Annotated in this window: 51 protein-coding genes, 2 pseudogenes, 1 riboswitch and 2 other annotated features (2 of these 56 cut by a window edge); of the genes and pseudogenes, 18 read left to right on the top strand and 35 right to left on the bottom strand. The window is 40.9% G+C overall.

Annotated features, from left to right (window positions below; translation table 11 throughout):
• Positions 1-736: the 3' portion of a histidinol-phosphatase HisJ gene (gene hisJ, locus NSS60_RS03035; RefSeq protein ID WP_004889012.1), read on the top strand. It extends 53 nt beyond the left edge of the window; the window shows 736 of its 789 coding nt (coding positions 54-789); its start codon lies beyond the left edge, outside the window; it ends in the stop codon at positions 734-736.
• Positions 737-749: 13 nt separating this feature from the next.
• A complete protein-coding gene (locus NSS60_RS03030; RefSeq protein ID WP_064214278.1) occupies positions 750-1,235 on the top strand; it encodes a GAF domain-containing protein in 486 nt (161 codons plus the stop codon).
• Positions 1,236-1,268: 33 nt separating this feature from the next.
• Here NSS60_RS03030 and NSS60_RS03025 read toward each other — a convergent pair whose 3' ends face one another.
• A complete protein-coding gene (locus NSS60_RS03025) occupies positions 1,269-3,116 on the bottom strand; it encodes a sensor domain-containing diguanylate cyclase (RefSeq protein ID WP_340720624.1) in 1,848 nt (615 codons plus the stop codon).
• A 380-nt stretch (positions 3,117-3,496) separates the two neighbouring features.
• Here NSS60_RS03025 and rpsD point away from each other — a divergent pair, with 380 nt between their 5' ends.
• Positions 3,497-4,099: a 30S ribosomal protein S4 gene (gene rpsD / locus NSS60_RS03020; RefSeq protein ID WP_003398030.1), complete on the top strand. Its 603-nt coding sequence runs from the start codon at positions 3,497-3,499 to the stop codon at positions 4,097-4,099.
• Between the two features lie 37 nt (positions 4,100-4,136).
• Here rpsD and tyrS read toward each other — a convergent pair whose 3' ends face one another.
• Positions 4,137-5,396: a tyrosine--tRNA ligase gene (gene tyrS / locus NSS60_RS03015; protein ID WP_064214279.1), complete on the bottom strand. Its 1,260-nt coding sequence runs from the start codon at positions 5,394-5,396 to the stop codon at positions 4,137-4,139.
• A gap of 51 nt (positions 5,397-5,447) precedes the next feature.
• Positions 5,448-5,672: a binding site (T-box leader), on the bottom strand.
• A gap of 138 nt (positions 5,673-5,810) precedes the next feature.
• Here tyrS and NSS60_RS03010 point away from each other — a divergent pair.
• Positions 5,811-8,624, top strand: coding sequence for a transglycosylase domain-containing protein (locus NSS60_RS03010; RefSeq protein WP_004889007.1), 2,814 nt, complete (start codon positions 5,811-5,813; stop codon positions 8,622-8,624).
• A 25-nt stretch (positions 8,625-8,649) separates the two neighbouring features.
• Here NSS60_RS03010 and acsA read toward each other — a convergent pair whose 3' ends face one another.
• Positions 8,650-10,368, bottom strand: a complete 1,719-nt coding sequence (gene acsA, locus NSS60_RS03005; RefSeq protein WP_035019132.1) for an acetate--CoA ligase — start codon at positions 10,366-10,368, stop codon at positions 8,650-8,652.
• Positions 10,369-10,535: 167 nt separating this feature from the next.
• Between acsA and NSS60_RS03000 the strand changes: the two genes are divergently transcribed.
• From NSS60_RS03000 to NSS60_RS02990, 3 genes are read left to right on the top strand one after another with little or no spacing between them, the layout of a single operon-like run.
• Positions 10,536-11,168, top strand: a complete 633-nt coding sequence (locus NSS60_RS03000; protein ID WP_004889005.1) for a GNAT family N-acetyltransferase — start codon at positions 10,536-10,538, stop codon at positions 11,166-11,168.
• 19 nt (positions 11,169-11,187) lie between these two features.
• On the top strand, positions 11,188-11,832 hold the full coding sequence (locus NSS60_RS02995; RefSeq protein WP_004889004.1) for an acetoin utilization AcuB family protein: 645 nt from the start codon (positions 11,188-11,190) through the stop codon (positions 11,830-11,832).
• Positions 11,829-13,001, top strand: a complete 1,173-nt coding sequence (locus NSS60_RS02990; RefSeq protein ID WP_004889003.1) for an acetoin utilization protein AcuC — start codon at positions 11,829-11,831, stop codon at positions 12,999-13,001. The genes NSS60_RS02995 and NSS60_RS02990 overlap by 4 nt, the downstream gene beginning before the upstream one ends.
• Positions 13,002-13,073: 72 nt before the next feature.
• Here NSS60_RS02990 and ccpA read toward each other — a convergent pair whose 3' ends face one another.
• From ccpA to NSS60_RS02975, 3 genes are all read right to left on the bottom strand, one after another.
• On the bottom strand, positions 13,074-14,072 hold the full coding sequence (gene ccpA, locus NSS60_RS02985) for a catabolite control protein A (protein WP_064214280.1): 999 nt from the start codon (positions 14,070-14,072) through the stop codon (positions 13,074-13,076).
• Positions 14,073-14,221: 149 nt separating this feature from the next.
• Positions 14,222-15,304, bottom strand: coding sequence for a bifunctional 3-deoxy-7-phosphoheptulonate synthase/chorismate mutase (locus NSS60_RS02980; RefSeq protein ID WP_004889001.1), 1,083 nt, complete (start codon positions 15,302-15,304; stop codon positions 14,222-14,224).
• An 86-nt stretch (positions 15,305-15,390) separates the two neighbouring features.
• Complete coding sequence (locus tag NSS60_RS02975) at positions 15,391-16,572, bottom strand: IS701 family transposase (RefSeq protein WP_088223189.1); 1,182 nt, start codon at positions 16,570-16,572, stop codon at positions 15,391-15,393.
• A gap of 352 nt (positions 16,573-16,924) precedes the next feature.
• Here NSS60_RS02975 and NSS60_RS02970 point away from each other — a divergent pair, with 352 nt between their 5' ends.
• Both NSS60_RS02970 and NSS60_RS02965 read left to right on the top strand, forming a co-directional pair.
• Positions 16,925-18,049, top strand: coding sequence for an IS4 family transposase (locus NSS60_RS02970; RefSeq protein WP_064221133.1), 1,125 nt, complete (start codon positions 16,925-16,927; stop codon positions 18,047-18,049).
• 190 nt (positions 18,050-18,239) lie between these two features.
• The gene (locus NSS60_RS02965) at positions 18,240-20,396 is read left to right on the top strand and encodes a cell division protein FtsA (RefSeq protein WP_128356585.1); all 2,157 of its coding nucleotides are present in this window, start codon (positions 18,240-18,242) and stop codon (positions 20,394-20,396) included.
• Positions 20,397-20,420: 24 nt separating this feature from the next.
• Here the strand turns inward: NSS60_RS02965 and NSS60_RS02960 are convergent, their stop codons facing one another.
• Positions 20,421-21,536 (bottom strand): aminopeptidase, encoded by a 1,116-nt coding sequence (locus tag NSS60_RS02960; RefSeq protein ID WP_004888999.1) that lies wholly within the window; start codon positions 21,534-21,536, stop codon positions 20,421-20,423.
• 128 nt (positions 21,537-21,664) lie between these two features.
• On the opposite strand from NSS60_RS02960, the gene NSS60_RS02955 reads away from it, so the two are divergent.
• Genes NSS60_RS02955 through ytxJ form a run of 3 tightly spaced genes read left to right on the top strand, consistent with a single transcriptional unit; the run spans position 21,665 to position 22,736 of the window.
• On the top strand, positions 21,665-22,057 hold the full coding sequence (locus NSS60_RS02955) for a DUF948 domain-containing protein (protein WP_004888998.1): 393 nt from the start codon (positions 21,665-21,667) through the stop codon (positions 22,055-22,057).
• Between the two features lie 12 nt (positions 22,058-22,069).
• Positions 22,070-22,420 (top strand): hypothetical protein, encoded by a 351-nt coding sequence (locus NSS60_RS02950; RefSeq protein ID WP_004888997.1) that lies wholly within the window; start codon positions 22,070-22,072, stop codon positions 22,418-22,420.
• Positions 22,407-22,736: a bacillithiol system redox-active protein YtxJ gene (gene ytxJ / locus NSS60_RS02945; protein WP_004888996.1), complete on the top strand. Its 330-nt coding sequence runs from the start codon at positions 22,407-22,409 to the stop codon at positions 22,734-22,736. The genes NSS60_RS02950 and ytxJ overlap by 14 nt, the downstream gene beginning before the upstream one ends.
• A gap of 11 nt (positions 22,737-22,747) precedes the next feature.
• Here the strand turns inward: ytxJ and murC are convergent, their stop codons facing one another.
• From murC to NSS60_RS02905, 8 genes are all read right to left on the bottom strand, one after another.
• The gene (gene murC, locus NSS60_RS02940; protein ID WP_004888995.1) at positions 22,748-24,049 is read right to left on the bottom strand and encodes a UDP-N-acetylmuramate--L-alanine ligase; all 1,302 of its coding nucleotides are present in this window, start codon (positions 24,047-24,049) and stop codon (positions 22,748-22,750) included.
• A 160-nt stretch (positions 24,050-24,209) separates the two neighbouring features.
• Complete coding sequence (locus NSS60_RS02935) at positions 24,210-25,319, bottom strand: nicotinate phosphoribosyltransferase (protein WP_004888994.1); 1,110 nt, start codon at positions 25,317-25,319, stop codon at positions 24,210-24,212.
• Positions 25,320-25,390: 71 nt separating this feature from the next.
• A complete protein-coding gene (locus tag NSS60_RS02930; protein WP_004888993.1) occupies positions 25,391-27,502 on the bottom strand; it encodes a DNA translocase FtsK in 2,112 nt (703 codons plus the stop codon).
• A 72-nt stretch (positions 27,503-27,574) separates the two neighbouring features.
• Positions 27,575-28,180, bottom strand: a complete 606-nt coding sequence (gene ytpR / locus NSS60_RS02925; RefSeq protein WP_035018444.1) for a YtpR family tRNA-binding protein — start codon at positions 28,178-28,180, stop codon at positions 27,575-27,577.
• Positions 28,180-28,983, bottom strand: a complete 804-nt coding sequence (locus NSS60_RS02920) for a DUF1444 domain-containing protein (protein ID WP_004888991.1) — start codon at positions 28,981-28,983, stop codon at positions 28,180-28,182. Before NSS60_RS02920 ends, ytpR begins: the two co-directional genes overlap by 1 nt.
• The gene (locus NSS60_RS02915) at positions 28,976-29,302 is read right to left on the bottom strand and encodes a thioredoxin family protein (RefSeq protein ID WP_004888990.1); all 327 of its coding nucleotides are present in this window, start codon (positions 29,300-29,302) and stop codon (positions 28,976-28,978) included. The genes NSS60_RS02920 and NSS60_RS02915 overlap by 8 nt, the downstream gene beginning before the upstream one ends.
• Positions 29,299-29,823, bottom strand: coding sequence for a DUF84 family protein (locus NSS60_RS02910; RefSeq protein ID WP_004888989.1), 525 nt, complete (start codon positions 29,821-29,823; stop codon positions 29,299-29,301). Before NSS60_RS02910 ends, NSS60_RS02915 begins: the two co-directional genes overlap by 4 nt.
• A gap of 12 nt (positions 29,824-29,835) precedes the next feature.
• The gene (locus NSS60_RS02905) at positions 29,836-30,903 is read right to left on the bottom strand and encodes a M42 family metallopeptidase (protein ID WP_004888988.1); all 1,068 of its coding nucleotides are present in this window, start codon (positions 30,901-30,903) and stop codon (positions 29,836-29,838) included.
• 106 nt (positions 30,904-31,009) lie between these two features.
• Between NSS60_RS02905 and NSS60_RS02900 the strand changes: the two genes are divergently transcribed.
• A complete protein-coding gene (locus NSS60_RS02900) occupies positions 31,010-31,306 on the top strand; it encodes a PepSY domain-containing protein (protein WP_035018443.1) in 297 nt (98 codons plus the stop codon).
• A gap of 51 nt (positions 31,307-31,357) precedes the next feature.
• Here the strand turns inward: NSS60_RS02900 and NSS60_RS02895 are convergent.
• Positions 31,358-31,522: pseudogene (locus NSS60_RS02895) on the bottom strand (MBL fold metallo-hydrolase); the annotation flags it as partial.
• 80 nt (positions 31,523-31,602) lie between these two features.
• Positions 31,603-32,253, bottom strand: coding sequence for a tRNA (guanosine(46)-N7)-methyltransferase TrmB (gene trmB, locus NSS60_RS02890; protein WP_004888986.1), 651 nt, complete (start codon positions 32,251-32,253; stop codon positions 31,603-31,605).
• A gap of 72 nt (positions 32,254-32,325) precedes the next feature.
• Here trmB and NSS60_RS02885 point away from each other — a divergent pair, with 72 nt between their 5' ends.
• Positions 32,326-32,595: a YtzH-like family protein gene (locus NSS60_RS02885; protein ID WP_004888985.1), complete on the top strand. Its 270-nt coding sequence runs from the start codon at positions 32,326-32,328 to the stop codon at positions 32,593-32,595.
• Here the strand turns inward: NSS60_RS02885 and NSS60_RS02880 are convergent.
• From NSS60_RS02880 to pepV, 8 genes are all read right to left on the bottom strand, one after another.
• Positions 32,587-33,363, bottom strand: coding sequence for a phosphotransferase family protein (locus NSS60_RS02880; RefSeq protein WP_004888984.1), 777 nt, complete (start codon positions 33,361-33,363; stop codon positions 32,587-32,589). The two genes, NSS60_RS02885 and NSS60_RS02880, sit on opposite strands and share 9 nt — an antisense overlap.
• Before the next feature lie 81 nt (positions 33,364-33,444).
• A complete protein-coding gene (pulA, locus tag NSS60_RS02875) occupies positions 33,445-35,565 on the bottom strand; it encodes a type I pullulanase (RefSeq protein WP_004888983.1) in 2,121 nt (706 codons plus the stop codon).
• A gap of 197 nt (positions 35,566-35,762) precedes the next feature.
• Positions 35,763-36,719, bottom strand: coding sequence for a hypothetical protein (locus NSS60_RS02870; protein WP_004888982.1), 957 nt, complete (start codon positions 36,717-36,719; stop codon positions 35,763-35,765).
• A gap of 35 nt (positions 36,720-36,754) precedes the next feature.
• Positions 36,755-37,426, bottom strand: a complete 672-nt coding sequence (locus tag NSS60_RS02865; protein ID WP_004888981.1) for an LrgB family protein — start codon at positions 37,424-37,426, stop codon at positions 36,755-36,757.
• Positions 37,423-37,800, bottom strand: coding sequence for a CidA/LrgA family protein (locus NSS60_RS02860; protein ID WP_004888980.1), 378 nt, complete (start codon positions 37,798-37,800; stop codon positions 37,423-37,425). Before NSS60_RS02860 ends, NSS60_RS02865 begins: the two co-directional genes overlap by 4 nt.
• Positions 37,801-37,822: 22 nt before the next feature.
• Positions 37,823-38,353, bottom strand: a complete 531-nt coding sequence (thpR, locus tag NSS60_RS02855; protein WP_004888979.1) for an RNA 2',3'-cyclic phosphodiesterase — start codon at positions 38,351-38,353, stop codon at positions 37,823-37,825.
• Positions 38,354-38,386: 33 nt separating this feature from the next.
• Complete coding sequence (locus NSS60_RS02850) at positions 38,387-39,538, bottom strand: MFS transporter (RefSeq protein ID WP_035018442.1); 1,152 nt, start codon at positions 39,536-39,538, stop codon at positions 38,387-38,389.
• An 85-nt stretch (positions 39,539-39,623) separates the two neighbouring features.
• Positions 39,624-41,027 (bottom strand): dipeptidase PepV, encoded by a 1,404-nt coding sequence (gene pepV, locus NSS60_RS02845; protein ID WP_004888977.1) that lies wholly within the window; start codon positions 41,025-41,027, stop codon positions 39,624-39,626.
• A gap of 173 nt (positions 41,028-41,200) precedes the next feature.
• Here pepV and NSS60_RS02840 point away from each other — a divergent pair, with 173 nt between their 5' ends.
• A complete protein-coding gene (locus NSS60_RS02840; protein ID WP_004888976.1) occupies positions 41,201-41,422 on the top strand; it encodes a DeoR family transcriptional regulator in 222 nt (73 codons plus the stop codon).
• 38 nt (positions 41,423-41,460) lie between these two features.
• Here NSS60_RS02840 and NSS60_RS02835 read toward each other — a convergent pair whose 3' ends face one another.
• A complete protein-coding gene (locus NSS60_RS02835) occupies positions 41,461-42,183 on the bottom strand; it encodes a pseudouridine synthase (protein ID WP_004888975.1) in 723 nt (240 codons plus the stop codon).
• Positions 42,184-42,289: 106 nt separating this feature from the next.
• Here NSS60_RS02835 and NSS60_RS02830 point away from each other — a divergent pair, with 106 nt between their 5' ends.
• Positions 42,290-42,574, top strand: coding sequence for a hypothetical protein (locus NSS60_RS02830; RefSeq protein ID WP_004888974.1), 285 nt, complete (start codon positions 42,290-42,292; stop codon positions 42,572-42,574).
• Between the two features lie 14 nt (positions 42,575-42,588).
• On the opposite strand, the gene NSS60_RS02825 is transcribed toward NSS60_RS02830, so the two are convergent.
• Positions 42,589-44,214 carry a putative polysaccharide biosynthesis protein gene (locus tag NSS60_RS02825; protein ID WP_004888973.1) on the bottom strand — a complete coding sequence of 542 codons (1,626 nt, stop codon included), beginning with the start codon at positions 44,212-44,214 and terminating at the stop codon, positions 42,589-42,591.
• A gap of 101 nt (positions 44,215-44,315) precedes the next feature.
• Between NSS60_RS02825 and NSS60_RS02820 the strand changes: the two genes are divergently transcribed.
• The gene (locus NSS60_RS02820) at positions 44,316-45,581 is read left to right on the top strand and encodes an NAD(P)/FAD-dependent oxidoreductase (RefSeq protein ID WP_004888972.1); all 1,266 of its coding nucleotides are present in this window, start codon (positions 44,316-44,318) and stop codon (positions 45,579-45,581) included.
• A gap of 32 nt (positions 45,582-45,613) precedes the next feature.
• On the opposite strand, the gene NSS60_RS02815 is transcribed toward NSS60_RS02820, so the two are convergent.
• The 8 genes and pseudogenes from NSS60_RS02815 to dgt form a co-directional block, all read right to left on the bottom strand.
• Positions 45,614-45,910 (bottom strand): rhodanese-like domain-containing protein, encoded by a 297-nt coding sequence (locus NSS60_RS02815; protein ID WP_004888971.1) that lies wholly within the window; start codon positions 45,908-45,910, stop codon positions 45,614-45,616.
• A gap of 58 nt (positions 45,911-45,968) precedes the next feature.
• Positions 45,969-48,386, bottom strand: coding sequence for a leucine--tRNA ligase (gene leuS, locus NSS60_RS02810; RefSeq protein WP_340720623.1), 2,418 nt, complete (start codon positions 48,384-48,386; stop codon positions 45,969-45,971).
• 62 nt (positions 48,387-48,448) lie between these two features.
• Positions 48,449-48,661, bottom strand: a binding site (T-box leader).
• Between the two features lie 198 nt (positions 48,662-48,859).
• The gene (locus NSS60_RS02805; protein ID WP_075039588.1) at positions 48,860-50,209 is read right to left on the bottom strand and encodes an ISLre2 family transposase; all 1,350 of its coding nucleotides are present in this window, start codon (positions 50,207-50,209) and stop codon (positions 48,860-48,862) included.
• 331 nt (positions 50,210-50,540) lie between these two features.
• Positions 50,541-51,890 (bottom strand): annotated as a pseudogene (locus NSS60_RS02800) (ISLre2 family transposase).
• A gap of 149 nt (positions 51,891-52,039) precedes the next feature.
• Positions 52,040-53,191 (bottom strand): 3-phenylpropionate MFS transporter, encoded by a 1,152-nt coding sequence (locus NSS60_RS02795; protein ID WP_035018441.1) that lies wholly within the window; start codon positions 53,189-53,191, stop codon positions 52,040-52,042.
• Positions 53,192-53,202: 11 nt separating this feature from the next.
• Positions 53,203-53,826 (bottom strand): dienelactone hydrolase family protein, encoded by a 624-nt coding sequence (locus tag NSS60_RS02790; protein ID WP_004888968.1) that lies wholly within the window; start codon positions 53,824-53,826, stop codon positions 53,203-53,205.
• 70 nt (positions 53,827-53,896) lie between these two features.
• Positions 53,897-55,030: a cytochrome P450 gene (locus NSS60_RS02785; RefSeq protein WP_231110112.1), complete on the bottom strand. Its 1,134-nt coding sequence runs from the start codon at positions 55,028-55,030 to the stop codon at positions 53,897-53,899.
• Positions 55,012-56,139 (bottom strand): dGTP triphosphohydrolase, encoded by a 1,128-nt coding sequence (dgt, locus tag NSS60_RS02780; RefSeq protein WP_064214410.1) that lies wholly within the window; start codon positions 56,137-56,139, stop codon positions 55,012-55,014. The genes NSS60_RS02785 and dgt overlap by 19 nt, the downstream gene beginning before the upstream one ends.
• Positions 56,140-56,335: 196 nt before the next feature.
• Positions 56,336-56,437: riboswitch (purine riboswitch) on the bottom strand.
• Between the two features lie 158 nt (positions 56,438-56,595).
• Here dgt and NSS60_RS02775 point away from each other — a divergent pair.
• Positions 56,596-57,671 carry the 5' portion of an IS4 family transposase gene (locus NSS60_RS02775; protein ID WP_032101754.1) on the top strand. Its footprint extends 40 nt past the window's final position, so the window shows 1,076 of its 1,116 coding nt (coding positions 1-1,076); the start codon lies at positions 56,596-56,598; its stop codon lies off the right edge, out of view.

Raw genomic sequence — 57,671 nt, 5'->3', positions numbered from 1 at the left:
GCTACATGAATATATTGAAAAGGCTATTTCGCTCGGCTATACAGACATTTCATTCACCGAGCACGCACCGCTTCCAAAAGGATTTATAGACCCAACCCCTTACCAAGATAGTGCAATGAAAGAAGAGCAACTAGCGTCGTACGTATCCATTTTACAATCATTAAAAAAACAGTACGAAAGACATATTCGTATTCGCATCGGATTAGAAGTTGATTTCATTCTCGGATATGAACAAAAAACGAAGGAGTTTTTAAATGAAATTGGTCCACAATTAGATGACAGCATTTTATCTGTTCATTTTTTACACGTTGACGATCAATACATGTGTATCGATTATAGTGAAGACATGTTTGGCGACATCGTTACATCGTTTGGTTGCATTGAACGAGTGTACGATGCATATTATCGTACTGTTTTAGCTTCTGTTGTAGCCGATTTAGGGGTGCACAAACCAAAACGCATCGGACATATAACACTCGTCCGCAAGTTTCATCGCGCATATCCGTGTGAATACGATGCAACAAACATCATCGCACACATTCTCGATGAAATGAAAAATCGTCAACTTGAGCTTGATTATAACGGCGCTGGCGCAGTAAAACCGCTTTGTTTAGAGCCATATCCACCTCATTGGGTAGTCAAGGAAGCCGTCAAACGCGGCATCCCTCTTGTGTATGGCTCAGATGCCCACTCGGTCGCTGGCCTTCACCAAGGAATTGAACATATGCTGATATAGAGGGGTGAAATACATGTTTCATACGCAAACATACACAGGGACAAGAGAGGAAAATTATACACTTGTCATCGAACAACTGAAAGCGTTAATTTCAGATGAAAAAAATGTTGTAGCGAACTTAGCGAACGCTTCCGCTTTATTGAATTATTTTTTGCACGATATTAATTGGGTCGGTTTTTATATAGCCGAAGGAAACGAACTCGTTCTCGGGCCGTTTCAAGGGTTACCGGCTTGCGTGCGCATTCCGTTCGGCAAAGGGGTATGTGGAACGGCCGCTGCTGAAAAGCGCACAGTACGTGTTGCCGATGTTCACACGTTCCCAGGTCATATCGCCTGCGACGCAGCGTCCCAATCTGAAATTGTCGTTCCCATGATCAAAGACGGTCACGTTATCGGTGTGCTCGATATTGACAGCCCGATCAAAAATCGCTTTGATGAAATAGATGAACAATATTTACAACGTTTTGTTGAAACGCTCGTTCGCTACCTTGACATATAAGAAAGAGGCCGATGAATAGGGCCTCTTTCTTGTTTAATATTCTTGAACAACGACGCGGTTTTTTCCTGTCCGTTTCGCTGTATATAACGCTTCATCAGCGCGATTAAATAGCTCCTTGACCGAGTCAGCGCGATTTTTTTTCCAATACGATACTCCACATGAGATCGTCACAGGAGGGTTTGTTAATTCACGCACTTTTTGTACGAGACGATTCGCAATAGATAAACCAGCGTTAACAGATACTTTTGGTAAATAAATGGCGAGTTCTTCTCCTCCCCATCGAGCACCAATATCGTTTTGGCGAATGTTTGCTTTAATAATGTTTGCCACTTGAATAATAATTTCGTCACCTACTTGATGCCCGTACGTGTCGTTTACTTTTTTGAAGTTATCAATGTCTATTAAAATAAACGTACCTAATCCATCCTCTTCCATCGAACGTTGGATGCGTTCATCTAAGTAATGACGTGCGTATAAATTCGTTAACCGATCGGTAATGACCATCCGTTCAAGTTCTTCACGCAACGCTGCATTTGTGAACGCCAATGTCGAGTGATGAATAAGCGACTGCAACAATTTAAACATATCAAACGAAAAATGATACGCCTCTTGATGCAATACGATCGCTACTCCCTTCATCATCCCGCGCATCATCGGCACAGCCATAAGCGAGCGGAAGCGTTTCGTATGATCACTATGAATTTTTACATCACCTAAAAATAACGTATCACGTGGATGTTGAATACGATGAAAAACGAAATCTACATATGCCTTGGCTTCACGTGATTGGAAAAAAGGCGTACTTCCCGGAAGCACTTTTCGTTCTTTTTCTTGCAAAATAACAAATCCAACTTCCTCTGCATCAAATGATGTTTTTATTTTTTCAATCATAAACTGTAATGCATCTTGGAAACGTAAATTCGTATTTAAATGGTGAATCGTTTCATTAATGAGTTGTAAATCAGCAATTAATCGTTTCGATTGTTCGTATAATTTCGCGTTTTCTAATGCGCTACCAGCCGTATTCGCCAACAAAGAAATAAACCGCATTTCCCGTTCAGACAACTCCATAATTGTCGGGGCAATCATTTCAATGACGCCATAAATCCCTTGTGCTCCTTTAATCGGAGCATAAATGACAGACTTTTTATGGACAAGCGAATTGTGGAACTGAATTTGCCCCGTCACGTACGCCTGCATTGCTCCCATATGCTCATCTTCATTTTCAAATGTGAGCAATTTAATCGGCAAATCGCGGTTCGTCGTGCTATCATACGATAAAAACAAATGGCACGTAAATGTTGGATATACTTCTTTTAATGTTTTTACAATTTCTTCAAGCACATCCCCGATATTCATAGAAGCATGAATTTTTGTTGCTGCTCGATGCAACTGTTCATATCGCTTTTCTTCACTTAATACTTCAGACACTTTACGAATACGAGCAAACACTTTTAAAAAGTCGTGCTTCACTTGTTTAATAAAATGTTTTGTCATCATATCCCGCTCATGAATTTTGAAACGAACGAGTCCGCACGAATCTTCTGAAAAAACTACGCCAAATTGAATCGTCTTGACTTCACTTTCGTCATCAATGATAACAATATCGTCGAACTGCTTTTTTAACTGATCATCAAATGGAATCGTATATTGTTCTCGTTGCTGTTCGATCGTACAGTCTGTCGTCACTTCAGGCTCAAAAGCATGTTTAAACGGGTTAAGTACGTAAAAGGTGACATCTAACAAATGAAACTCTTTTTGCAATAAGGTGATGAGCGCTTGAATGATGCGAGGTAAATCGGTAAAATCTTCTTCACTTAAAAACCAATCAAAAAACTTTTGTTTAAATATTGCGTATTGATCGCGCTCTTGAACGTTCATTTTTTTCACTCACCCGCACATACTTCCTCTCTTTATGTGTAAAAAACATATAAATAAAAAAATGAGAGTTTCTGTAATATCCCTAAAGCTTAAGACCTATTAACTATATCATACCATAATCCTTATTACAAAGACCATACAAAAATGATTGACTCAGACGCAAAAAAAAACTATAATAGCCTTTGTGTAAAATATTGCAGCCTTTGTGCTCACATTTGTATGTCCATTTTGTTCCCCTTAGAGACGTGCGTCTCTAATTGGAGGCTGTATCGTGTAACTCTCAGCTGCTAGGGCGAGGATACATGAAAACAAAATGGCGATAAATGGTGAGGCACGACTGTTTTTATTTTACCAAAAATAAAAACAAAGGAGGAGCATTTATGGCTCGTTATACAGGTCCAACATGGAAAATTTCTCGCCGCCTTGGCATTTCATTAAGCGGCACTGGTAAAGAATTGCAAAAACGTCCTTACCCACCAGGTCAACATGGTCCAGGACAACGTAAAAAATTATCTGAATATGGCATGCAACTTCAAGAGAAGCAAAAGCTTCGCCATATGTACGGTGTCAATGAACGTCAATTCCGTAAAACGTTCGAAGAAGCAGGAAAAATGGCTGGTAAGCACGGTGAAAACTTCATGATTTTACTTGAGTCCCGTTTAGACAACCTTGTTTACCGTTTAGGTTTTGCGCGCACTCGCCGTCAAGCTCGCCAATTAGTAAACCATGGTCACATTTTAGTTGACGGCAACCGTGTGGATATCCCATCTTATCGCGTGAAACCAGGTCAAACAATTTCTGTTCGCGAAAAGTCTCGCAACCTTCAAATTATTAAAGAAGCGCTTGAAGTGAACAACTTCGTACCTGACTATTTGACACTTGACGCAGACAAATTAGAAGGTACTTACACTCGCTTACCAGAGCGTTCTGAATTACCTGCTGAAATTAACGAAGCATTAATCGTTGAGTTCTACTCTCGTTAATAAAAAAATCCTCTCTGCCAAAGCAGAGAGGACTTTTTTATGCGTAACGAATTAAATAATATTTTTTCTTACCGCGCCGAATAATTGTAAAGCGACCTTCAATACGATTTGCGTCTGTCATGACTTTATTCACATCTTGCACACGTTCACCATTGACATAAATGGCCCCATTTGTAACATCCTCACGAGCTTGACGCTTCGATGGGCAAATACCGCTTGCTACAAGTAAATCAACAAGCGCTATCTCCTGTTCTTCGCATACATACGATGGTACATCTTTAAACCCTTGTTCAATTTCATCCGCTGTTAGTTTGGCTACATCTCCGCTAAAGAGCGCTTCAGAAATGTTGATCGCCTGCTGCAACGCTTCTTCCCCATGAACAAGGCGTGTCATCTCAGCAGCTAACGCTTTTTGCGCTGCACGTTTTTCCGGTGCTTCAGCCGTTTGTCTTTCCAATTCGATAATTTCTTCATGGGATAAAAACGTAAAGTATTTTAAATATTTCACAACATCACGATCATCAGTGTTAATCCAAAATTGATAGAACTCATATGGCGACGTTTTATCAGCATCAAGCCATACTGCCCCACCTTCTGTTTTTCCAAATTTTGTTCCATCTGCTTTCGTTACGAGCGGAACGGTTAATCCAAACACTTTCGCATCTTCTTCTGTTTTCCGAATGAGCTCTAATCCTGCTGTAATGTTTCCCCATTGGTCACTGCCACCTACTTGCAACTTACATCCATACATTTCATATAGTTTGAGGAAATCGTACGCTTGTAAAATCATATAACTAAATTCTGTAAATGAAATCCCTGCTTCTAATCGCGATTGGACTGATTCTTTTGCGAGCATGTAGTTAATCCCAAAGTTTTTCCCAACATCGCGCAAAAATGTAATGACATCAAGCGAACCAATCCATTCATAGTTATTTGCAATAATGGCTGGATTGTCGACTTTCTCAAAATCTAAAAAACGGCTTAGCTGTTGTTTAATTCGCTCACTGTAATAAGCGACTGTCTCTTTTTCATTTAATTTTCGCTCTGTTTTCTTTCCGCTTGGGTCTCCAATGAGTCCTGTTGCCCCACCGACGAGCGCAATCGGTTGATGCCCTGCTTGTTGAAAACGACGCAACATTAAGATCGGAAGCAAGTGACCGATGTGCAAACTATCCGCCGTCGGATCAAAACCACAATATACTTTTACGCTTTCTTCTGCCAACAACGCTTTCAATCCATCTTCATCTGTCATCTGATTAATTAAACCACGAAATTGTAAGTCTTGAAGCAAATCCATCTCAACCATCCTTTCTGTTTTAGATTCAAACAAAAAAACTCGTCCTTCACATGAAGGGACGAGTTTATGTCGCGGTACCACCCTACTTAGAGAACGCCTATGTTCTCTCACTTCATTGCCATAACGGTCGACACCGTCTTTTGCTACTTGGCACACGCCGTTCGCAAAAGATGCTCCCGGAGGTAATTCATGCTCATCTATGCGCTAGTTCGCACCAACCACTAGCTCTCTGTTCGCAGGGAGATAAGCACTACTCGTTCCGCTCATCGCTCGATTATTTACATGTCAGTATATCCTCTTTTATCATAAAACGCCAACTGTTGTCAAGATCTTCAAACAAATTTAGACATTTACCGATATGAAAAGACAAATTATGATATAATAATGAAAATATAATACAGATGGGAGGTCACTATGTCAGAAAAACAAGTGCGATTCTCATGGCAAAAACTATGGCGTCATTTTACGATCACATACGAAGTCGTCTGGAACGTATGTTTAATTATATTCATCGTAAGTTTATGTGCGTTCAGCTTTGCTTTCGGTGTCGGGGCAGGATATTTCGCCTCGCTCGTGAAAGATGCCAAACCGATTCCATACAAAGAAATGAAAAAAGATATTTATAACTATGAAGAAACAACACATATTTACTTCGCCAATCGCGAATATCTCGGCTATTTTCGTTCAGACCTAGAACGCGATGAAGTCAAACTTTCGCAAGTTTCCCCTTATTTCATTCAAGCCGTCATTGCGACGGAAGATGAACATTTTTATGAACATAAAGGGGTTGTACCAAAAGCTATTATACGTGCCATTTTTCAAGAAGCAACAAATTCCTCTACACGTAGTGGAGGAAGTACATTAACACAGCAACTTGTAAAAAATCAAATTTTAACGAGCGAAGTGTCATTTGAGCGCAAAGCAAAAGAAGTGTTACTTGCTTTACGCCTTGAGAAATTTTTTACGAAAGATGAAATTTTAGAAGCCTACATTAACGTTGTAACGTTTGGACGAAACGCATCCGGACGAAATATTGCTGGCGTTCAAGCTGCCGCAAAAGGCGTTTTCGGTGTTGATGCAAAAGAATTAACATTGCCGCAAGCTGCATTTTTAGCAGGATTGCCACAAAGTCCGTTTCGCTATACGCCGTTTACAAGCAAAGGGGAGTTGAAAAACGATTTATCCCCAGCGTTAAATCGGATGAAAACTGTATTATCGCGCATGAAAAAAGCAGGGTATATTTCAAAAGAGCAGTATGAGGAAGCGATTGCATACGACATTACGAAAGATTTTGTTTCTTCCTTACCTTCTCCAATAGAGAAATACCCGTGGTTAACGTTTGAAATTGAGCGTCGTGCAAAAGACATTTTCGTTGATTTACTAGCTAAAAAAGATGGCTATGAACGGCAAGATGTGCGTTTGAACGATCAACTATATATGGAATATGCGGAAAAGGCTGAAAAACAATTACGACAAAACGGTTACACGATTTACACAACGATCGACAAAGATATATATGAGCGCATGCAAGCAATCGTAGAAAAATATCCTTACTTTGGAAGCGATACAGTCGTGCGCAAAAAGGACGAAAAAACAGGACAAATCATTTCCGTTCGTCAGCCGGTAGAAGTGGGGGCTATGCTCATCGAAAACAAAACAGGTCGCATCATTAGCTTTGTTGGAGGAAGAGATTATAAACGCGAGCAGCTAAATCACGCTACACAAGCATATCGCTCAAACGGATCAACGATGAAGCCGCTTCTTGTTTATGCACCAGCAATGGAAATGGGGATCGTTCAGCCGGGGTCCGTTATTCCAGATGTCGCGTTGGAAATCCCAACGAAACAAGGTCCGTACCGACCGAAAAACGCGGATGGAAAAACGCATGGCTTAACATCCGTACGTCATGCGTTGAAAAAGTCGTATAACATTCCTGCTATTCGGACGTATGCGCGCATCATCGAGCAACGCCCCATTTCCTATTTAGAAAAAATGGGCTTCACGAGTTTAACAACGGGAGATGGAAGCAACTTAGCGCTTGCGCTTGGCGGATTGACAAAAGGGGTAACGATTGAAGAGAACGTAAACGCATACGCAACATTTGCTAATGGCGGAACGTTTATCGATGCGTACTTAATCGAAAAAATTGTCGATAAAAACGGAAATGTCGTATACGAGCATGAAACAAAGCCGGTAGAAGTATTTTCGCCACAAACGGCCTATTTAACGATTGATATGATGCGCGACGTCATTCGCTCCGGCACGGCCGCCTTTTTAAATGGCAAGCTGAAATTTTCGGCCGATTGGGCGGGAAAAACAGGAACGGGTCAAAATACGAAAGATGCATGGTTTGTAGCAACAAATCCAAATGTCACGTTTGGCATTTGGATGGGATACGATACACCGAAATCGCTCGAAAAAAATTATAAAGGGTTATCATATTCGCAAAGAAACTTATTGTTATGGGCACAGTTAATGAATGGGGCATATGATATTCGCCCAGAACTCATTGCGCCAAAAGAGCGATTCCGCATGCCTGGCGGAATTGTTAAACGTTCGTATTGTGCTATTTCTGGGTTACTTCCATCAGAGACGTGTAAACGATTTGGACTGATAGAAACTGACTTGTTTAATACCGCATTTGTGCCAAAACAAGAAGATCGGTACTTAATCAACGGTACTTTCGTTGAACTAAACGGGGAACGATACGTTGCCTTGCCGACAACACCAAAAGAATTTACAAAAGAAGGGGTCATGATTGACACTTCGTTGCTTGAACAATGGGGAATTCAACATATAAAAGATATGAGCCAACTGCTTCCTCGAAACGACAAGTGGAAACATGTATTTGTAGCAAAAACACTTCAAGAAAACGGTAAAAAACCAGATCCGCTTGCAGTGCAACAAAAAGGAGCAACGCTCGTCTGGGGCGAACATCACGAACAAGACGTCATTGGTTATCGCGTATATTACACAGCATCAGAAACAGCACCGTTTCAAGTCATCGCAACAATACGTAGAGGAGAACAAAAAAGCATACCGTTAAAACAAGGAATATATTATGTTACTGCTGTCGACATCGCTGGATTGGAATCAAATCCGTCAAATATCGTTCGCATGCTGCCTGCTACACCACCTGAGCAATCAACCGATGAACAACCGATAGACATACCGACCGAAGAGCAACCGATAGACATACCGACCGAAGAGCAACCATCAACTAATTAAAAAAATCGGGCCGAGCCCGATTTTTTTAATCTTCCATTGTTGATAAGTCACCTGTCGGTAAGTTTAGCTCCCAAGCTTTTAAGACGCGACGCATAATTTTTCCACTTCTCGTTTTTGGAAGTTTGTCACGAAACTCGATTTCACGCGGTGCGGCATGTGCTGCTAAGCCTTTTTTCACAAAGTTACGAATATCTTCTTTTAACTCTTCTGACGGCTCGTACCCCTCGCGTAAAGCTACAAACGCTTTAATAATTTCACCGCGCACTGGATCCGGTTTTCCGATGACACCTGCTTCTGCAACAGCTGGATGTTCAACGAGCTTGCTTTCTACTTCAAACGGACCGACACGCTCTCCTGCTGTCATAATGACGTCATCAATTCGTCCCTGGAACCAAAAATATCCGTCCTCATCCATATACGCAGAATCACCAGACACATACCAATCACCAGGCAAGAAATACGATTCGTATTTTTGCGGATTGTTCCAAATGGCGCGCATCATTGATGGCCAACCTTTTTTAATCGCCAAATTGCCCATACGATACGGTGGCAATTCATTTCCTTGATCGTCAACGATCGCTGCTTTGACTCCTGGAATCGGTTTCCCCATTGATCCTGGTTTAATTTCCATACACGGATAGTTGCAAATGAGTTGTGCTCCTGTTTCTGTCATCCACCATGTATCGTGAATGCGACGATTAAATACTTTCATTCCCCAGCGCACGACTTCTGGATTGAGCGGTTCACCGACACTTAAAATATGGCGAAGTGAACGCAAATCATATTTTTTCACAAGCTCGTCCCCAGCACCCATTAACATGCGGAATGCTGTCGGTGCACTATACCATACTGTCACACCATAGTCTTCAATCGTTTTGTACCACGCTTCTGGGTTAAATCGCCCCCCTACAATGACGTTTGATGCTCCGCAAAGCCACGGACCGAAAATACCATATGATGTTCCCGTTACCCAACCTGGGTCAGCTGTGCACCAATATACATCGTCCTCTTTTAAGTCTAACACCCATTTTGCTGTTTGATAATGTTGGATCATGGCATTATGCACGTGCAATACACCTTTTGGTTTTCCGGTTGAACCAGATGTATAATGTAAAATGAGACCGTCCTCACGTCCGACCCACTCAATATCGAAATGTTTGCTTGCGGCATTCATCCGTTTTTTCAAATCAAAAAATGGGCCTTCTTCTTTCACGTCATCTCCGACTAAAAATACGTATTTTAATGCCGGCAACTCATTTACCGGTACACGCGGTAACAGTTCAGGCGTCGTAATAATGACCTTCGCTTCGCTATCTTCTAAACGGTCACGCACAGCCCCTTCCATGAACGCTTCAAAAAGCGGCCCAACAATTGCACCAAGTTTAATTGCACCAAGCACAGAGAAATATAATTCTGGTGAACGAGGCATAAAAATAAAGACACGGTCGCCTTTTTCAACATCAGCTACTTCTTTTAATACGTTAGCTACTTTATTTGAAAACTCTTTCATTTCTTTAAACGTATACTTTTCTTCTCTTGTCGCATCACGATAATAAAGAGCTACTTTGTTTTTTCGAAACGTTTCCGCATGGCGATCGATCGCTTCGTACGCCATGTTTACTTTCCCGGTTTCATACCATGAAAAATGTTTTTCTGCTTCAGACCAGTCAAACGTTTGATACGTTTCTTCATAGTTTTTCAAGTTAAAATCCCCTTGAATGACTGGTAGCGCTTCCACTTTAATCATCCCAAACTCCCCCTTGTTTGAAGTCTTTACACTCGTATTATATTATACTATAAATGATTTCTCAATTTTAAAAAAATTTTCATTTATGTTTATTATGAAAACGATTTAATTTTTATTTTTTTATGTATAATTGAAATGAGATCATTTCAGTAGGCGGTGGGGCAATGGAGCATAAAAAAACATATAACGCAAAACAGTTAAAAACACCGAAAGGAACGTTAATTATTGAGGGGCCGATTTCTCCCGAAAAACTAGCTAGTTATGAATTTCATCACGATTTAACAGCATTTCGTCAGCCGCATCAACAACATCAAGCGCTCATTGAAATTGCTGGCCTTCCAGAAGGACGAATTATTATTGCTCGCCACGGTCATACGATCGTTGGCTACGTGACCTTTTTATATCCCGACCCGCTAGAAAGATGGTCGCAAGGGAAGATGGAAAATTTAATCGAACTTGGTGCAATTGAAGTTATCCCAGACTTTCGAGGCTACGGTGTCGGAAAAAATTTGTTGAAAGTTGCCATGATGGATGATGCGATGGAAGATTACATCATTATTACAACAGAATACTATTGGCATTGGGATTTAAAACGAACGGGTTTAAACGTATGGGAATATCGAAAAGTAATGGAGAAAATGATGAACGCAGGTGGACTCGTCTGGTACGCAACGGACGATCCAGAAATTTGTTCACATCCAGCTAATTGTTTAATGGCTCGAATCGGAAAACGCGTCGATCAGCAATCTATTCAAAAATTTGACCAATTACGCTTTATGAACCGCTTCATGTATTAAAAACAAAGGGGATGGGGAAATGATTGTCGAACAAATGATGAAAACGGATGTCATTGCACTAAAGCCGTCAAACACAATCGCTGACGCACTAAATATTGTTAAGCAAAAAAATATTCGACATTTACCGATTGTTGATGATGAATATCGTGTTGTTGGTATCGTTACGGATCGCGATTTGCGCGATGCAAGTCCATCGATTTTCCATGCAAATGAACATCTCGAAGATTTGCAAAAACCGTTAAGCACCATTATGAAAACAAACGTCATTACAGGACATCCACTTGATTTTGTCGAAGAGGTCGCGGCTTTGTTTTACGAACACCGCATTAGCTGCATGCCCATTGTCAAAGAAAATAAACTTGTCGGCATCATTACAGAAAGCGATTTGTTGTACACACTTGTGCAACTGACAGGGGCTCACCAACCTGGATCGCAAATCGAAATTAAAGTGCCGAATCGGGCAGGAATGTTAAGCGAAGTCGCTTCTGTTTTCCAAAAACGTAACATCAATATTTCAAGTGTTCTCATCTATCCTGATCAAAATGAAATGTATAAAGTACTTGTTTTTCGTATTCAAACGATGAACCCGATGGCGATTATTCATGATTTAAAGGCACAAGGATACGACGTTTTATGGCCGAACTTGCCGGGGGTTTCATCATGAGTAAAAACAGCGTATTCGTTTATTCCGATGCGTTTCAAACGTATAAATTCCATGATCGCCATCCATTTAATCAATTACGTGTCAAACTGACGTATGACCTGTTGCAAACGCTCGGTGCACTTCATGATTCACAAATTGTAGCACCACGTCTAGCAACAGACGAAGAGTTAGCACTTGTTCATGATACCGATTACATTGAAGCAGTAAAAAAAGCAGGAAGAGGACAACTGCCAGAAGAAGTTGCCCTCAATTATGGATTAGGTACAGAAGATACACCCATTTTTCCAAATATGCATGAAGCGAGCGCTCTTCTTGTTGGCGGAACATTAACAGCAGTTGATTACGTACTTTCCGGCAAGGCTGAGCATGCGCTCAGTTTGGGGGGAGGGCTCCATCATGGATTTCGTGGCAAAGCATCAGGTTTTTGCATCTACAATGATAGCTCTGTCGCCATTAAATATATGCAAGAAAAATACGGTGTCCGCGTTTTATATGTCGATACAGATGCGCATCATGGAGATGGGGTGCAATGGACGTTTTATGACGATCCAAATGTTTGTACATTTTCGATTCATGAAACAGGACGCTATTTATTTCCGGGAACAGGAAATGTGAATGAACGAGGACAAGGAAAAGGATATGGCTACTCTTTCAACATTCCCGTTGATGCGTTTACAGAAGATGAGTCGTGGTTAGCAGCATATACAGAAGCGCTGATCGAAATTGCTGACTTTTTCCGTCCGGACGTCATCTTGACTCAAAATGGAGTGGACGCACATTATTATGATCCATTAACACATTTGTGTACAACGATGCGTATTTATCGCGAAATTCCAAAAATCGCGCATCAAATCGCGCATCAATATTGCAACGGCCGTTGGATTGCGGTCGGAGGAGGAGGATATGACATTTGGCGCGTTGTTCCACGTGCATGGGCGTTATTATGGCTCGAAATGACAGAACAATCCGATATTTCTGGACGTTTACCGGAAGAATGGGTCGCTCGATGGCAACCTCATGCTCCTGTTTCTTTACCACTCGAATGGGATGATCCAGAAAACTTATATTCACCCATTCCGAGAAAAGCAGAAATTACAGAAAAAAATGCCCAAACGGTCATGAAAGCGCTCCACCCAATCCGAAGCAATAAACAACGGTTAAACTTATAACAAAATAACAAGGGTGTTCCGAAAGTAGCGAACACCCTTTTCTATGTTCGTACGCACAGTTAGCTGCGCCGCCTATTTTGTCGAATCGCGATATTCAATGCGATGCGGCAACACAACGATGTGATTGTCGACATGTTCTTTATTCATATATTTCGTTAATAAACGCATCGCCACCGCACCAATATCGTACATCGGTTGCACAACTGTCGTCAGCTTTGGACGAACCATGGTGGCTAAACGCGTATTATCAAAACCGACAACTTCTAACTCATCAGGAATGCGTACGCCGCGATCTTGCGCACCATGAATGACCCCGAGAGCCATTTCATCTGTTCCAACAAAGATCGCTGTTGGTCGCTCTGCAAGTTCGGCTAACTTGTCATACGCTTCGATGCCAGAGTCATATGTGTAATCCCCTTCAACAACAAGTTCATCATCATAAGCGATATTCGCTTCTTCTAACGCACGACGATAACCAGCTAATTTTTTTAATCCGTTAATTGGATCATTTAAAGGGCCTGTTACATAAGCAATGCGTTTATGTCCTTTTTCAATTAACATATGTACCGCATCATACGCTGCTTGCTCGTAGTCAATGTTGACGGACGGAATAATATTATTTTTTTCAATTGTGGCAGCTAATACGATCGGTACATCTGACTTTTTAAACTGCTCGACATGTTCTTCCGTTACGTCGCCACCCATAAATAAAATACCATCAACTTGTTTAGCGAGCATCGTGTTTAATAAATGCAATTCTTTTTCCTTATTTTGATCCGAGTTACTTAAAATGATGTTATACTTGTACATTGTTGCAATGTCTTCAATTCCGCGTGCCATTTCTGCAAAAAAGATGCTCGAAATATCCGGAATAATGACGCCAACTGTTGTCGTTTTTTTACTTGCTAATCCGCGCGCTACCGCATTCGGACGATAACCCAGCCGTTCAATCACTTCCAACACTTTTTTGCGCGTCGAAGGCTTTACATTTGGGTTCCCATTCACAACACGTGAAACGGTTGCCATCGACACGTTTGCTTCTCTTGCTACATCATAAATTGTTACATTCATCACATACACTCCTTTTTTACACTCTATATATCGAAAACTGTCGTACATCGCAATTTTATGTAAAATTATCATACGATAAATGATTGCCTAAGTGCAACGTTTTCACAAATAAATTCATAAGAAAAGCTGGTGACAATCACCAGCTTTTCTTATGCTTTGACAAATTGTTTTTGGAATGATTTTAATTCTTCCATAAACTCATTGAATTGATTAATATCCATTTGTTGTGCGGAATCAGATAACGCAACCGCAGGATCTGGATGTACTTCCGCCATGACCCCGTCTGCCCCGATGGCAAGCGCAGCTTTCGCGCAAGGTAAAAGTAAGTCACGACGTCCTGTTGAATGCGTTACATCGACAAAAACAGGCAAATGCGTTTCTTTTTTCAAAATCGGTACGGCTGAAATATCAAGCGTGTTGCGCGTCGCCTTTTCATATGTGCGGATGCCACGCTCGCATAAAATGATTTGCCCATTTCCTTGCGACATAATGTACTCCGCTGCATGAATAAACTCTTCGATCGTTGCAGCTAATCCCCGTTTTAATAATACCGGTTTATTCACTTGACCCGCGGCTTTTAACAACTCAAAGTTTTGCATATTGCGCGCTCCGATTTGAATAACGTCAATATAATCGAGCGCTGTTTCAATATCTGCTGGCGTTACAATTTCACTAATGACTGCTAAATCAAATTCATCTGCTACACGCTTTAAAATTTTCAATCCTTCTACACCAAGTCCTTGGAAGTCATACGGTGACGTACGCGGTTTGTAAGCGCCGCCGCGCAACAATTTTAAGCCGTGGCGTTTAATTGCTTGTGCGACTTCTGCTACTTGTTCATAGCTTTCAACCGCACATGGCCCCATAACGAAATATTGATTACCATCGCCGATTTTTTCCCCTTTTACATCGACAATCGTATCCTCCGGCTTTTTCTTTCTTGATACAAGCAATGCCTTTTTATGATCATCTTCTTGCAAATCGAGCCCTGCTTTAAAAATTTCTTTAAAAATATGTTTCAACGTCGCCGTATCAAACGGTCCGTCGTTATGTTCTAGAATTAAATCTAACATTTTTCTTTCACGAACAGGGTCATAAAAGTACGTCCCTTGAGCATCTTTAATTTTCCCAATTTCTTGAACAACACGTCCGCGTTCATTAATTAACTTTAACAGCTGTAAATTCAACTCATCAACCTTTGCTCTCAGCTCGTCTAATCTTTCGTTACTCATACATCTCATCCTTTCTTTATATAACTGTAGTTGAGCAATTTTCGTTACAATAATTACCATTTAAAAAGAGACAAACAGGGTACCCCTTATGCCACGTGGAGCTGTTTTTTCACGGTATCAATGGGAATATTTTGTTTTGCTGCACGATAAATGAACTCCACGAGGCTATGTCCTTTTCTCTTGCGCAGGAGATCGAGCCCATCCGAAAAATCACTGTTAGACTCGAACATGCTGTACACATACGCAAGTTGCACCAAGATCCAATACCGTTTCACCGCCCGACGCCCGCGAACGCGGTATCCATCGAGTTTCAGCTGGTCTTTCGCTTGACGGAAAAAACATTCGATCGACCAACGTGCAGCATAGTAGCGCAAGATCTCTTCATCGCTTAGCTCGCGATCGGTGCTCAAGACGCAATGAAGATGTTTCGGCGTCATCGGCTGATCGGCTTTCCATGCGAGCAGCACCACGGCATCCTTGAGACCGTTCAGAGCGCCTTCGTAGCGATACACCCGATAACGCTCTTTTCCCACCGTGACGAGGCGGGTATCCCGTGGCTCCATAGATTTGGCAAATTCTTTTGCTTGAATGGCCGTCCCTTTTGGATAGAGAATCCGATTCGTCTTCAGCATCGCGATGACGTGGAACCCTTTTTTTAAGCAGGCTCCCACGAGGGTTTTCGATGGATACCAAGAGTCCATGAGCACATAAACGGGTCGACTCACATCCAACGAAGAAAGCATCTCGATCGCGAGTTCCCCTTTGCTTTTCCCCACCGTCTTGTCGTAGAGGCGAAAGGCAAAAGGAAACGCTTGGGTCATCGTATGAACCATGAGCCAAACGAGAGAATGTCCCCAGATCGACTTTTTCTCTGCGTGAGAATAGTGCCAATCACACCCTTGAATGGCGTGTGTTGCCCGTGACGAGGGCTTCGTTTTTTGGCAAATCGTATCATCGATCGAAACAAAAATGGGTTGATTCTCTCGTTTCGAGCTGCGTTCGACACGATGAAGCACCCACTGTTGGAGTTTGCGAAGCAGCGTCTCTTCCTCCCATGGGCTTTTCGTGAAAAAATGGCTCAGTGTCGTGCGATGGTTCGGATGAAAACTCCCATGATGTAGATCGGTCAGCGTTCCCGAAAAGCCCTTTGTAATCATCGCATCCACGATATGAACGAGATGCTTCATGACAGGTTTCGAGAAATAAAGGGCCAACCCCAACATCGTCAAAAACTTGTGGATTCCTTGGTGATGTGCTAATCTATTCATGAGACATGAACCTCCTTGTGAATGGTTTGTTGGCACATCTATTCTAACCAAGGAATCGGGTTCATGTCTTCTTTTTTGTTTGGTTGTAAATTTATGTTAGTAAATTTGCTCATCTACAGTTATATAAGATAAAAAATATGGTACATTTCTATATAATTAGAGATTATTATAAACGAAGTGGATAAAGTTGTCACCCCTTTATTTATAAAACGCGTTTCACTAGTGTCGCATTAAAATAATTTAACACCTTTAAATAAACCGAATTTTCTGAAATATAATCCAAACACAAAAAAATCCTTTATAATGGTTGGGTGGTAGTAAACCATCCAAATCCAATACAAAGGACAAAACCATGGATAAGTTTACACGAAAAACATCATTTGAACAATGGTTTTCACCGATTAATCGTCCATTATTTGACGACCTAGTGAAAACACATCAATTAAATCACTATACCAAGAAACTTTATATGGCTTCATTTATGAAACTGCTTTTGTATGCCCAACTCCATGAAACCGAGAGTTTACGGGCGTTGAGTGACGCTGTCTTTTTAGAAGAATTACAACGAGCAACGGGATTGGAATCGATTAGTTTTTCACAGTTAGGGAGACGAATCAATACCATCCCAACTGAGTTCTTTCAAACGATTTTTCTCGATTTAGTGGCACAAATTCATCGGAAAACCAATTTCCAAACAAGAAGAAAAGTGACAACGCCTTTGAAAATCATTGATTCGAGTACATTACCGCTTAATTTGACCAATCATAAGTGGGCAGAGTTTCGAAAGACAAAATCAGGAGTAAAGCTTCACTTACGACTTGTTTTTATGGAAAAAGGACTCTCCTATCCAGATAAAGCCGTACTCACGAATGCCAACGAACATGATCGTGGTCAACTAGAAGTATTCGTGGATGACAAAGAATGCATGTACGTGTTTGATCGTGGTTACTTGGATTATAGGCGCTTTGATCAAATGACGGAAGATGGCTATTTCTTTGTGACCCGTTTGCGTAAAAACGCTGTTGTCCGAGTGTTAGAATCCTTTTCGTTACCAGAAGATTCACCCGTATTCTCTGATGAAATGGTTGTCATTGGAACACCACAAAATCGTTCTGAAAACGTGTTTCGCTTACTCAAATTGCAAGATACAAAAGGAAATAAGCTTCATTTACTGACAAATCGGTTTGACATTGACGCAGATGAAATTGCAGAAATCTACCAATCACGTTGGGCAATCGAACTTTTTTTCAAATGGATGAAACAACATCTGAACATTAAAAAGTTTTTTGGTCACAGTGAACAAGCTGTACATAATCAAGTGTACGTAGCCATGATAGTGTACTGTCTGAATGTTTTAGCTCAGTTGAACACGAATAGCGAACGCAGTTACTTACAAATTAGTCGCTATTTGAAGGCTTCTTTGTGGAAATCCGCTCACATTTGGTTACGAAAAATCGAAGGAAACAGCGTCCCATAAAGGTTTGCCAGTCGTTGTTGCACAAGTCATAGGTTATAGTAAAAAAATGGATGTATACTACCCTCGCTTAGGTGTTTTCGTTTTTTCTCTAAAGTCCAGAAAAAATAAAACTGAAAATTCAGACATCATTTATGCGACGGTAGTGAACGCGTTTAAGTAATAAAGAATTTTTTAATTTTCGAAAAAGAAGGTGGGAAGCTTGATTTTTGCATTAGACATTGGCACACGTTCAGTAGTTGGCATTATTTTAAAGGAAATAGACGGACGATATCAAGTTGAAGACATTGTCATAAAAGAACATGAAGAACGGGCAATGCTTGATGGGCAAATTCACGATGTGCTTGCTGTTTCTAACGTCATTCTCGACATAAAGAAAACGTTAGAGGAGCGGCACGGGCCTTTGACGCGCGTATGCGTCGCAGCGGCAGGTCGTTCATTAAAAACAGAAAAAGGAAAAGCAACGATTTCAATTAAAGGAAAGCCGCTTTTAACTCATGAAGATGTCGCGTACTTAGAACTCACCGCCGTACAGCAAGCTCAAATGACGTTAGCAGAAAAATCAGCGAATGAAAAAAGTTATCACTATTATTGCGTCGGTTATTCCGTCACGCGCTATGAAATTGACGGCGAAGAAATTGGTAACTTAATTGATCAGCAAGGAGACGAGGCAAGCGTTGAAGTGATCGCTACATTTTTACCGAGACTCGTTGTTGAGTCACTTCTTGCAGCACTACAACGCGCTCATTTAGAAATGGAGGCGCTAACACTTGAGCCGATCGCCGCACTAAACGTGCTTATTCCTCTAACGATGCGACGATTAAATGTAGCACTTGTAGACATTGGCGCAGGAACGTCTGACATCGCCATTACCGATCTCGGTACAGTCATCGCCTACGGCATGGTACCGATGGCAGGAGATGAAATTACTGAAGCAATTTCAGACGCCTATTTGCTTGATTTCCCTCTCGCTGAACAAGCGAAACGCGACTTGCATTCGAAAGAAACGGTAACAATCACAGACATTCTCGGGTTTGAAACAGAAGTGACTCGCGAACAAATGATTGCCACGATTTCAGATGCCATTGATCGACTTGCTGATGCGATTAGCAAAGAAATTTTACGATTAAATAATCATCAATCTCCGAAAGCAGTTATGCTCGTTGGAGGAGGGAGCTTGACGCCCGAACTTCCAAAACGGCTTGCTCACAAGCTTCATCTTCCAGAAAATCGCATTGCTATTCGTGGTATTGATGCTATTCAAAAATTGCATATCGATCGTGAAGAAATGAAACATCGACCAGAACTCGTCACCCCGATCGGCATCGCAATTGCCGCAAAGCAAACACCGATCCAGTACGTGACAGTTCATGTAAATGAACAAACAATTCGCCTATTTGATATGAAGCAACTAACAATCGGTGATGCCTTACTCGCTGCAGGCATTCAAATACATAAACTATACGGAAAACCAGGCTTAGCGTGCGTCATTACGTTGAATGGACAGGTTATTACAGTTCCCGGGACACACGGAGAACCACCAACCATTATAAAAAATGGTGAGCTAGCGACATTTGATACACCAATCAAAAGCAATGACCACATCATAGTCGAAAAAGGAAAAGATGGGAAACAAGCTGTGATTCGGCTTCTTGATTTGCTCGAATCATTGCCGACAAAGCATGTAACGATAAATGATCAACACTACAACATTGAGCCACTTATATTACGAAACGGAGAAGTTGTTTCTCTCGATGTCGTCTTATGTGATCGTGATGACATTGTCGTTCATATGCCTGAAACGATTGAACAGCTTCTAAAAGCAACAAAAAACGACCACCTTCTGAAACAACTTGAACCGTTTACAATCACGTTAAACGGAAAACAAATAAAATTTCCTGAATGGTGCGGAACAGTGTATCGCAACGGGCTAGAGTGCCAACGTTATACAACGTTTGAAGACGGCGATCATATTACTGTTCACGAACAAAAGCCGCGCACCATCGCTCAAATTGCTGAAGCAAAACAAATAAAGCTTCATTATACGATGCCGATTATATTTCATGGCGAAACATTTACATTGACAAAGCCGATCGGTATATTTTATCGCAACGGTGAACAGCTCAAAGAAGATGGTCTCGTTCACCATGAAGATGAGCTCCAATTTCATGAACAAAAAATCGAACCGTTCATTTTTCAAGATATATTTCAATATGTCGAAGTTGATATTCCTCACGGGGCATCAACAACATTTACATTGCTAAAAAATGGAGAACAAACAACATTTTATGAACCGCTTACCCCAGGAGATCAACTTGAAATTGTTTGGCATAAGAAAAAGCAACTATGAGCAAGTCATAGTTGCTTTTCTCTTTTATTTTAAGTTTTCTGGATTTAACGGTTCTAATTCTGGGATGACAAAACGGCCATCTTTGCGAATAAGCACACCGTCAAAATATATTTCACCGCCGCCATATTCCGGACGTTGAATCATAACCATATCCCAATGAATGTTCGAATGGTTACCATTGTATGCTTCATCGTAACATTGCCCCGGCGTAAAATGGAAGCTTCCATCAATTTTTTCATCAAACAAAATATCTTGCATCGGATGTTGAATGTATGGGTTGACCCCGATCGCAAATTCACCAATGTAACGCGCACCTTCATCTGTATCAAAAATTTGATTAATGCGCTCTGTATCGTTTGCTGTTGCTTCAATAATTTTTCCATCTTTAAATGTTAATTTCACGTTTTCAAACGTAAATCCTTGATAAGGAGAAGGTGTATTAAACGTAATGGTACCATTGACAGAATCGCGGACTGGAGCCGTATATACTTCTCCGTCTGGAATGTTCATTTGGCCTGAACATTTTATAGCAGGAATATCTTTAATGGAGAACGTTAAATCTGTACCCGGTCCTGTAATGCGCACTTGATCCGTTTTATTCATTAACTCAACGAGAGCATCCATCGCTTTATCCATTTTACCGTAATCTAAGTTACATACGTTGAAATAAAAATCTTCGAACGCCTCTGTACTCATTTTTGCAAGCTGTGCCATCGATGGATTCGGATAGCGGAGCACAACCCACTTCGTTTTCGGTACACGAATGTCACGATGTACTTTTTGCATAATTGTTTTTCCATGAATTTTCATTTTATCCGCTGGCACGTCAGCAAACTCATTAATGTTGTCCCCAGCACGTAAGCCGATATAAGCATCCATCTCTTTCATAACATTCGCTTCGAACTCAGCCATCATGTTAAACTGTTCTTCTTGTGCACCGAGCAAAAGGGCACGGTCGACTTGATGGTCTTTCAATGAAACAAACGGATAAGCACCTACCGCATATGCTTCACGCACAAGCGCGATCACAAGCTCTCGTTGCAAACCGAAGTTTTCGATTAATACCTTTTCTCCTTTTTGTAAACGAAGCGAGTAATGAATTAAGTTTTTCGCTAACTTTTCAATACGTGGATCTTTCATTTGTCTTCCTCCATTCCATCATATGTACATGTATATTGTAACCGACCTACAAAAAATTTGGAGCTTTTTGCAGGATTTTTTCTTTTTTTGTCGAACGAAATGTAAAGTATACAGAAAGGGGTTTTACAATGAACATTATTTTATACGGGAGCATTGCACTCATCGCCATCGCCTTTCTCATTTTAGTCATTTATGTTATCCAAACGTTAAAAACGTTGCAAACAACTTTACAACACGTTGCGAAAACCGTCGAAGAAGTTGAAAAACAAATGCATGAAATCGGAAAAGAAACGGCACAATTACTACATAAGACGAACGCGCTTGCGGATGATGTGCATAAAAAAGCAGAAAGTTTGCAAGGGGTATTTGATGCAGTCAAACAAGTAGGAGTCACCGTTCAAACATTTAGCGATTCCATTTCTAAAACGTTAACAACAAATGAAAAAAAAATTACACAAGCCATTCAATGGGGCCAAACGCTTGTAGAAATATGGACAAAATGGAAAGGGAAACGAAAATAAGGAGGGTTTCATATGGCTAAAAATAGTTCTTTTCTACTTGGGACAATTGTCGGGGGAATTGCAGGCGCAGCAACAGCACTATTCTTGTCAAGCGAACGTGGAAAGCAGTTATTAACCGAATCAGCACAACATGGAAAACAACTGCTGAATGATTTAAAAGAAAGCAATATAAATGAATGGAGAAAAAGTGAAGAAAAAGAAGAACTGATAAAAAGCGAACAAGAGAAATCACATTCCGTTTCATCTATTCCGATTCCGCTTCCTTCATCAGATGTGGAACAGTTGTTAAAAGAGACAGAGGAAGCTGTGAACGATGTGGAAAAACATTTAAATAAAGGAATGGACACGCATGGAGAAAATTGAGACAGTAGAACAGTTTGAACAAATTTGTTTGTCCCATCGTCCATTTTTATTGATGAAACATAGTCTTACATGTCCAATTAGCCATCGAGCATGGGGGGAGTTCGAACGTTTCACAAAAGATTTTCCGCACATTCATGCATATTATTTACATGTACAACACGCACGCCCATTGTCGCAACATATTGCAGAAACATTTCATGTTAAACACGAATCTCCTCAAGTGTTATGGGTGACAAATGACGGAGTAGCGTGGCATGCTTCGCATTGGAACATCACATACGAACAAATGCAAAAAGCAACTATGAACGCATCATAGTTGCTTTTTGCTTATACGTGAACGGATTGTTCATATCTTTGTTGAAATTTTTGAATATCGCCTGCTCCCATAAAAATAAGCACAGCGTTATCATGTTGCTTTAATACATCGACTTGCTCCTCGTCTAAAAGCTTTGCCCCTTCGATTTTAGCACGCAAATCCTCGATAGATAATTTCCCTTGATGCTCACGAGCAGAGCCAAAAATATCGCACAAATATACCGCATCAGCTAACGATAAGCTTTCAGCAAATTCATGTAAAAATGTTTGTGTACGCGTGTATGTGTGCGGTTGAAAAATCGCAACAATTTGACGATCTGGATACTTTTGTCTTGCTGCTTCGATCGTTGCACGTATTTCAGTCGGATGATGCGCATAATCATCAATAAGCACTTGTGAACCAAACGTTTTCTCATGGAAGCGACGTTTCACGCCAGGAAACGTTTTTAATCGCTCTTGAATAATGCTTACATCGATCCCTTCATAATGGCAAAGCGCAATGACAGCAAGCGCATTAAGCACGTTATGATCGCCATATCGCGGAATATGGAAAGAAGCAAAAAACGTATGGCGCACAAACACATCAAACGATGTCCCTTCTGGTGTTTTCACAACATTTCGGGCTTGAAAATCGTTATCTTCACCGAACCCGTAAAAAACAACAGGAACTTTAGCTTGAATTTTTTGTAAATATTCATCATCCCCACAAGCAATAATTCCTTCTTTCACTTGCCACGCCATTTGTTGAAATGCTGAAAACACATCTTCAATATTTACAAAGTAATCTGGATGATCAAAATCAATATTTGTCATAATCGCATAATCAGGGGAATATGCTAAAAAATGACGGCGATATTCACACGCTTCAAATACAAAATACTTGCTCCCTTCTCTTCCTTTTCCAGAACCATCACCGATCAAATACGACGTCGGTTCTGCTCCCTGCATTACATGAGCAAGCAATCCTGTTGTTGATGTCTTCCCATGGGCGCCTGTCACAGCGATACTCGTAAATTTTTGTAAAAATTCACCTAAAAACTGATGGTAACGAATGACGGGTACACCGAGTTCACGAGCGGCTACAATTTCTTCATGTGTATCAGGAAAGGCGTTACCAGCAATCACGACCATATTTTTCTGAATATTTTGAGCACTAAATGGAAAAATCGGTATCCCACGTGCTTCTAAAGCTTCTTGCGTGAAAAACCGCTTATCATAGTCCGATCCTTGCACGACGCATTTCATATCATGTAATACTTGTGCGAGTGCGCTCATTCCAGTTCCTTTAATGCCGACAAAATGGTAAATAGTCATAAGAAAACCTCCACCAACTATCGTTGATCTATATCACAGTATATGACATAAATTCCGTTTTGCTATTTTCACGATATGTAACAAATTTCATTATACCATCGTTTGCCCACGATGATAAGAAAAACTGATAGAAGAATGTTCTTCTATCAGTTTTTCCGTGTTATTGAGGCGTATACTCCACTTTTTCAAGGCGCGGATTTGGACGATAACGCCGTCCTGCTTTCGCTTGATGTTTTCCATTTAACAATACATTATCTCCTGTAAAACCAATGTGCACTTTCAATAAACTACTTCCCACACCATACATATCAACTGGTACACCTTGTTTTTCAAACTCAATAATGCGCTGTTCATTAAATCCGCCACTAACAACGATTTTAACATGTTCAAATCCTTCGCGATCAAGCGCTTCGCGTAAAGCAAAAATAAGCGGTGGATTGACGCCACGTGGATCAAATGTGCCAAGCACTTCTGGATGGCGAATAAAATATTGATCGATCATCGTCCGAGACGTATCAACGCGAACAGCCTTTAGCTTATCGCCAAATTCACGAGCCACTTTCAGCGCATCTGTAATACAGTCATTGTTGTAATCAACAAGAACAATTAAATCATCATCTGGATATTTTGCATGATACGCTTTTGCTGCCGCAACAACGTCACCATCAAACAATTGAATGAGGGCATGCGGCATCGTCCCCATGCCTTGTTTTCCCCACCACTCGTTCATCGCATGGGTCGCTTGAGCGGTGGAACCACCAATAAACGCAGCGTATCCATCACCAGCTTGCATCATAAAATGATCATCCCGATCTCCCATAAAAATGACCGGCTTTTGTACACCAGATAATGCCGCCGCTTTAACTACATTGTATACGTTTGTTGCTACAGATGTTCGGCGCGCTAAAATTCCATCAATAATGCCTTCTAAATACCCAAAATTTTGATACGGCCCTGTAATCGTAAGCACCGTCTCAAACGGACTAATTTTGTCTCCATCTTTTAACGAGTAAATCTCTAATTTTTCTGGTTCATCTGCAAATGTATGCAACAAGGCGATCACTTCATCGGTGCCACATAAAACAGCATGTTCTTTTTGAAAAAATTGCATTGTGACGATATTATCCGGACGAAATTCTTTGACGATTTCACGCGTTTTTAAAAAATATACGGCTGAAAACCATCCGTCTCGCACACGCTCATCAAATTTAAACGTTTTATTTGTTAGCCGTTTAATTTTCCCTTGTAATTTCAACTCGATCTCTTTCATTTTTCTTTCCCCTTCAGCCATCGTTTTCACGTCTTTAGCATAGCACGTTTTCTATTTCACGACTACTCCGTCTAAATTGTATCTTGTAGTTGCTCAAGATCTTGCTCGTCAATTAGCACATCGCGTGGCTTGCTTCCTTTTGGTGCCGATACAATCCCACGCTGCTCCATCATTTCAATTAAGCGCGCTGCCCGATTATAGCCGATACGAAAACGACGTTGCAAACTCGACGTCGAAGCACCACCTTGTTGAACAACAAACTCACATGCTTCATAAAAGAGCTCATCATCTTCCTCAGCTTGTACATGTTGTTGCAACAACTCATCGTGTTGAAATAAATAAGACAGTTCCATTTGTTGACGCACATGGGCAACGACGCGCTCAATTTCTTCATCCGATACAAAATTGCCTTGTAAGCGAATTGGTTTTGCTGTTCCGTTTTCTAAAAATAACATATCGCCTCGCCCAAGTAATTTTTCAGCACCGTTTATATCAATAATTGTACGTGAATCAATTTGTGACGATACAGAAAAGGCAATGCGCGTTGGGATATTTGCCTTAATTAAGCCGGTAATGACATCAACAGACGGTCGTTGTGTAGCAACAAGTAAGTGCATCCCACACGCCCGCGCTTTTTGGGCAATACGGCAAATAGCTTCCTCTACATCGGCTGGAGCAACCATCATTAAATCTGCTAATTCATCAATGACAATAACAATATAAGGTAGATGTTGTTCTGGCTTTTGTGCTTTTCGTATTAACTCATTATAACGAACAATATCGCGCACCCCTGTATGTGCAAACAGCTCATATCGCCGCTCCATTTCAGATACAGCCCATTTTAATGCTGCTGTTGCTGCTTTTGCATCTGTAATAACTGGGCTAACTAAATGTGGAATATGATTGTACGGTGCAAGTTCGACCATTTTCGGATCGATCAATAATAACTTCACTTCGTGCGGTGTTGCTTTATATAACAAACTTACTAACATCGCATTCATGCAGACGCTTTTCCCTGATCCAGTTGCTCCCGCAATCAATCCGTGCGGCATCTTTTTTAAATCAGTAACAACTGGTCTCCCTGAAATATCTAATCCTAAGGCAACGGCTAACGGAGATTGTGATTGTTGGAACACCTCGCTTTGTAATACTTCACGAATGAAAACAGGGCGGCTTGAGCGATTAGGCACTTCGATTCCGATCGTGTTTTTCCCAGGGATAGGCGCTTCGATACGAATATCTACAGCCGCTAAATTTAATTTGATATCATCCGCTAAATTCGTAATTTTATTCACTTTCACTCCAAGTTCTGGTTGCACTTCAAAACGAGTCACCGTCGGACCTTGAGTCACGTGAACGACTGTTGCTCCAACGTTAAAATTTTTAAACGTCTCATTTAACCGCTCTGTCTGCTCTTTTAGCCACGTTTCATCGCCCTCATGTTGAATCGCTGGAGCATGCAATAGCGATAACGGCGGAAACGTATAAGATCGCTGTTGCTGTTGCTGTCGCTCTTTCCATTTTTCTCGATCTTGTTTTAACATCATCACGTTATATGGCACACCGCTTCTCTTTCTCTCCCGTTCTTCGTTCGTTTGTTCAATTTTTTCTTCTCTACGCTCCTGCTCTTTACTTTCTCCTACCTGTATTTGCGTAACTTGTTCTTCACCAGCTTCCCTCTGCACTTCTTCTTGTTGCATTTCTTCTTTTTCATGAGCAACATCTTTCTCTTCATGATGAATTGGCTCACTTGCTGGCATATGCACATGTTCGTTTGTTTCAGCTTCTTCAACGATCGGAAGTTCAAATTCAACAACCGCATCATGTTCTTTTTTTCGCTCAACACGCTCCATTCGCTTATAACCAAATATAGGCGATGGCACATCTGTCGGACGAAACGTGCGTGATTCGTTTACTGTGCGCTCTATGCGTGTTATTTTTTTCTCAGAGGAAACGGTCTGTGGTGATGAGCGCTTTTGTTCATATATTCGCTCTTTTTGTCTTTCTTTTGGTTCATCTGGAATTAATGGAAAGCGAAATTTCCCTTTCGGATATTCATAAACAACTTTTGCCTCCACATGTTTATGATCATTTTTTTGTACGGAAGGGAGGCGTTTGCGCGTTTCTTTTTCCTTATCATTTTCTCCAAATAAATAACGAAGTAGTGCCTTAAACCAACCCATTTAATCCTCACTCTTTCTCTTATACATTCGGTTTTATTTTACCACAAAAAAAGCTGACTGCCGTGATGGAAGTCAGCTAAAAAATGGTTGACCTACTTCGTACTCATCATCTAAAACGAGAATCCCTTTCTCTTGTGGGGCGTTTGGCAAATCGAGTTCACGGGCAGAACAAATCATTCCGTAAGACTTCACCCCACGAAGTTCTGCCTCTTGAATGACTAGACCGCTTGGCATGACTGCTCCGACTTTTGCGACAACGACTTTTTGTCCTGCTTCTACGTTTGGAGCCCCGCATACAATTTGCAATGTTTCCGTACCAATGTCTACTTGACAAACACTTAATTTATCAGCATTCGGGTGCTTCTCCTTTTCTTTCACGTAACCGACAACAAATTTTGGTGAAAAATCAGCCTTTAATTGTTCATTTACACCATTTTTTTGCAATATGTCGTTAATCGTAGCGATTACTTGTTCGTTTAGTTCAACGACTCCATTTCCTTCAAATGTGCTATATGTAGACGCATGAAAAATATTGTAACCAACTGTTTCACTTGTTTGCTCATCATAAATGCGCACAACATCCCCTTTTTTCTCAAAAGCACGCACTTGTGGATCAACAACTTTTAAAGTAATGAGCAACGTGTCGCCAATACCTTCTCGATTGTAAAATACGTTCATCATTTCTCATCCTTTCGATGATTTTTTCCAAGAATAAAAATCGGTTGCAATTGCCCACCTTCATATAAAAATGAAAGCGCAGTAATCGGCACTCTGCCACTTGCAAAAAAACTCATCGTTAACTGCGCAAGTACATCATAGCCGATTTCGTTTTCAATGTCAGCAATAATGAGCACATCTTGATGAGGAACCGCAAGCAACATCGTTCCTTTTATTTTTTCGGAAAAACTTTTCAAAAAAGCATCATTCAATATGCGACTTGCATCATATCCATCGTTTGTATTCAAAAAATAAAACGTATTGCCACCGACACGATCTTCTTTTACTGTCGTAGGCAACGAACGGATGTTAAAACGGGCAATTTCTTTCAATTGTTGCACATTCCAACGCTCGGATTCAACTAAACGTTCATCAATGAGCCGATACGTTGTTCCTAAATCGAGCGCATAATAAATGCGCGTTTCTGCTGTATGCTCGTCATAAATAAACGCAGCGCCTTCGTTCGTCGTTGTCGGAAATGAGGTAGAACGAATGACCGGATATATATGTTTTTCTTTTCCGTGTAACGGCGAATCATCATGTAATGCCGTTAACGTTTGTTCGACATAATAAACAATTTCGTCAATGGCACGCTCTTTCTCAACCTCCCATTTTGCGATAATAGGGGGTAACGAAATCGTCACCCCTTTTTTCGTGTCACGATGCTCAATGCGAAGTGTATCTTTTTTTCGATCCCATCGAAATTCCCATGGGTAGTGGGATAATCGTTGTTGAATATGCTCGCTTATTTGCTTACTATTCATCACGCTCACCTAAACTTTGAATAAAAGCGACGATTTCTTCTTTCGTTTTCCGATCTTTGCTGACAAATCGCCCTTTCTCTTGGCCATTTTCATATGCAATAAAACTCGGAATGCCAAAAACGTTGTGCTCCGCAAACAAATCAAGCAATTGATCACGATCGACCGCATAAAACGTATAATCGGAAAATTGCGCTTCAATTTCTGGTAAAACCGGTTTGATGAATTGACAATCCCGGCACCAATCAGCCGTAAACATCATAATCACTTTTCCACGCTGAATGACTTCATTGTATTGCTCGATGCTTTCAATCATTTTCATCTATTTATCCACCCTTTCTTATGCTCATATTGCCCTTTTAACATATAAACAATATGTGTATACATCGTTGTTCGGTCGATGGCTCCGTTCGTCAAAATGCCGATCGCCCCTTCATTAGAACGGACATCGCGACGATCGGCGTATTCGTCTATCACTTCAGCTAATTCTTTCCCAGTTTTTAATTGTTCACTAATTTCGGCAGGAAGCGGAATGCGCGCCCCTCCTGCCACAACGACAACGCCGTCCCGATCTACAAGCGCACCCCAATTACATAGCCAGACTGTTCCATTACGTGCAGCAAATACGCCTCCTTCTAAACCTATTCCGATATGTGCTTGTTGTTCATGAACAGCTAACGTTGCACGCTCAATCGCACCTTGCAACGTGTCTTCATCGGAAAACGGCTGTTTTGACACGTTCGGCTGCACGTCACTCGCTATAATCGCATGATGCGCCTCATGAAATACAGCTTTTACCGCTTTTACTTTCGTGTTGTTTTTTGTTCCAACTGCAATTTTCATCGCTCAATCACCTTAACCGTTATGACGAATCGCATCGACTGTCGCACGGTCACATTGTTTTACAAGGGCGATTAATAACTGTTTCGCCGCTTCATAGTCATCCACATGAATGATAGAAGCATGTGTATGAATATAGCGTGCACAAATGCCAATGACAGCTGAAGGAATGCCGCTATTCGCGATATGCACTCTCCCCGCATCTGTTCCCCCACCTGGTGAAATGAAATATTGGTATGGAATATTGTTTGTTTCCGCTGTATCTAAAATAAATTCGCGCATGCCGCGATGAGTAATCATTGTACGATCATAAATGCGCACGAGCGCCCCTTTCCCAAGATGCCCGAACTCTTTTTCGTCTCCTGTCATGTCGTTCGCTGGGCTTGCATCTAGCGCAAAGAAAATATCTGGTTTAATCATCGTTGCTGCCGTTTGTGCACCGCGCAATCCGACTTCTTCTTGAACCGTTGCTCCAGAATATAATACGTTCGGCAACGTTTCATCTTTTAATTCCTTTAACAACTCGATCGCCAAGCCACAACCGTAACGATTATCCCATGCTTTCGCCATAATTTTTTTCTCGTTTGCCATCGGTGTAAACGGACAAATCGGTACAATTTGTTGCCCCGGACGGATGCCCATGCGCTCTGCATCGGTACGATCATCTGCTCCAACATCAATAAGCATATTTTTCATATCCATCGGCTTTTTTCGTTGCTCTTCATCAAGCAAATGAGGCGGGATCGAACCGATGACTCCAACAATCGGACCTTGATCTGTTATGATTTGTACACGTTGAGCGAGCAGTACTTGACCCCACCAACCTCCAAGCGGTTGAAAGCGAATCATTCCTTGTTCTGTAATGGCGGTGACCATAAAACCCACTTCATCCATATGCCCTGCAACCATCACAACTGGACCATCTTCCGTTCCGCGCTTCACTCCAAAAATGCTCCCAAGCCGATCTTGCACAATTTCATCGGCATATTTTTGTAACTGTTCACGCATGAAGGCGCGCACCGCATGTTCATTTCCCGGTGCTCCCGGCAATTCCGTTAACGTTCGAAATAACTGCAAATCCATCGCTATATCCCCTTTCTTTTCTCGCTATTTGTCATTGTAGCGAATTTTACATGTAGTTTCCACTCGAACAATTCGGTATACTAAAAGAAAAAGTGGAGGAATGCATATGCGCATGAAAACATTTCTTACCGGTATCGTTGTCGGTGCAACAGCAGCATACATATTTGACCAATGGCAACATAGACGTTTGATTTCATCTGAACAAGCGCTTCAAAAAGCGAAAGAAGCTTTTCAACAAACGGGTGACGTTACAGGATCGTGGATTCAAACAACCGTTGAAATGATTGAAAAAAACGGGTTGCGCTATACTGTCTATCGAGGAGGAGTCACTCGTCCAACCGATGCTTATGAATGTCTCATTGATGCAAAAACAGGGACGATTATTGAAGCACGAAAATTGTAAAACCCAAGCAAAGCCGCTTGGGTTTATTGACGTTTAACGGATTCAACAATATAAAATCGGGTCGGTACGAAGCGGAATTTGGTTATGTTCGTTGCATGGGTATTTTTTCGTCCAAAGAGGCTTTGGTACAACCCCAAACATCGCTCCCCCGTCTAAATGTGTAATTCCCCCATTCAGCCACGTCATCGTTGCTTGACCGATCGTTAATTTCTCCATCTCTTTTCCCCCTTGTCCTCTTTCACTCTCCATTTTAACATTACAAAAATATTCAGAAAAGAGAAAAACCTATGCCAGATTTACGACATAGGTTTTCGATATTTTGCTTCACAACGATAAATCGGGTTTCCTTTTTCCGAAAACTTTTGTTCATATTCTGTCATCACATTTCCTTCGAAGCCGCTTCGATGAAGATCGATACTAACATACTGAAGAACTAAACCGTATTGCGAAAAACTAACAAGGGAATATTCAAACAGCCCGCGATTATCCGTTTTGAAGTGAATTTCCCCTTCATCCACTAAAATGTTTTCATATAGCTCTAAAAATGCACGATAAGTTAAGCGGCGCTTTTCGTGTCGCTTTTTTGGCCATGGATCAGAGAAGTTTAAGTAAATGCGCTCTACTTCTCCTTTAGCAAAAATATTCGTTAAGTCTTTTGCATTGACATTTAATAAACGCAAATTTGGCAAATTGTTCTCGATCAATTTGTCGAGGGCGCATACAATGACGCTCTCATATAACTCAATTCCAATATAGTTAATGTGAGGATTCATTTTTGCCATTTCGGTAATAAAACGGCCTTTCCCTGTCCCAATTTCAATATGAATCGGATGATCGTTTGAAAACAATTCATGCCAACGTCCTTTATATTGCTCTGGTTGTGGAATAATGTATTGCGGATATGATGCAATTTTTTCTTTCGCCCAAGGCTTATTTCGTAAACGCACGTCTCATCCTCCGTTTCTTTGTATATAAAAAGATAAAAACGGCCATATTATAAAGCGAATAGGGGGATGAACATGGCCATTAATCATGAACATCAATTAACTGTGTTAAAAGATATTTTATCGGAACATCACCTTGATCGTTCAGGAACCGTTGCAGAATGTGAACAAATTGAACGGCTCGCCAAATCGTTAATGACGAACGATGCCGTCCATTCTGAACTGAAACAAACATTGTCCCATATTTACACGTATAGTCAAAACGGCAAAAATGCAACCGATCTTTCTTTACACATCGATCAACACGAACAGCAACTTGCGAATTGGATGGATCAATTAACGTAGCACATGTTCAAGGAAATGCAACAGTCGTTGCATTTCCTTTTCATTATTCCTTCCTTTATGCCATGCAAGCAACGTAACCGTTTGAGCAATCGTATACCATTTCATACGTAGCTGCAATTGCTCATCGAACTTCTCACCATATTCTTCTAGCCAACTCGACCACTGCTCTCTTGGAATGTAAGCATATAACAACATTCCGATATCAATCGCCGGATCGGCAATCATTGCGCTATCCCAGTCAATTAAATACAATTGATCATCTTCTGTTAAAAGCCAGTTATTATGATTCATATCGCAATGACAAACGACATAATCCATACAATACACATCATCTACGTGTCGCTCTAAAAATGCCAATGCGTCCCGAACGGTCGGATGCGCCTTTAATTCAACGTATTCATTTTGCTTTACTTCCTCTAGCAAACGATGAGGTACTAAAGGTTTTTTACCAAGGCGCTCCATCATTCCCAACAATTCTTTCGAGCGATGAATTTTCCGAAGCAATTGAGCAACTTGTTTGCTAGTCATATCACTCGGCTTTAATTCACGCGCTTGTAAAAATTGTTGGGCGGTAATTACGTCTCCATTTTCCATTCGTTTCGTCCATACTAATTTTGGGACGATTCCTTCCGCTGATAAAACAGCCAAAAACGGAGAAGAGTTACGCTTTAAAAACAACTTCTTCCCATCGTACTCCGCGATATATGCATCCCCTGTCGCACCACCTGCCGGGGAAATTTCCCACTCCTTACCTAGTAACTGTTCCAAGTGAGCTCACCTTTCGACTTAGTCAAAATAAAAATTGCAATTGTCATCTTACTAGATTTTATCTTTCCCATCGTTTCCCCGTCAACATTCAATTAATACCCACGTCCCGATTCCATTAATTTCAATAAAGCATTCGCACTTTTTCTCTACTTCTTCCCGATTTGAGCTGAAAACGACTTTCCATTTTCCTTCAGAAAGAGGTAATGTCGTTTTTTTCTCCTCATTATGATGCACGACAATAATTTGTTCCCATGGACCATACACACCCACATCAACAAGCTGATAGGCGATCACAGATGGATGGGTATCATAAAACTTGATATGACGCCGAACTTGATCGGCAGTAAAAAAACGAAACGCAGCATGTTTTTTACGAAGCGCAATAAGAGCCGTTATCTCTCGAATATCTTCTTCCCATTCACTTTTCCGCTCCCAATCGATTCGATTCACTTCATCAGGAGCGTTATAGCTGTTTTCAATTCCTTGTTTCGTTCGATAAAACTCTTGACCGCTATGCAAAAATGGAATACCTTGGGATAATAAAACGATCGCGGTCGCTAGCTTTTGGCGCTTCCGACGAATATATTCGCTCTCATGCGAATTGGCAATCATCATTTTATCCCATAATGTATGGTTATCGTGACATTCAACATAATTGACACTTTGCCTTGGCGAAAAAAATAGATGAATGCTTCCTCGAATAACTTCCATTACCGCTTCCTTATATGAACAATCACCTAACGCAAATCCTCGATCGTGCACTTGGAATGTGCTACCTTTAACATAGTCGCGAAAATGATCATTAAAATAAGCGATGCGCGGTGTGTGTCTTGCGTTTGCAATCGTTGTCTTTTTTTCTTGAGGCAATGGGGTAGCTAACTCCCATCCCTCTCCAAGAACAAGAACTGTCGGATCGATTGCATCGATAGCTCGGCGGACGTCATTCATCGTGTCGATATCTAAAATGCCCATTAAATCGAAACGAAATCCATCGACGCCGTATTCACTTAGCCAATATGTCACCGAATCAACGATAAATTTTCGTACCATTTTCCGCTCAGATGCTAAATCATTCCCAACTCCTGTTCCATTCGATGGATAACCGTTTGATTCGTATCGGAAATAATAACCCGGTACAAGCTGTTCAAACGATGATGTTTCTCGAATATATACGTGATTATAGACGACATCTAAAATGACGCGAATGCCTTCTTGTTGAAACGCACGAATCGCCTGTTTTAGTTCGATGATACGCGCATATGGATCGGTTGGATCCGTTGCATAACTTCCTTCTGGAGCATTGTAGTGCACCGTGTTATATCCCCAGTTGTATTCAAATGGCTCGAGCTCATCCACCCCTTCGAAATCTTGCACAGGCATAAGTTGAACATGTGTCACACCGTGCTGTTTCACGTACGAAAGACCTGTCACCGTTCCGTTTGGTCCTAATGTGTCCCGCTCCGTTAAACCGAGATATTTCCCTTTATGTTCCACGCCACTTTTAGGATGGATCGTAAAATCACGAACATGCATTTCATAAATGATCGCATCCGTCATAGAAATAAACGGAGGCATCGTTGGTTTTTGTATGTTTGTCTTCGAAAGGTCAACAACAACACCGTATGTGCCGTTAACTGAAACGGTTTTTGCATAAGGATCCACCGCTTCCCGCCAAACAAAATTGATATATGTCTTATACGTATACAAAAAATATTCTATATTTTCATAAACGGTATATGTCCATATTCCTTTTTGTTCGCGCACCATGGCATAAATTTTTTCTTCTTTCGTCTTCGGATGAATAAGCTTTAATGACACCTTTGTTGCCGTCGGCGCCCACACTTTAAACGTCGTTTTTTCCGGTTTGTACGTTGCACCAAGATCATTTCCGTCATATGCGTATAAATCGTCAAACGCTTTTGTTCGCATCACCGCCCCTACCAGTAAAGGTGTTTGCCATCCTTCTTCTGTATAAACGACATATCGTTTCCCTAATGGAACGATAAAAGGAACGAGACACTCATATTTTGTAAATGAGTGCTGTTTCTCACTTGAACGAACTGTTAAACGGTATGCTGTTTGTTCTTCATCGCATAAAAAAAATATTGGTGCACGTTCGTGAACAACATCGTTCGGTACCAAAATAGTAATTAACGTCAACTCATCTAAATAGGCTTCAAACGAGTGTTGTTTTGTCATCATTATCGGTCACCAACTTCCAGTTTTGAAGTCAATTATTTTTGTTATAAAATGGACTAAGATAAAAAAAGGAATTCATTTGTCTCATGTAGCGTTCCATTTCCGCTTTTACCATCTGGTTACTTACTTATTATGCAAGAAGAACAAAAAAAGTATTTATCCTTACCATAATTATAAAAAATCGAAAAAGAGGCTACGCTTCATTCGTCAGCCTCTTCTATTTCTTCAATAACGAGCGGATCGTAATAGCGCGTATCACAATATGTCAACAATGATTGCGCCGCCTTCAGTTGCGTATGTTTCAATGGCATCGTCAACTGTCTGAGTGACATAAACCATATCTCATAATGACGGCGATCGACGATATCAAAATCGCTCGGTGCATAGCGATAATCAATATACCCTTCTCGATTAATCAACACTTTTTTGATCGGCATATCGACGGAAAATTGCTTATAAATCGTTTGAACAACTTTTTCCGTTCGATGAAGCGAAATCATCGGATTGACGATTTTTCTCTCCACATTATCGACAATCTCCGTCCAAAAACGTTCAGCTGAGCCAACAATAATGTTATTTTTCCGTTCTTGCGTAAACGCAACGCACCACGTCGTTGTTGGACTAATCAAAATCGTATTAAGCTCGACAGGAGCTTTTTTCAATAAAAATACAGGCTTGTACATACATAAGTATGTATCTGGAAAACGTTGCAAAAAATATTTTAAATATGCGTCATAATAATATTTCGGATCAATAACGGATTCTTCCGTTAACGTCGAGCTCGCCCAACGAATTTGCAGTTGAAACAGCTTTTCTAAAAATAATATTTTCAATTCTTCAATCGTTCTTGGTTCGGACGGAATAGAAAACATAAAGTCTTCCTCTTCTTGCGACTGTTCATTTTCGTCCGTCACATCTTTTACTTTTTCCCGTTTCCATATTCGTTTAATCTTATCAAAAAATGACGGTCCCTCCTCAAGCCATTTCCATGACTCATGTACACGCGACTCCATTTGTGGCGCCAATTGACCCGTCTCCCATACATGCTTCATTCGTTCCCATTGCTTCCTTTTTAAACGAATAAACTCGCTCGGATAATGATACATATCTAGCTCGTAGCGCGAAATATAGTCTTGAAGCTTAATGAGCTGTCCCACGCCTTAACCTCCAGCAATCAATTGTTACTTTCATTCTACAACAAAAGCAACAACGGGCAAAGAAGAGAAGCGAAAATTGCACTTAGCGTCATCGCAACAGAACTAATGGCAGCCTCTTTTTTTCCGATTTCAAGCGCTTTTGCCGTACCAATCCCGTGCGAAGCCGCACCAAGCCCGCTCCCTATACCTAATGCTGTTGTTATGCGAAACATACGAAAAAGGCTAGGACCAAACATCGCGCCAAAAATTCCAGCAATCATTACATATACTGCCGCAAGCGTCGGTATGCCATCAATCAACTTCGCAATATCCATTGCTACAGGCGATGTAACTGATTTCGGAATGATCGAACGAACGACCTGTTTCGGTAAATGAAAAAGGCGAGCCAGTAATAGGCCGCTTCCCATCCCGATCATTGTGCCAAAAAATGTACTGCATAACAACGGCCATAAAAACTGTTTTAACGTACGGCGATGTTGGTAGAGCGGCAAAGCTAAAGCGACGACTGCAGGACCGAGCAAATGAACGAGCCATTTTCCTCCGCTCATATATTGTTCATACGACAAATGAAAGAGCGATAACGTGATGATGATGACTACTGTGCTCGTAGCGATTGGCACAAGCAAAGGAAAATAAAAGCGAGCATACAATTTGCGCATCGCCATATACACGACAATCGTCCACAAAAGCATAATCGCGCCGATCATGCTCCTTTCACCTCATGCATTCGCTTTTGTTCACGTGTTTGTGCCCATTGACCGATGAAACCAGCAAACAACATGACGATCATTGTACTCACGATGACAACGAAAATAGACCATATCCCTTTCCCTAAAAAAAGTTCAACATAATCAATGATGCCAACAGTTGCCGGAATAAACAAAAGTGTTAAATGAGACAAAAGCATGTTAGCACCACGGGAAATCCACTCTTCCTTCACCATTCCGGTCATTAACAATAAAAATAGCAACAACATCCCTATCATACTACCTGGAATAGGGATGTGTAGCAGTTGCTGAATAATCGAACCAAAAATATACAGCATATACAATACCCCGATTTGAATGACCGTAATCCCCATTTTTTCTCCCCCTGTTATTGAATTATGAAAGAGGAAAACGCATCAACGGCTTATATTTCGGCGTTTGATCCATATGTGTTTCGTATAGCACAACGTCGTGTACGAAAAAGCGAATGTCCTCTCCTTCAATCTTTCTCGGATATGTTTCAAGTGAGAACGGAAACGATCCGTTCCATTTTTTCGCCAACGTAATATGTGGCGTGAACGGTCGAGCATCAAGAGAAAAACCTATCTGCCGGCAAACGTCATACACATCTTGGCGAAGGGAAAACAAACAAGGCTCTTCTTTTACGCCATACCATAAAATACGAGAACCAAACGAATAAACTTCGCTCAATTGTAATGAAAATACTCGATGTCTTTGGATCACATCTGGCATAAGCGCTGCGATTTGTTTTCGTTCTGTTTCCGTTGCCCGCCCTAAAAAAGCAAGTGTAATATGATAATCTGCTTCATGAACGAACAAACGAAATGGCGCTTTCCATTCGGAAATAAAGGCATGAAGCTGCTGTTTTACTTCATTCGGCAAAGGAATTGCCAAAAAGTAATGCATTTATTGTCCCACCTTTTAATTTTCTAAATTTTATCAAATTTCCGATGTTTTATGCAACGCCTTTTTTGACTGCCAGGCGAAAATAACCATTCCTCCAAGCGTCAACAATCCAAAAAATAAATACACATGTTCAATCGTCCAACGTTCTAAAATATACCCTCCTACAAATGTACAAAACCAGCTTCCAAGTCCATTTCCAACTGTAGCATAAAGCGATACAGCCGTCGTACGCACGTGTGCAGGGGTAATGTCACGCACATATTGAAGGGCAGCTGGGATAAACAAACCGACAGACGCCCCTTGTACAATTGTCGTGGCATACACGATTATTAAAGGTGGTTCAAAAAAATAAAACAACCAACGAGCACAAGATAAAGCTGTTGCAACTAATAGCACGTTCATCATCCCGAATTTCCGAACGACACCGTCAGCAAATTTCATAAACGGCGCCTCACTACCTGCCGCTAACAAAAATGCAAGGCCTACGCCTGCAAGCGTTCCTCCTAAATCGGTAATCAAAATGCCAAAATAAAAATTGTTAGCATAAATTGGACCAAAAACGAGAAACGTCGTTAGCAAAAATAAAAGAAACGGTGGAATGCGAACTAACTCTTTCATTCCTTCCCGAATGTTCACCTTAGCACTTGACTGTTCTCGTGGCAACTTCCATGCGAGCATGCTCGAAATAATGAGCAAAGCAACGAAAATGTAAAAGATAAAACGAAGATGGAACCACTCAGCCACTTGTCCAGCGACAGGAACAGCCGACGCAAACCCAAGCGCCCCCCAAAGCCGAATCGATCCATATCGCTCATTTGCCTTTTGTACATAATGAAGAGTAATACTATCAGACAGAGGCACGATACCACTTTGCATAACTGCAAGCAGAGCAGCAATAACAAGCAACGATACGTAAGAGTGGGCGAGTGAATACATCAGTCCGAATAAAGCGGTTCCTAATAAAGATATCATTAATACTTGAACCGGCTTACGCGTATAATCACTCAGCATCCCCCAAATAGGCTGAGTAAAAATCATGACGATCGGGCTAATGGACATAATCATCCCAATTTCTGTCCCAGACAAACCGACTTCATCTTTTAAATATACAGATAACAACGGAAAGAGCGAACCAAAACTAAAAAACTGTAAAAAATAAAATGCTCGAAAAATACGTGTATACACAAAAAATCCCCCATATCGAATAAAATAACGAAAAGTACCGTCACGATCGACGGCACTTTTCATTATAACATATTTTTGGAAATTGTCATTTTGCTAATTCATAAATCGCTTGGGCGTAAATGGCTGTTGCTTTAAGTAAATCATCGATAAACATATACTCGTCTTTTTGGTGCGCAACATCTGGGCGATTTGGGAATAACGGACCAAACGCTACCCCTGCTTGTAAAGAACGCGCATATGTCCCACCGCCGATGGCAAGTAGTGACGATCGTTCACCCATCTGCTCTTCATAGACGCGTTGCAACGTTTGAACGAGCGGATGATCTTTTGCTACATAATGGGGCGAAGAGTTAGAAAAGTTTGTTAACATAAAGTGATGACCGTTTGCGACTCGCTCGATCACTTCTTTCGTATGGGCAATGTCGCTCGTCACAGGGTAACGTAAATTGATACCTATTTTCCCACCATGCTCACGCGTATATGAAAGAATACCGACATTGATCGTTAAATCTCCTAATTCCTCATTTGTATGCGCAACCCCTAATTGCTTTCCGCGCGTATCGCCATAAAAGTATTGAGAAACGAAACGAACAAATTCGTTTGCTTGTGGATCGAGTGTTTCATCTGCTAAAAATTTTGCAAGCCATAGCCCCGCATTCACTCCGTCGTCTGGTTCCATCCCATGCACAGAAACACCGCGAACACATAACTTCATCGTTTCGCCATCTATATACGCCTCACCTTCAAGTGTGTGTACTTGTAAAAATTCAGTAAAACGATCTTTCATATCGTTTCCGTTCGTTAACTGCAAAACAGCCTCTGCAAAATCTGGAACCATATTGTATCGACGACCAGCTTGAAACGACAGAAGAACACAATCAGCCGTTTGCTTATTTATTGGCTGTTGAATGAGATCAAAATCGGCAATCCCTTTTTCAGCGTAAATAATCGGGAAATCGGCATCTGGCGCAAATCCGAGCGTCGGCATTGGCTCAGTTTGAAAATATCGTTCGACGCATTGCCAATCGCTTTCTTCATCTGTCCCAATAATCATGCGTACGCGCTTAGATAGCGGTAATCCTAGCTCTTTTACAATTTTCATCGCATAAAATGCAGCAATCGTCGGCCCTTTATCATCTAATGCACCACGTGCGTAAATTTTCCCATCTACAATCGTTGCCCCAAACGGATCAAACGTCCAACCATCTCCAGCGGGAACAACATCTACATGACATAATATGCCTACAATCTCTTCACCATTGCCCATTTCCAAATGACCAGCTAGTCCGTCAACGTTTTTTGTGACAAACCCTTCTTCTTCACCACGCTTTAGCATGTAACAAAGCGCTTCATACACCTCTTTTCCTAGCGGGGCTTCTTCTGTTGCTGTTTGTTCATTTCGTACGCTTGGAATGCGCAAAAATGTTTGCAAATCTTTCAAAAGCGCTGACTCTCGCTTTTTTACTTCTTCCATCCAGTTCATATTCATCGTCGCTTTCACCTTTCCTTAAGAAAAATATGGTATTAATTGTATTAATATTGTGTAAAATTCAGCAAAGTTATAGCATTTTTCTTATGTTTTCGTGTAAAATAGATGGTAAGACATCTAGTTTTTCATCTTTGTTGTACCATGCGAATGATGTAACGATAGGGAGTGATCATTTGAAACCATCTACCGATCGCATGCTAACCCGTATTAAGTCCGTCTACATGTTCATTAGCGAAAGAGGAACAGTGACAACGCAAGAGCTCGTGGAAGAATTCGGTATTACACCACGAACAATTCAGCGGGATTTAAACGTGTTAGCATACAACGATTTAATTCACAGCCCTAGCAAAGGTAAATGGACAACAACTAAAAAAAGGGTGAAGATGTCATCTTAACAGCATGGATATAGACGGAACCTGATTCGTTCAGGTTCCTATTTTTTGCCTTCTCCTTTTAATAAAGCAATTTCTTCATCTGTCAATTCACGATACTCTCCCGGTTCTAACGTTTCATCAAGCGATATCGGTCCCATTTGAATCCGCTTTAAATAAACAACACGTTTACCGACCGCTTGAAACATTCGTTTAATTTGATGAAACTTTCCTTCTGTAATTGTAATTCGTACGTCTGAACGCAAACCCGAGCGGATGACCACAAGCTCTGCCGGCTTTGTTTCGTATCCATCATCGAGCACAACACCACGTTGAAATGCGACAACATCATCTTCAGTCACTTCCCCATCAATAATTGCTTCATATATCTTCGGCACATGTTTTTTCGGCGACAGTAGCTGATGGGCAAGTTGTCCATCATTCGTTAACAGCAATAACCCTTCCGTATCTTTGTCAAGCCGTCCGACAGGAAATGGATCAAATATGCGATCTTCCTCTTCTAGCAAATCAACAACTGTCTCTTCGACCGCATCTTCTGTTGCTGAAATGACCCCTTTTGGCTTGTTCATCATTAAATAAATGAACGGTTTATACTCCACTTCTTCTCCCCACACAGTAACAACTTGTGCTTTTGGATCGACGTGCGTTTTCGCATCTTTTATCGTCATCCCATCGACTTTAACGACGCCTGCTTTTAATAGCTTTTTCACTTCCTTTCTCGTTCCGTATCCCATATTTGCCAACAGTTTATCGATTCGCAGCACTAAAATCCCTCCAAATGTTTTTCGTTTTTAGGCATCCGTCCATACACGAATGTCAATTGTCACATATACTTCCTACGTAACAACTAAAGCGAAAGGAGTTTTCCGAATGGATGAACGCCAACAACAACAGCAAATGCCTGGTATGCCTTATTACGGAGGTACTCCGTTTATGCCGGGATTCCCTGGAACACCAACATTCCCAGGAACACCAACATTCCCAGGAACACCAACATTCCCAGGAACACCTGGATTTCCAAGCGACTCTCTTGAGCGTCGCGTCGACCGTCTTGAACGCATTACCGAGCGACAACAACAACAAATTAACAATTTAAATCGACGCCTTCAACGCGTTGAGCGTCAGCTTGGATTCCCGTTTAGCAGTGATTTCTAATAGAAAGAAGAAGGCTACGATACGGCCTTCTTTTCTTTTTTTCGCAAAAATGAAAACCTGTTTCCAAATAACGCATATAACAAGTTCGAGCGTTTACTTAAATAAAAATAAACAGCTGCTCCGATTCCCCCACCACATGCAACAATAATCACCGATTGGATCATGCTGCCGTTGTAATGAAGGAAACGATCGAGGAGCTTCACAATCGGCCAAACGACTGCGCACATCATTGTCGTCAAAATTCCCATAAACAATACACGCTTGGCAACAAAATGATACCGATAATTTGTATAACGATGAATAACCCATAAGTTTAACCCGACCGATAAAGCATATCCAATCGTCGTTGCCAAAATAGCCCCTACCGTTTCAAATGAAACGATCAGTATATAGTTAAACAACAATTTAAACAAAAGCCCAATCGTTAAACTAATTACAGTAAATTTTTGTTTGTTAATACCTTGTAAAATGGCTGCCGTCACAGAAAATAAAGCAAAGAAAATAGCCGTTGGCGCATATGCGCGCAACACTTCTGTTCCGAGTGGATCATAACTATAAAACGCAGCATATACGTATTCAGATAAAAGAGCCATGCCAATAACTGCAGGCAACGTAATAAACATAACGACTTGAAACGTGTCGTTTAAATATTTTCGTAACCGCTTGCTTTCCCCTTTCACATAAGCTTTCGTAATCGTGGGAATAAGCGTTAAGCTAAACGACGTTGCTAACGTGACCGGAATAATGACGAGTTTTTGCGCCCATACGTTAAAAATACCGTATGCGTCCTCAGAAATCGCACCGAGCCCGATGCTTGCCATCGCTTTGTTAAATGTAAATTGATCAATAAGCTGATATAACGGCATCGCCAAACCAACAAAAGCAAATGGTGCTGCGTAGGCAATCAGTTCTTTATACATATCTTTTAACGACATATGGATCGTGCCACGATCTTGCTTTAATAGTTCATCTAAAAATGATTTTCGCTTAAACCAATACATGAATAAAACAGCTAGTCCACCGACAGCGCCAATAAAGGCAGAAAACGTTGCAACTTGAATGGCAGTCACAAGCGAACCATCAAAAATACGTAAAACGATATAGCTACCTGCAAGCAAAAAGATGATGCGGACAAGCTGTTCGATAACTTGCGAAAGCGCTGTCGGCCCCATTGATTCATGCCCTTGAAAAAAGCCGCGAATTAAACTCATCATCGGCACAAGCAATAAAGCGAAACTAACCGCACGAATAACAGAAGTAACATCGGCAATCGAGTTGCCGTGTCCGTCATCATTGACAACAAACGGTGCTAATAGTGGTGCACTCATGTATAAAATAAGCCAAGCGAGAAAACCGGTGACCGCCATTAACATGATCCCTGAACGAAACAACTTTCGTCCAATCGCATATTCCCCAAGTGCATTGTATTTCGAGACAAACTTGGATACTGCAAGCGGCACTCCCATCGTTGCGATGCTAATAAATAGTGTGTATGGAACGTAACCGTAAGAATAAAGTGCTCCTCCTTGTTTGCCAACAAGTTGGTAAAATGGGAAGACGTATATAAGCCCTAATATGCGTGACAAAAACACGCCTCCCGTTAAAATAAACGTGCCACGCAATAACTTTGATGATGACATAACATCCCTTCCTTAACGGATTCATTGCTTCACTTATTTTAGCACACTTTTTTCTTTTTCATAAAATCATTTATAATCGTAACAGAAAGGACGTGAAAGTGATGACATATGATGTTATAGTCATCGGTGGAGGACCGTCAGGACTCATGGCAGCCATCGCCGCTGGGGAACGAAGTAAGCGTGTGCTCCTCCTTGATAAGGGAGATAAGCTCGGACGAAAATTAGCTATTTCTGGCGGCGGGCGTTGCAATGTGACAAATAGACGACCAGTCGATGAACTTATTCAACACATTCCGGGAAACGGCCGTTTTTTATATGGCGCATTTTCAATGTTTAATAATGAAGATATTATTCGCTTTTTTGAACGGCTTGGCGTTCCGTTAAAAGAAGAGGATCACGGTCGTATGTTTCCGGTGAGCGATAGTGCGCAATCTGTCGTACAAGCTTTGCTTCGAGAATTAAAACGATTGCGCGTCGACATTCGCGTTCATACTCCTGTCAAAGACATTGAATATAAAGATGGATCCGTATATGGAGTGACGCTGCGAACAGGGGAAATGATTCGAGCAAAAGCGGTTGTCGTTGCCGCCGGAGGGAAATCTGTGCCACATACCGGTTCGACAGGGGACGGCTACGCATGGGCAGAAAAAGCTGGACATACGATTACAGAACTGTTTCCAACCGAAGTGCCGATTGTTTCACACGAACCATTTATTCAAAAGCGAACGTTACAAGGATTATCACTACGCGATGTGGCATTAAGCGTATTAAACGCAAAAGGGAAACGAATCGTGACACATCGTATGGATATGATTTTTACACATTTTGGGGTTTCAGGACCAGCAGCACTACGTTGTAGCCAGTTTGTCGTCAAACAATTAAAAAAGCAACCGTCCGTTATGATGACGATCGATGCCTTGCCAGATGATAAAGAAGAAGCGTTATTTCAACGCATTGTACGTGCCATAAAAGAAGAACCGAAAAAAACGATAAAAAATATTGTAAAGGCACTTCTCCCTCTTCCTGAGCGATATATATTATTTTTATTTGAACAAGTAGCGATCGACCCGCAAACGACCGCGAGTACGTTAGGGTACGACAAAGTTCGCTCATTCGTCGCGACATGCAAGACGTTTTCTTTTTCCGTTCATGGCACGTTGCCGCTTGAAAAAGCGTTCGTCACAGGGGGTGGCGTGTCAGTGAAAGAAGTGCATCCGAAGGAAATGGCATCGAAGTTAATGAAAGGTCTTTATTTTTGCGGAGAAATTTTAGACATTCACGGTTATACGGGCGGCTACAATATTACTGCCGCACTCGTCACCGGACGACTCGCTGGAATGCACGCTGCCATATATGCAAAACAATAAGATCGCCACGAAGCGATCTTATTGTTTTATCTTTACACAACTTCTCCGTCCCATCCGAGCATGCCATCGACAATGTTACATACATCATAACCATGCGCCTCTAAATAACGGCAAACGTGTTCACTACGCACGCCAGAACGACAAATAATCACATATGTTTTCTGTTTGTCTAGTTCACTCATTCGTTCAGGAATGTCCCCCATCTTTATATGAATCGCTGATGGAATCATTCCGAAAGCGACTTCTTCATCTTCACGCACGTCAATAACCTGAATTCGCTCCCCAGCTTCGATCATTTGTTTTAATTGAGCGGCTGTCATTTCTTTCATCAATCTCTTCCTTTCTTTAGCAAAAGCCCCCCGCCACATGTGCGAGAGGCTTTGTACATTAATTTGCAACAATGTTCACTAATTTTCCTGGTACAGCGATCACTTTACGCACCGTTTTTCCTTCAATTTGTTCTTTAATTTTTTCGTCTTCCATCGCCAATTGTTCAAGTTGTTCTTTCGTTGCATCAGCTGGCACATGTAGTTTTGTACGTACTTTTCCATTCACTTGAATGACAATTTCGACTTCATCTTCAACTAATTTTGCTTCATCATATGCTGGCCAAGCTTCGTAAGCAATCGTGTTGCTATGACCTAGTTTTTCCCACAACTCTTCAGCAATGTGCGGACAAACTGGCGATAACAGTTTTACGAATCCTTCCATGTATGCTTTCGGCAATACAGGCGCTTTATATGCTTCATTAATGAATACCATTAATTGTGAAATGGCGGTATTAAAACGAAGCGCTTCGTAATCTTCGGTTACTTTTTTCACTGTTTGATGATATACGCGTTCAAGCGTATCTGTTTCCGGATTGTCAACGATTTTTGGATTTAGTTGACCGTTCTCTTCAACGAATAAACGCCATACGCGATCGAGGAAACGGCGTGCACCGTCAAGTCCTTTTGTCGACCATGCAATCGATGCTTCTAAAGGACCCATAAACATTTCGTATAAACGTAATGTATCGGCGCCATGGCTTTCAACAATATCGTCTGGGTTGACGACATTTCCTTTTGATTTGCTCATTTTTTCATTATTTTCCCCAAGAATCATCCCTTGGTTGAATAGCTTTTGGAACGGTTCTTTTGTTGGCACAACACCAATATCGTATAAAAACTTATGCCAAAAACGCGCGTATAACAAGTGCAATACGGCATGTTCTGCCCCACCAATATAAATGTCGACAGGCAACCATTTTTCTAATTTTTTAGGGTCAGCCAATTGCTTATCGTTATGCGGATCAATATAGCGCAAATAATACCAGCAACTTCCTGCCCACTGTGGCATCGTATTCGTTTCGCGACGACCTTTTTTGCCTGTTTTTGGGTCAACAACGTTCACCCATTCTTCAATGTTTGCTAGTGGGGACTCCCCTGTGCCCGACGGTTTAATTTCATCTGTCTTTGGCAACACAAGCGGTAATTCTTCTTCTGGCACTGGCGTCATCGTACCGTCTTCCCAATGGATGATCGGAATCGGTTCGCCCCAATAACGTTGGCGGCTAAACAACCAATCGCGGAGGCGATACGATACTTTTTTCTCTCCTTTTCCGTTTGCTTCTAGCCATTCAATCATTTTTTTCGTCGCTTCTTCTTTATTTAACCCGTTTAAGAAATCAGAGTTCACGTGTTCCCCGTCACCTGTGTACGCTTCTTTCGAAATGTCGCCACCGGCAACGACTTGTTTGATCGGCAAATTGAATTTTTTCGCAAATTCATAATCGCGTTCATCATGGGCTGGCACTGCCATAATTGCGCCTGTACCGTAGCTCATTAACACGTAATCTGCGATCCAAATCGGCAATTTTTCCCCATTGGCTGGGTTGATCGCATATGCTCCCGTAAATACACCTGTTTTTTCTTTCGCTAAATCCGTGCGCTCAAGATCGCTTTTGCTTTGAATTTGTTTTAAATATGCTTCAACCGCTTCTTTTTGCTCAGGTGTTGTAATTTTTTCAACGAGCGGATGTTCAGGGGCAAGCACGGCATAAGTTGCACCAAATAGCGTATCTGGACGCGTTGTAAACACCGTAAACGTTTCATCGTGTCCATCGACTTGAAAATGAATATTTGCTCCTTCTGAACGGCCGATCCAGTTGCGTTGCATTTCTTTAATGCTTTCCGGCCAGTCTAATTCTTCTAAATCTTCAAGTAAACGGTCCGCATATGCCGTAATGCGAAGCATCCATTGTTTCATCGGCTTACGAATGACTGGATGACCACCGCGCTCGCTTTTACCATCAATGACTTCTTCATTCGCAAGTACCGTCCCTAGTGCAGGACACCAGTTGACCGGCACTTCATCCATATACGCTAATCCTTTTTCATATAGCTTTAAGAAAATCCATTGTGTCCATTTGTAATAGTTCGGATCGGTCGTGTTCACTTCGCGATCCCAGTCATATGAAAAACCGAGCGATTTAATTTGACGGCGGAAGTTGTTAATATTTTTTTCTGTAAATTCAGCTGGGTCATTTCCTGTATCAAGCGCATATTGCTCGGCTGGTAATCCGAACGCATCCCATCCCATTGGATGCAACACGTTATATCCCTGCATGCGTTTCATGCGCGCTAAAATGTCCGTTGCTGTATATCCTTCTGGATGACCAACGTGCAATCCCGCCCCTGATGGATATGGAAACATGTCAAGCGCATAAAACTTTCGCTTTCCATCGTCTTCTGTCGTTTTAAACGTTTTATTTTCTTTCCAATACTTTTGCCATTTTTTTTCGATTTCTCGATGATTAAAACTCACGTGACAAACCTCCTTTTAATCCATTTTTAACAAAAATGAAAAACAAAAAACCCCCCATCCCAAAAAGGGACGAGAGGATTCTCCCGCGGTACCACCCTTGTTAGCGCACGAATCGTGCACTCACTTTCATCATTAACGCAGATTCACGGCGCATGCTACTTCATTCGCATACGCGACTCCAAGGCGAGTTCGTAAACAAACTTCGGTTGACTCGCACCACCCGTCAACTCTCTGCCGACCATTTGTTTACTACTACTCCTTTTCACCGTCATTTTCCATTATTTCATTATACATATCATTTTAAAAAATTTACACCTTCGTTGCAAGTGTATTTAAATTTACGTTTGAGTCAAGACTTTGTGGGAGATTTTTTTCTCGACCGATTTTTTTGGTTATATATGGTTTTATAAAATCGTTATATGTAAGCGCTTTTACTTACTCTCATCCTGTAGGTATGTGCGTTTTCTCTCGTTTTAAAAACCTTTCAATGCTTGCAATGCCTCGTAAATCGGTGTCCCTGAAGATTGGCGAAGGTATGGGATGTTATCTCGTACCACTTCTGTCATTTGCGTTTGCACGCGCTTCAGTGCCTTTTTCACGATCGTTTCTCGTTTCGTTTCTTCTCGTTCTTCCACGCCATACATCACTCCATCGCGTGTCCGAATGAGTAACGTATCTTTTATCGCGACGATCGCTCGCAACATCGCTTCAATCCCTGCATCCCTCCAACTTCGACCGTTTTTACTTCGTTTCGCAAACACATGCATCGTTCCTTCCGCACTCCCCATCGCCCTCATGTTTGTCGTGTCAATCCCTTTTTCCTTCAACCATACGCGATAGTCACGTAAACATCCTGGTATCTCCTCGATTCGACGAACAAGCGCCTCGAGTTGCTTTTCCTTCTCCTCATGTTCTAACGTACCGATGGCACTTGTGAGTTCTCGTAACACACCTTCTTCATCCCATGATGCTAACTTCTTTCGAATCACCCGATATCTCGCATGACCTCGGAACAATTGACGAATCTCTCTTGCCACATGGAACCGATCAAGCTGAAAGTACCCCCTGTCCCCGAAATATTCTCGACACGCTGTAATCCATGGGGCTCCATCTCCATTGATGACCACCCAATCCTCAAACGGATCATAGCTGTATTCCTTCATCAGAAAATTCTCTACAGCTTCCCAAATCGGTTCATTCGTTTGATGAACCATATACCGTCGATTCACTAAGGATACGCGTTTCCCGTTTTTCTCCCATCCTTGGTGAATCGTGATGATCTTTTCTTCTTTTCCTTTGATGCGGCTTCGTTGACGTTTCACGTACAACCCGTCTGCTTCGATAAAAAACACGCGCCCTTTTTTCTCCATCGCACGGTGCCCTTCCACCTCTGCCTCGATGATGGACTGGCGAATCGTTTCGTGACTCATACATGCATACCCCACCAGCTTTTCAAGCGACTGCGCAGCCTGTCGATACGAAGAACCCGTCACGGCGAGATGAATCGCTGTCTCCTCTAATAGCGGACTCACTCCATGCGCCCCATCGAACTGGAGAAAGACATCGAGTAAAGACGTATACACCTTTTTTTCACGGTCAAAGTAGTAGTTTCGCTTCACTTCCACCTCTCCAAATAGCGTTTGGAGTCGGATCGTCCGCTTATCTTTGAGCGCATATCGTTTCTTGTCCCGCTGTTCTGCCAATGTGCGGTCGATCTCCTCCAACACCTGTTGAAGGAGATGACCATATTGTTTTTGCATATGTCTAAATAAAGACTGTTCGATCTCTTTTAATGTCAAGCCGTTTGTGATATAATCCTGCATGGGCTCCACTCCTTTCTTTGGTTGTATTTTTTTTTCACACTTACTACCTTACCAGGAGGAGAGCCCGTTTTTCATCTATTTTGCTTACATATCTGACAGGTTCCTTATTATACCAAATCAGGAACCTGTCTTTTTTTCTCCCACAAACATTTTACTCATACTAAATTTACACCTTCGTTGCAAGTGTATTTAAGTATGGGTTTGAGTCAAGACTTTGTGGGGGATTTTTTTCTCGACCGATTTTATTGGTTATATATGGTTTTATGGACTTGTTTCATGTAAGCGCTTTTATCTACTCTTATCCTGTAGGTATGTGCCTATATCTGTGTTTTTAAAAACCTTTCAATGCTTGCAATACCTCGTAAATCGGTGTCCCTGAAGATTGCAAAGGTATGAGATATGATGTCGTACCACTTCTGCCATTTGCGTTTGCACGCGCTTCAGTGCCTTTTTCACGATCTCTTCTCGTTTCGTTTCTTCTCGTTCTTCCACGCAACACATCACTCCATGGCGTGTCCGAATAAGTAACGTATCTTTTATCGCGACGATCGCTCGCAACATCGCTTCAATTCCTGCATCCCTCCAGCTTCGACCGTTTTTACTTCGTTTCGCAAACACATGCATCGTTCCTTCCGCATCCCCCATCGCTCTCATGTTTGTCGTGTCGATCCCTTTTTCCTTCAGCCATATGCGATAGTCACGCAAACATCCTGGCATCTCCTCGATTCGACGAACAAGCGCCTCGAGTTGCTTTTCCTTCTCCCCATGTTCTAGCGTACCGATGGCACTTGTGAGTTCTCGTAACACCCCCTCTTCATCCCATGACGCGAATGTTTTTCGAATCGCCCGATATCTCGCATGACCTCGGAACAATTGCCGAATCTCTCTCGCTACATGGAACTGATCGAGCTGAAAGTACCCTCTATCTCCAAAATATTCACGACAACCCGTGATCCATGGGGCACCATCTCCATTGATGACGACCCAATCTTCTAGTGGATCATACCCATATTCTTCCACCAAGAAGCTCTCGATGGCTTCCCAGATTGGCTCATTCGTTTGATGAACATAGTTAGCGTCGGTTCACCAAAGAAACTCGTTTGCCGTTTTTCTCCCATCCTTGGTGAATCGTCACAATTTTCTCTTCTTTTCCTTTCATGCAGCTTCGTTGCCGTTTGACGTACAACCCGTCCGCTTCAATGAAAAACACCCGACCTTTTTTCTCCATCTTGCGGTGTCCAACGACTTCAGCCTCGACAATCAACTGACGAATCGTTTCGTGGCTCATGCACGCATATCCCACCAGTTTCTCTAAGGACTGGGCAGCTTGTCGATACGATGAACCTGTCACTGCCAGATGAATCGCTGTTTCTTCTAACAACGGACTGACTCCATGTGCCCCCTCAAACTGAAGAAAAGCATCCAACAGACAGACATACCTCCGTTTTTCCCGATCGAAGTAATAGTTCCGCTTGACTTCCACTTCTCCAAACATCGTCTACATCCGTATCCCTCGTTTATCTTTGAGCGCGTATCGTTTTTTATCTCGTTTTTCTGCCAATGTGCGGTCGATATCCTCCAACACCTGTTGAAGCAGTTGACCATATTCTTTTTGCATATACCGAAACAATAACTGTTCAATGTCTTTCCATGTGACTCCATCTGTGATATAATCCTGCATGGGCTCCAATCCTTTCTTTGGTTATTTTTTCGCACTTACTACCTTACAGGAGGAGAGCCCATTTTTCATCTATTTTGCTTACATATCGGACAGGTTCCTGATTATACCAAATCAGGAACCTTTCTTTTTTTCTCCCACAAACATTTTACTCATACCTGAAATGTGCTGGATTGACGGGTAAGCTCTTTAAGCATCGGGCATAGGAATAAACTAGGTGCCACGACCAATGCCATTCCGAGAAATGGGAATCCAGGTGAATACAAGTACAAGTATCCACTGACAAGTGTTAAAACCCCAGTGGTTAAACTCATGGCAAGTGATGCGTAGAGTCCATGAGCTGAAGGAATTTTGTCCTTACTAATATATTGATTAACAAAAGTCATGAATGCAAAGTGCGTGAGACCAAATGTTAAAGCGTGCAACGGTTGAGAAAACACAAAAACCAGTAGATTCTCAAAAAAATAGACACTTGACCAACGGATAATTGATGCAATCCCGGCCAATAGAAACATAGTCGCTACATCGAACTTAGTGAATACTCGGTTTGAAATGTAAAAGAACCCGATTTCAGCTAAGACAGCCAAAACAAGGATTCCACCAATATAAACACTATTGATTCCTATGTGTTTAAGATAAATAACTCCGTAATTATAATAGGCAGCATGGGTACCTTGTAAAACCATACTCAGGAGGAGACATATTAAAAATGATTTTGATTTCAGTAATTCAAAGGAACCTCCTGCCCGTTGAGAAAGCTTAACTCTTAAGCTTGATGGAGATCGAATTAATGATAGGATTAAAATGAATAGATTACCGAGTAAAAACAAATAGATAATATTGTTCGCATTTTTTGAGGCTACCCATCCTGTTAACACTGATGAGAGAATAAAACCGAACGATCCCCATAATCTGCATTTTCCATAGTCAATCCCATTTTCTTCTTTTGATAGAATGGAGGCCTTTGTCTCGTTGATAGGTAACAACATGGGATAGATGAGGCTGAAAAAGACCATTACTAACATAAGCCCTGCCAAATTATTAAAAGGCAAAAAACATACTAGGATGATTAGAGATAAAAAAGCGACTATAAGCGAAACGTGTGATAACCAATACCTTTTGCACAAGGCAGGAAAAATGTACGAAGTTGAAAAAGCTCTTACTAGTAATCCGATGGATATCACGATCCCTGCTTGTTGAGCAGTTAACCCTTTTGTAATCAGCCAAACGGTCCAGTACGGTAAGAAAATCCCCCAGGTGAAGAAAAATACAAAAAAGTTTGTGGATAACCATGTTTGTTTCATAACACTTCCCCTCATGTCAATACATTTTTTTTCGTTTTCTGAATGGTTTCAATAAGTTGTAGGGACAGTTCAAAAGCCTTTCTTTCTGAATCCGGATGATAGTTATCGGAGAAGGGATTAGCGAACCCGTGCTGTCCTTTAAACAACTCGACTTTTATCCCTGATTTACAGGATAATTGCTCGATGAGCCAGTTAACATTAAATGACTTTTCGTGCTCAGAAAACAGTAATAGTACGGGTAGTTTTGGGAATAAATTGAGATAGTCTCTAATCCGTGATCCATAGTAACCTATGGCCGCATCTCCTATGCCATAATGTTCGCAACATAACCAAGCTACGGTTGCACCGACGCTATACCCCCAGAACACAATGGTTTTGTATCGAGACTTTAAGGAATCTACTAAATTTAAAACTTGTTTTTTCGCTTTTCCAAATCCAATTTCATTTTTGAAATATTGGTAAGCATCTGCCTCATCATCATAATGAAAATGATCTCGATTTAATAAATTGGGGCAGTATACATCATACCCTTTAGTGGCAATCATTTGAGCTACGTGTTTCATATGATCGTTAATCCCATAGATTTCATGTATTAGGATGACAGCAACATCAGAATAATTACAGTGTTTTAACATGATATGACAAACTCCTTATCCTTATAATTAAAGATAGAGGGGGTGTCGCACTCCCCCTCAGTATAGGAAGTTAGTATTTGATCGGCATTGTAACAATACCATGAAAGGTAGGGTTAGGCGTCCATTCAGGTCTTTCAAGATTATATAAAGGTGTAATGTGAGAAAAACGTTGAATAACTTCTTTTAAAATTTCGGCGATTTCTACGCGAGCAAATGCTGCAGCAATGCATGCATGATAACCACCACCAAAACCAATATGCTGTTTACCTGTCCGATTGATATCAAATTTTTCTGGATTTTCAAAAACGCGTTCATCACGACCAGCGGAACCGAGGAAGAAATAGACCGAATCTCCTTCACGAATAAGTTGGTTATGAATAGTAATATCTTGGGCAGCGTGTCTTGTTATGTATTGAATTGGTCCTTCAAGTCGCATAGCCTCATCCAAGACCTTAGGAATTAGAGACAGATCTTTTTTGAGTTCATCAAATACTTTTGGATGTTTGAACAATAGATGCAACGTATTACTTAACATGAACTGCGGAATTTTATGTCCACCAAAAATTAGATGAATGGTTTGTGCGATAAGTTCATCGTCACATAATTCTCCTTCCTCACCCGGATTATCTGAGATTAAACGGCTTAACAAATCGTTGCGTTTTTTGATGCGTCTTTCAGCAATTGCTTCTGAAAGAAACATGTACATTTCTTTCATACTTTTTTTGGTTTGATCGCTAATATCTTTGTCAGGGACGTGGGAAACAACAAAGTTTTGCATAAATTGAGCAATGTCATCTGACCAACGGATAAAACGTTTAACCTCTTCACCTGGAATACCAAGCATTTTACAAAGTACCAACGCCGGAATTGGATGAGCAACTTCAGAAACGAAGTCAAACTCGTTCGAATGTTTTTCAACCACTTGATCTAAAACTGATGTTACAATTTTCTTGATTTCAGGAGTGATAGCCTCAATCTCTTCTTTCCAAAAAGCACGGTTCATGTATTTTCTTAAACGTGTATGGATTGGACGGTCGTTATAAATCATCCATGTGGATATAATGTCGATGATCTCCTTAAAGTGCTTGTCTTCGCCTTCAGGGAGATTTTTCATTTTGTGCCAAATTAGTGGGCTAGTGATAAAGGTGTCTCCCTGCAAATATTTTGTGATGTCATCATATCTTGTTATAAACCACGAACGCATTTCTTCATTCCAATAAGTCTCATGTTAGTGTCTGAACCTCTGTTTTTGTGGTTATCAAAAAATAGAAAATTAAATATTCTTTTAATATAATCATCTATTCTGATTTCAAACTTGAGGTTTATATCATTTTTCAGAAAACATATCTTTGTAATTTGGATTAATATTGCTAGTTTCAAGCTGCTATGTAATGGTAATTGTATTTTGCTGTAGTAAGGCTTTGCTGGATTTATATAAAATTCTAAGGAATCAATAAATTCAATAACAATTTTATTTAATGCATATCTTTCCCTAGATATTTGGCCAGATAAAAAATCTTCCAAGAAATTATCTTTGATTTCATTGAAAAGACAATTGATTATTCTCTCTAAATTATCAATATTCTTATAATTAGGGTTAGATGTTATACCTTCTAATATTAACGAAAGTATAGTATTTGAGTTTAAAATATTAGCAAATTGATTTCTACTAAAGAAACCCACCATGTCTTTTATATCGTAGATGGCATTAGAGATATCATCTGCGAGTTCAATTATATATTCTTCAATAACAGGTTGATTGTAAGTCTGGAGAATTTTATTTACAAAAATAGATGACTCCTGATAATATCCCTTAATTAAATTCGCTTCTTCTTCCCTTTTAAGAGGTATTACATTTTTATGTTTAAGAAGCGCGGCTACAGTTCTTAATGTAACATTATGAGATTCTTCAGTTACAATTCTTATTGTTTGAGCATTGGATTCAAATCCCCCAAAGCATTTCATTATATTATCAAGACTTCTTTCGGCACTATGACCAAAAGGAGGATGTCCTATATCATGCGCAAAGGTTGCCGCATGAATAAGATTCAAATCAATAGTTGGTAAATCATTTTTTAACAAATGATTGTTTACTCTTTCAGTAATTATTTCTGCGATTTCGTTGACTTCCAAAGAATGAATCAATCTATTCCGTAAATTATGGTTATGAGGAAATGGAATAAGTTGTGTTTTAGTATGTAAAATACGAAAGTATGGTGATCTTAGTATTCGTTGGTAATCGCATCTAAACTCTGAAATCGAAATCTTTTCTTGTTCTGGTGAAAATCTGCTTTTGTCATATTTTTTATACATTAACCTCTCCCACTCTACAAAAATAGTTTTCTGAATAAATAGTAAAAACCCAAGAGGATAGGTTTCTATTAATGTTTCACGAGTGAAAACCTATCCTCTTGGGTTGATGTCTTCGATACTATATGTACAACTTATAAATAGGTATATGAATCCCGTCCATATCCCTTCATCTTTCTTAATTACTGAATAAAATGGACTTAGATTCACTTTCACTCGTAGTCCAGCAATTTAAGGTTGCCGGGTAGAAACTCTCAGACCATATTTCTGAGGATATACGAGCAAGTTTTTATTAAAATATTCATTTTTATTAATAATTCACTAGCATTGCAGTAATTAAATCTGATGATTCAAAATACTAAGAATGTTCAATTTTTTATTGATTTCGAAACAAAAAAATCCTTTACAATGGAAGTACAGGTGGTTCCTGTCCAAATCCAATCGTAAAGGATAACTGTTATGGACAAGAATACACTAATTTCATCATTTGGTAAATGGGTTTCACCCATAAATATTCAAAAACTTAGCGAACAAGTCAAAGAATTGAAACAGGACTATTACACAAAAAAGCTGACAACAGAAGCCTATATTAAATTTTTATTGGTAGCCCAACTGCTCGAATTTAAGAGCTTAGAGGAAATGAGTGATGCACTTGTAGACGAAGATCTTCAAAAAGCACTCGGATTTGAATCGATAAGTGCCTCTCAGCTATCCCGAAAAAACAATCAGATCAACCCACTAATTCTTGCAAATTTGTTCTTGGATCTTGTTTGGAAAATTCAACGGTACCATTATAAAAACGGAAAGAATATGCCACTGAAAATCATTGATTCGAGTACACTCCCGTTGAATTTGACCAATTATAAATGGGCAAAATTCCGTAAAACAAAAGCTGGTGTAAAGCTACACTTACGGCTCGTTTTCATGGATAAAGACACCGTCTATCCTGAAAAAGCAGTGATTACGACAGCAAAAGAACATGACCGAAATCAACTCGAAGTCCTAGTGGATGATAAAGAAGCCATGTATGTGTTTGACCGCGGTTATGTGGACTATGAACGTTTTGACCGGATGACAGATGATGGCTATTTCTTCGTTTCAAGACTGAAGAAAAACGCAGTCATTCGTGAAGTCTATACATTTTCACTTCCTGATGATTGTCACGTTCTATCCGATAAAATGGTCTATATTGGTACCACACAAAATCGTACTGAAAATGTCTATCGTCTACTAGAAGTTATGGACACAAAAGGGAACTTACTTCGTTTAATTACCAACCGATTTGATTTAAAAGCAGAAGAGATAAGTGGTATTTACCGATCTCGCTGGGCTATTGAACTCTTTTTCAAATGGCTTAAGCAACACGTAGAAATTAAGCACTTTTATGGAATGAGTGAAACAGCTATTCAAAATCAAATTTTCTTAGCCCTTATCACGTATTGCTTACATGTTCTCATTCAATTGGAGATGAAAAGTAAGAAATCCCTACTTCGAATTACTCGTTGGTTAAAGAGAGCTCTGTGGAAACCAGCTTA

It is taken from the genome of Anoxybacillus sp. FSL W8-0382 (assembly GCF_038003845.1).
Lineage (GTDB): Bacteria > Bacillota > Bacilli > Bacillales > Anoxybacillaceae > Anoxybacillus > Anoxybacillus flavithermus_G.
This window is presented reverse-complemented; position numbering and strand designations above follow the sequence as displayed.

Excerpts from the sequence above, each read along its gene's own strand:
- NSS60_RS02935 (WP_004888994.1), bottom strand. The coding sequence starts at position 25,319 with ATGAAAGAGATCGAGTTGAAATTACAAGGGAAAATTAAACGGCTAACA.
- pepV (WP_004888977.1), bottom strand. The coding sequence starts at position 41,027 with ATGAATATGAACTGGATGGAAGAAGTAAAAAAGCGAGAGTCAGCGCTT.
- NSS60_RS02980 (WP_004889001.1), bottom strand. The coding sequence starts at position 15,304 with ATGAGTAACGAAAGATTAGACGAGCTGAGAGCAAAGGTTGATGAGTTG.
- NSS60_RS02790 (WP_004888968.1), bottom strand. The coding sequence starts at position 53,826 with ATGTTAAAACACTGTAATTATTCTGATGTTGCTGTCATCCTAATACAT.
- NSS60_RS02820 (WP_004888972.1), top strand. The coding sequence starts at position 44,316 with ATGACATATGATGTTATAGTCATCGGTGGAGGACCGTCAGGACTCATG.
- dgt (WP_064214410.1), bottom strand. The coding sequence starts at position 56,139 with ATGTATAAAAAATATGACAAAAGCAGATTTTCACCAGAACAAGAAAAG.
- NSS60_RS02995 (WP_004889004.1), top strand. The coding sequence starts at position 11,188 with ATGATTGTCGAACAAATGATGAAAACGGATGTCATTGCACTAAAGCCG.
- NSS60_RS02910 (WP_004888989.1), bottom strand. The coding sequence starts at position 29,823 with ATGAAAATTGCAGTTGGAACAAAAAACAACACGAAAGTAAAAGCGGTA.
- NSS60_RS02815 (WP_004888971.1), bottom strand. The coding sequence starts at position 45,910 with ATGAAAGAAATGACAGCCGCTCAATTAAAACAAATGATCGAAGCTGGG.
- pulA (WP_004888983.1), bottom strand. The coding sequence starts at position 35,565 with ATGATGACAAAACAACACTCGTTTGAAGCCTATTTAGATGAGTTGACG.
- ytpR (WP_035018444.1), bottom strand. The coding sequence starts at position 28,180 with ATGAACGTATTTTACAATCGAGAAGGTATTGGCGACACGTTGCTCATT.
- ccpA (WP_064214280.1), bottom strand. The coding sequence starts at position 14,072 with ATGAATGTAACAATTTATGATGTAGCAAGAGAAGCAAACGTGTCGATG.
- NSS60_RS02830 (WP_004888974.1), top strand. The coding sequence starts at position 42,290 with ATGGATGAACGCCAACAACAACAGCAAATGCCTGGTATGCCTTATTAC.
- NSS60_RS03025 (WP_340720624.1), bottom strand. The coding sequence starts at position 3,116 with ATGAACGTTCAAGAGCGCGATCAATACGCAATATTTAAACAAAAGTTT.
- murC (WP_004888995.1), bottom strand. The coding sequence starts at position 24,049 with ATGACTATTTACCATTTTGTCGGCATTAAAGGAACTGGAATGAGCGCA.
- NSS60_RS02885 (WP_004888985.1), top strand. The coding sequence starts at position 32,326 with ATGGCCATTAATCATGAACATCAATTAACTGTGTTAAAAGATATTTTA.
- NSS60_RS02990 (WP_004889003.1), top strand. The coding sequence starts at position 11,829 with ATGAGTAAAAACAGCGTATTCGTTTATTCCGATGCGTTTCAAACGTAT.
- NSS60_RS02970 (WP_064221133.1), top strand. The coding sequence starts at position 16,925 with ATGGATAAGTTTACACGAAAAACATCATTTGAACAATGGTTTTCACCG.
- ytxJ (WP_004888996.1), top strand. The coding sequence starts at position 22,407 with ATGGAGAAAATTGAGACAGTAGAACAGTTTGAACAAATTTGTTTGTCC.
- NSS60_RS03030 (WP_064214278.1), top strand. The coding sequence starts at position 750 with ATGTTTCATACGCAAACATACACAGGGACAAGAGAGGAAAATTATACA.
- NSS60_RS02960 (WP_004888999.1), bottom strand. The coding sequence starts at position 21,536 with ATGAAAGATCCACGTATTGAAAAGTTAGCGAAAAACTTAATTCATTAC.
- tyrS (WP_064214279.1), bottom strand. The coding sequence starts at position 5,396 with ATGGATTTGCTTCAAGACTTACAATTTCGTGGTTTAATTAATCAGATG.
- NSS60_RS02865 (WP_004888981.1), bottom strand. The coding sequence starts at position 37,426 with ATGATCGGCGCGATTATGCTTTTGTGGACGATTGTCGTGTATATGGCG.
- thpR (WP_004888979.1), bottom strand. The coding sequence starts at position 38,353 with ATGCATTACTTTTTGGCAATTCCTTTGCCGAATGAAGTAAAACAGCAG.
- NSS60_RS02825 (WP_004888973.1), bottom strand. The coding sequence starts at position 44,214 with ATGTCATCATCAAAGTTATTGCGTGGCACGTTTATTTTAACGGGAGGC.
- NSS60_RS02920 (WP_004888991.1), bottom strand. The coding sequence starts at position 28,983 with ATGAATAGTAAGCAAATAAGCGAGCATATTCAACAACGATTATCCCAC.
- NSS60_RS02975 (WP_088223189.1), bottom strand. The coding sequence starts at position 16,572 with ATGAATAGATTAGCACATCACCAAGGAATCCACAAGTTTTTGACGATG.
- NSS60_RS02785 (WP_231110112.1), bottom strand. The coding sequence starts at position 55,030 with ATGCGTTCGTGGTTTATAACAAGATATGATGACATCACAAAATATTTG.
- NSS60_RS03000 (WP_004889005.1), top strand. The coding sequence starts at position 10,536 with ATGGAGCATAAAAAAACATATAACGCAAAACAGTTAAAAACACCGAAA.
- NSS60_RS02860 (WP_004888980.1), bottom strand. The coding sequence starts at position 37,800 with ATGGGGATTACGGTCATTCAAATCGGGGTATTGTATATGCTGTATATT.
- NSS60_RS02915 (WP_004888990.1), bottom strand. The coding sequence starts at position 29,302 with ATGAAAATGATTGAAAGCATCGAGCAATACAATGAAGTCATTCAGCGT.
- NSS60_RS02950 (WP_004888997.1), top strand. The coding sequence starts at position 22,070 with ATGGCTAAAAATAGTTCTTTTCTACTTGGGACAATTGTCGGGGGAATT.
- NSS60_RS02930 (WP_004888993.1), bottom strand. The coding sequence starts at position 27,502 with ATGGGTTGGTTTAAGGCACTACTTCGTTATTTATTTGGAGAAAATGAT.
- NSS60_RS03010 (WP_004889007.1), top strand. The coding sequence starts at position 5,811 with ATGTCAGAAAAACAAGTGCGATTCTCATGGCAAAAACTATGGCGTCAT.
- rpsD (WP_003398030.1), top strand. The coding sequence starts at position 3,497 with ATGGCTCGTTATACAGGTCCAACATGGAAAATTTCTCGCCGCCTTGGC.
- NSS60_RS02795 (WP_035018441.1), bottom strand. The coding sequence starts at position 53,191 with ATGAAACAAACATGGTTATCCACAAACTTTTTTGTATTTTTCTTCACC.
- NSS60_RS02955 (WP_004888998.1), top strand. The coding sequence starts at position 21,665 with ATGAACATTATTTTATACGGGAGCATTGCACTCATCGCCATCGCCTTT.
- NSS60_RS02805 (WP_075039588.1), bottom strand. The coding sequence starts at position 50,209 with ATGCAGGATTATATCACAAACGGCTTGACATTAAAAGAGATCGAACAG.
- NSS60_RS02900 (WP_035018443.1), top strand. The coding sequence starts at position 31,010 with ATGCGCATGAAAACATTTCTTACCGGTATCGTTGTCGGTGCAACAGCA.
- NSS60_RS02905 (WP_004888988.1), bottom strand. The coding sequence starts at position 30,903 with ATGGATTTGCAGTTATTTCGAACGTTAACGGAATTGCCGGGAGCACCG.